This is a genomic window from Coriobacteriia bacterium (assembly GCA_034370385.1).
In the GTDB taxonomy this organism is placed as follows: Bacteria; Actinomycetota; Coriobacteriia; order Anaerosomatales; family PHET01; genus JAXMKZ01.
Genome location: JAXMKZ010000022.1, coordinates 1 through 57,671, shown reverse-complemented (window position 1 = coordinate 57,671; position 57,671 = coordinate 1). Strand labels below are relative to the sequence as shown.

Genomic DNA, 57,671 nt, shown 5'->3' with positions numbered 1-57,671 from the left:
AGAGCTACTTCCTCTATCGCCTCACCCGGATACAGATGGATCGCATCCTGTTTCCTGTCGGGGGCCTCGGCAAGCAGGAGGTTCGTGCACGTGCCGCGCGCTTCGGCCTGCGGACGGCCGAGCGCTCAGAGAGCCAGGACACCTGCTTTGCATCCTCCGGTGGGTACGCACCCATCGTCGCTGCACGGCGACCCCGCGCTTTGGTCCCCGGGGAGTTCGTCACGCAGACAGGCGACGTCATCGGAAGCCATCGGGGACTGGCCCACTACACGATCGGTCAGCGCAGGGGGCTTGACATCGGGGGTCCCGACGGCCCGTGGTTCGTCGTGTCCATGGACCCCGCTTCGAACCGCATCGTGGTCGGTCACCGTGATTCCGTTTCCGCCAGAACCATCATCGCCGCCCAGCCCGTGTGGTCCGGTGCAGCAAGCGAAGTGTGCACGGCACAGGTCCGCTATCGGATGACGCCCGCGGCGGCCACCGCTCGCTATGCCGGGGATTCACTCACCGTGAACTTCGGCGATGACGTGGGAGCTGCAGCGCCCGGCCAAAGCGTTGTCTGCTACCGTGGAGACCGTGTCCTAGGCGGGGGAGTGATCGAGTGCGCGAGCTGATCGACTGTCACATCCACACCCAGTGCTGCGGGCACGCGACCGGATCGGTGTCGCAGGCCGTGGATGCGGCCCTGAGCGCCGGGTTGATTGGCATCGTGATGACCGAGCACCTCCCTTTGCCCGATGCGCTGAACACCGGCGGCCTCTTCGCCCCGTCAGCCGCCGCGTTCCTCGAGTACGCACGCGTGGTTCGCGAGCAGGCCGATTCGTCCCGGGGTCTTCAAATCGTCCTGGGCGCAGAGGCCGACTGGCTTCCGGGGCACCCCGAGGCCATGCAGCACCAGCTCGATACCGCCTCCGCGGCCGGAGTCGAAGTGCTCCTTGGTAGCGTGCATTTCCTCGGGGAGTGGCCCTTCGACAGCCCCGATCATCTCGACGAGTGGGAACGTCAGGGAGCGGATGCCGTCTGGGAGAGCTACTTCGCCACGTGGTGTGTTGCCGCACGCAGTGGGCGCTTTGGCGTCATGGCGCACCCGGACCTGCCCAAGAAGTTCGGGCATAAGACGAGCTACGATCCGTCCGACCTGTATCGTGAGGCTGCGGTGGCCGCCCGAGAGGGTTGTGTCATGGTCGAGGTGTCCACAGGCGGTCTGCGCAAGCCGGTGGGTGAGATCTATCCCGGTCCTGCGCTGCTGGCCCACTTCGCCGATCAAGGCGTCGCAGCGACGGCAGGCTCGGATGCGCACAGCCCCGCGGAGGTGGGATTCCGTATCGATGCCGCCTACGAAGCGCTGGTTGTGGCGGGGTTCGATCGCGTGGGGCTACCGATGGGAGGGGGCGAAGTCAGATGGGTTCACCTATGACGCGCGTGACCGTGGGCGATGTCGAGCGTGCGGTCGTGCGCGCCTTTCCCGCTGACCGTGCCGAGGGATGGGATCGCATCGGCCTTCTTGCCGGCGACCCGCTCGCCGAGGTCACGGGGGTGGTGCTTGCCCTTGACCCGTCACCGGAGGCGATCGATGAAGCGCACCGGCGGGGAGCAAACGTGTTGGTGACGCACCATCCGGCATTTCTCGATCCTGTCGCACCGGTGCGCGGTGCACCAGGCGGCGGGGGGACGGTGTTTCGAGCCCTGTCGAAGGGGGTGAGCCTCATCAACGCCCACACGAACCTGGACCGCGATCCAGGGGCGCAGAGGCTGATACCTTCACTTCTCGGACTCACTCCCGTCGCCCCTATCGAACGCTCGGCTCAACCCTGTGCGGTTGTGACCGTGTATGTCCCGCTGAAGTCGGCCGATGAGGTGGCTGATGCGATGAGCGGAGCCGGCGGTGGCGCTGTTGGCAGGTACCAAGCGTGCTCGTTCAGTTGTACGGGTATCGGTCGCTTCACCGCCGACGACGGCGCAGATCCCGCTGTCGGCGTGGCGGGTCAGCCGACGAACGTCGAAGAGGTTCGGCTCGAGATGATCACGTCTCGGCCGCTTTCGGTTCGGGTGGTAGCAGCCGCTCGAGCCTCGCACCCGTACGAGGAGCCGCTCATCACCGTCACGGAAGTGCTTCGATCACGCAACGCTTCGGCCCTCGGCATGCTGTGTGAAGCGAGCGAGGGCTTCACTCTGGCCGACCTCGTGGGGCGTGCCGCGGCTGCGTTTTGCGTGAAGCCGCGGGTCTGGGGCGAGGCGTCTTCGCCGATTGGCCGTGTGGCCTGCGCCACCGGTTCGGCGGGGTCCCTCATCCACGACGCGATCGCGGCCGGAGCAACAGCCCTTGTGGCGGGGGAGGTGCGCTATCATGACGCGACCGAGGCGCTTGAGCGAGGGCTCGCAGTGGTCGAGATCGGTCACGACGTTTCGGAGTGGCCGCTTGTCGGTCTGCTCGCCCAGGTGGTACGCGGGGTTGCGGGCATCGAGCCTGACCGCATCTACGAAATGAATGCTTCAACCGCTTGGTGGACCCCGTAGAAGGAGACCGCATGTCGTCTGGCCCCGCCGAGTCATTGCTCGCACTCCAGTCGGTCGACGTGGAGATCCTCCGCGCCGAGAAGCGTTTGGAGGAGTTGCCCGAGAAGAGGGCCATTCTTGAGGCTCGAGCGCGGCTCAAGGAGATGGTGGCCTTGCGCGAGAAGGCGGCGCTTCTTGATCGCAAACTCCAGTCCGAACTCAAGAGCCGTCAGGACGAGATCGCATCAATCACCGCGAAGATGGACACTGAGCAGAACAAGATCATGGTCACCACCGACCACCGTCAGATCCAGGCGCTGACACGCGAGATGGACGGGTTGAGGCGGCGCGTGGACAAGCTCGAGATGGAATCCATCCAGTACATGGAGCGCATCGATAAGGCGGCGTCGCAGATCGCCACGGTGGATGCTCACCTCGAGAAGCTCACCCAGTCGGAGTCCGGTCTGGTTACGCGCTATAAGCAGGTCGGCGGTGCCCTGCAAGACGAGATCGCCCAGTTCAAGTCCCAACGGGTCCGGCTGGAGGCTGTGGTGGGGGCGGACCTGCTCGCTCGCTACGAGAAGGCCCGGGATGTGCATGGTGGCATAGGTGCCGGACGACTGGATGGCGCGTCGTGCACCGCCTGCCATATGAGCCTTCCCGCCGAACGAGTCCGTGACCTGCTTGAAGGTCCGCAAGTGGGTGTGTGTCCCCAGTGTCGGCGATTGATCGTGGTCCGATCGGAGTCAGCGTGAGTCGAGCGGTCCTGCACACCGACGGTGGCGCACGAGGGAATCCGGGGCCGGCCGGGGCCGGATTCGTCATCGAGGCCGACGGCGAGATCGTGTGTCGCGGCGGTCGGTACCTCGGGTCGACGACGAACAATGTGGCCGAGTATGAGGCGCTCATCTGGGGCCTGGAGAACGTTCGTGAGCTCGGCTTCACTGCTGTCGCGGTCAACGCGGATTCAGAGCTGGTGGTCAAGCAGCTTCAGGGGGCGTACCGGGTCAAGAACGCAGGCCTCAAGCCGCTGTTTCTGAGCGCGATGGCGCTGCTGAGAGGATTCGACGAATACACCGTCACCCACGTGCGACGCGAGAACAACGCCGATGCCGATGCTATGGCCAACGCTGCCATGGACGAGCAGGCCACGGTTGGAAACCCGTCGTTCATGCCCGCCGAGCCAAGCGAGCGAGGCAGTCTGTTCTAAGTCAGAAGGAGAGCACTGTGGGCACCTACGAACTCACCGTGAAGGACCACTTCGACGCGGCTCATCATCTCTACGACTACCCGGGCGAGTGCCGGAACCTGCACGGACACACGTGGGAGGTCGAAGCGACGGTCTCAGGGGAAGCGTTGGATGACATCGGTATCGTCTACGACTTCAAGAGACTCAAAGCCGATCTGGCGGCGGTGCTTGCAGACTACGATCATGTGCTGATCAACGAGGTTGGGCCGTTCGACACCGAATCACCGACCGCAGAGAACCTTGCTCGCGTGATCTGGCAGCGGCTGTCGGGCATGGTCGACCCACGTGTCCGCGTCACTGAGGTCGCGGTGTGGGAGTCGCCGGTTGCCAAGTTGGTCTACCGTCCGTAAGGCACGCAGCGAAGATCAGCGGGCGCCGCAACACGAAACGGCCCCTCGATGAGGGGCCGTTTCGTTGGTCCAGCCTGAGAATATAGTTGTCCCGAGAAACCTCGCCCACAAGTCTCCTACTCGAACCGGCTTCCCACGACTCTTGCGAATCGCCCTTGCGGGTTTCCCTCCTTCGAGGCCCTGTCTCCGGAACGGCCACCTCGCGGCTTGCCGACCTTCCTCAGATCCCTCTCCGGCGGCTACTGGTACACCATCTTCCGGAGTCTTGCTGCGTCCGACTTCTCGGGACACGAGTAATGTATTCCCGCCGCCTCAGGCTGTCAACGGTAATTCGCAGAATTTCTTCAGTTGCTGACAAAAGGTTCGCAATGAGCGACGAACGGAACGCATGTGGGTACCAACGGCATTGCGGGAGATCGCGCGATAAGGGGGGCGTTGGAGGAATGGAACTTGCCGTGGGAAAGGCTCTATTATGGATGTCGTACCTGAGTCCCCCCTGTCCAAAGGACGGTCCGCTTGCCCACTTCCACGCTCGAGGAGTACCTCGAGACCATCTACAAGCAGTCTCAGGATGGCGTGGTCAGACCCAGTCGGATCGCTGAAGCGATCGGGGTCTCGGGCCCTACGGTCACGGCCACGCTCAAACGGCTCGAATCGCGCGGGTTGGTGTTTCGCAGGGGCACTGAGGTGTTGTTGACTCCGGAGGGTGTCGCAGAGTCTCTCGACATCGTGCGCCGCCACCGCCTGGCCGAGAGGTTCCTTGTCGATGTGCTCGGATTGGACTGGGACGCCGCTCACGAGGAAGCCTGTCTGCTCGAACACGCACTGTCCCCCCGGGTGCTGGCCGCCCTTGAGCGGTTTCTTGGCGATCCGTCGGTCTGCCCGCACGGACATCCGATTCCGGCCGCGGACGGCAGCGTCTCGCACTCGCCGGGTCAGCCGCTTGACGCTCTGTCCGTGGGCGATCGTGCCGTTGTGCTGAGAGTATCCGAAGAGGAGACGACCCTCGGCTACCTCGGGCAGATCGGGCTCAAGCCGGGAGCCAAGGTCAGCTTGATCGCGCGCGAGCCGCTCGGTGGGCCCCTATCGATCGAGATCGACGGCGAGGTCCGCCCGGTTTCGGCGGATGTCGCGCGGCTTGTCACGGTTGAATGTGCGCCATGAGGAAGATGACCCTCATCCAGCAGTTCGCCTTGCGCAGTCTCGTGTTCGTCGTCGCGATGGCTCTGGTGCTGGGAGTCGCCATCACCTACGCGGTGCAGCAGCTGTTCGTCACCACGGCTGCTCGTACCGCCCAAGTGACTGCGGGGGCCATGGTCACGCATGTCGTGGCAGACCAAGATCTGTCAGTCGTACCGCTGCCCGAGAGCATTCAGGCGGAACTTGATTCCCTCACGACGAGGGATCTGGTTGATTCGAATGTGACCGCGGTCAAGCTGTGGAACCGTGACGGCGTTCTCCTCTTCTCTTCGGACAACGTGGACGAGGGGAGATCGTTTGCGGATCATCCGTCGCTACGCAAGGCACTCGCCGGCGAGACCGTGGTGGAGGTTGAACCCGCTGAACGCGAGGAGAACCGAGCTCAACTCGAAGAGGCGGGTAGCGTGCTCGAGGTCTATGCGCCGCTGCGCGTCGACAGCGAGACGGTGGGCGTCTTCGAGATCTATCAGGACTACCGGCCGGTGGAGCAGTCGATCAATCAGTTCCTGCTGCTTATCTGGGGAATCATCATCGCCGGTTCGGTACCGGCCTATTTCCTTCAGCTCACCCTGGTGAAGCGCACTGCCGATGAGTTGACATCGATCCAGGGGGACCTCTCTGAGGTCAACCGGAGACTGCGGCATTCCCTCGAGGACATGGAGCTTCACTCCGTGGGCACGCTCCAGGCGCTGGTGGCCGCCGTTGACGCCAAGGACAGCTACACGGCGCGCCATTCGATCGCGGTCACGGACTACGCTGTGGCGATCGCTCGCCAGATGGGCTTCTCTGACGAAGAGGTCGCTGACGTCGAGCGCGCAGCGCTTCTGCACGATGTGGGCAAGATCGGCACCCCGGAGACTATTCTCCTCAAGCCAGCGAAGCTGACCGACGATGAGTTTCGTGTCATGAGTGAGCACTCGGAGATGGGTGGGCACATTCTCGAGTCGGTGCCGTTCCTCGCAGGCCTCATGCCGATCGTCAGGGGTCACCACGAACGATGGGACGGCAGGGGGTACCCTGATGGGTTGGCGGGGGAGCGGATTCCGCTGGCTGCTCGCATTCTGTCGGTGGCCGATGCCTTTGATGCGATGACGTCAGAGAGGCCGTATCGAACGCCAATATCGGCTGAGGTGGCGCGGGCCGAACTTGTTCGGTGTGCGGGCGCCCAGTTCGACGCCAGCGTGGTCCAAGGGCTTCTGGGTGCGCTCGACGCGGGAAGCGTGAAGGTGTTCGTGCACGCCGAGGACCCACGCTCCAAGCGTCGCCGAGGCCCATCCGGACTCAACTGATCAAGCCGCTACTCCGTTGTCAGACTCCTGGTATACCTTGTAGACCGAACATATGTTCGGTATAGTCGAACCGTGGCGCGTCACGCGCGATCAACCGGGGTCGATGACTGCGCAAGGAATGGTGGGAATGGGTCGCAACGCCGAAATCAAGCGTTTCAACGGTGCTCGTTCAGGTCAGCCACTCGAACTGTTCGATGGTGGTCGAATATCGAAGCTACCGATCATCGTCGAGTTGCTCGCCAGCCCCTGGATACTCAGTGCCTCCGATCTCGTGCGCCGCGATGGCTCGGTCGCTCCGAAACGTGTGGCCGAGGACATCGTCGTGGAGTGGGATACCGGGCGTGGATGCCCGCTCGCATTCATACGTGGGACCAGGAGGTTCGGCGTAGACGCCGTGCTGCAGGTCTGGTCGTCAGAGCGCGCTTGGTGGGATCCGCGACGACACGTCTCACGCCGTTACTGGCGTGTGCTCGCGCGTGGCGGTGTCTACGATCTGGTCTTCGACCGATCAGAGAACACCTGGCAGCTCATCGGCATCCAGGACTAGGTGGGACGGGTTCCCGTGTCGACGGCCTTTGTGCACCTGCATACACACTCCAACTTCAGCTTCCACGACGGCGCCTGTCCGTTACCCGCGCTCGTGGAGCGTGCGGCGGAGCTCGAGATGCCCGCTCTGGCGCTCACGGACCATCAGGGTCTTTCGGGTGCCATCCGCTTCTATCGCGCCTGTAGGGATGCCGGCATCGCTCCGATCATCGGTTGCGAGATCGTCGTTGAAGCCGCCGGCGTGCTTGGCGAGGAGGCCGATCTGCCGCCCGAGTCGCGTCTCGTTCTTCCGGCACGGGTGGGATTCGGTCGCGCGTCGGCGTTCGGTTTTCATCTGACGGTGCTCGCGCGCGATTTCGCCGGCTATCGCAACTTGTGTCGGTTGCTCTCCCGTACTCATCTGCGTGGGCCCGAGGTACCAAGCGTCGTCTCCCTTCGCGATCTGGAACACTTCGGCGAAGGGCTCATCGCCCTGTCGGGTTGCGGGAACGGCGAGGCAGCGCTTTCGGTGGCACACGCACGCCCCGGGCGGGCTCGATCGGCACTCATGCGCCTGGCGAACTGTTTCGAGCCCGGCGCGTTCTTCGTCGAGCTGGTGCATCCGCTCACCGCGGAGAGCCCCCGTATCATCGGCGGTCTTGTCGAGGCGGCCGATGACCTCAGCTTTCCCGTGGTGGCTACGAACGACGTCCACTATCTGCGCCCTGAGGGCCACCGCATCCACGATGTGCTCGCAAGCGTCGGTGCGCGCATGGCGCTGCCAGGACCCTACGACCGGCCCAACGCCGAACTGTGGCTCAAATCCCCCACAGAGATGCGCCGCCTGTTCGCCGGGTGCGAACGTGCCTGTGACGCGACTCTCGAAATCGCTTCGATGTGTGCCGATTTCGAGCTGCCGCTCGGGCAGTTCCACTTCCCGGGAGCCGATTTGCCAAGGGGCGAGACGGCGTATTCGGTGCTCGCCAAGGAGTCGTGGCGTGGGCTGGAGCGGCGCTATTCGCCGATGATCCCGGAGGCGATTCGCAGGCTGCAGCACGAGCTGACGCTTATAGACCAGATGGGGTTTGCGGAGTATTTCCTCGTGGTGAAGGAGATCGTGGACTTCGCGAAGGCGAAGAGGATCCGCTGCAGCGGACGGGGGAGCGCAGGCGATAGCATCGTCGCGTTCGCTCTGGGTATCACCGACGCGGACCCCATCGCCCATGACCTGCTCTTCGAGCGCTTCTTGAATCCCGAGCGCCGGCAGATGCCCGACATCGACGTCGACTTCGACTCCGCGCGACGCGACGAGGTCATCGAGTTCATCTATCGGCGGTTCGGCTCCGAGCACGTCGCTATGGTAGCCACCGTGCAGACCACCACGGCCAGAAGCGCTGTGCGTATTGCGGCTCGAGCGTTCGGACTGCCAATCGCAGAGGTCAACTCGCTTTCCCGCTATCTGCCATGGGTGAGCGCGCGCAAGATCAGGGAGGTGCTTGAAACCTATCCCGAGTGCCGCGATCACCCGCTGCATGAGGCGCGCTACGCGCCCATTCTCGAGATCGCCGAACAGCTCGACCGCACGCCGACTCACCTCGGCACCCATCTGGGCGGCTTCATCATCACCCGAGACCCGGTGGCGAGCTGGATGCCGCTTCAGTGGGCGGCCAAGGGGGTGGTCGTCTCGCAGTACGACAAAGACGATATCGAGGCGCTCGGACTCGTGAAGATGGACATTCTCGGTCTACGGATGCATTCGGCCATCTCGTCAGCGGTCGAGATGGCACGCGAGCGTGTGGGAGTCGCTGCGGTCCCTGAGCCGTTCGAACTGCCTAAGGACGATCCGCGTGTCTACGAGATGATCGCTGCGGCGGACTCAGTCGGGATGTTCCAGCTTGAGAGCAGTGGCCAACGCAATCTGTCGACACGGCTGAAGTCGAACCGCTTCGAAGACATCATCGCTCAGATCTCGCTGTTTCGGCCCGGACCACTCGAAGCCGAGATGATCACCCCGTTCATCCGCCGTCGGCATGGAATCGAGCCGGTGACGGTTCCGCATGAAAACATGCGAGAGGTACTTGCCGACTCGTATGGCGTCATCGTCTACCAGGAGCAGGTCTTGCTCGTTGCACGCGAAGTCGCGGGCTTCACGCTGGCCGAGGCGGATTCGTTGCGTCGTGCCATGACCAAGGGACGGAGCCGCGAACAGATGGAGGCGATCCGCGCTCACTTCTTGGAGAAGGCGATGGCGCGCGGGGTAGATGCTGAGGTGGCTGCTGAGGTCTTTCGGCAGCTTGAGGGTTTCGCGGCGTACGGCTTCAACAAGGCGCATGCCGCGTGCTTCGCGGTGGTCTCCTACGCCAGCGCATGGCTGAAAACGTACTACCCGGCCGAGTTCAGCTGCGCGATTCTGAACCACGAACCTATGGGCTTCTACACGCCTCGGCTTGTGGTCAACGACGCACGACGCCATGGCATCGAGATTCTGGCTCCCCACGTCAACGACAGCGCCGTCGACCATACGGTCGCCTCGGATGGGGCGGCCATCCGTATCGGCCTGAAGGATGTCCATGCGATGACGGCTCGCCTTCTTGCAACGGTTCCGGTGGAACGCGCGGTGCGGCCCTTTCGGGACCTCGCTGACTTTGTGCGCCGTACACGTGCCGAGCTGCCGGCGGCGGAGTCGCTCATCCGCATCGGGGCACTCGACGGGCTCGGGACCACCGGGGCGGGCAGGCCGCCGACGCGCGATGAAATGCTTGCGCTCCTACCTGAACTCAAGGCGGTTATCGCGCGCGAGGGGGTCGCCGGTGACGACACCTTGTGCCTCGCGCCGGCGCGAATCCGGCCGCCTGAGGATCCGGACCACGTGAGCGGTTGGGGCGTGGCGCGCAGGCTTTCAGCCGAACTTGAGCTCACGGGACTCTCTCTCACGAGCCACCCGTTGGATTTGGCAGAGGCCGACCTCATCGCACGTGGGGTCACCTTCGCACGCGACCTGCGCGGCCTACCTGACCGCACGAGGGTGCGCGTGGCCGGAGTCCGAGAGCGGGCCCAGACCCCACGGACGCGCTCGGGGAAGCGAACGTGCTTTCTCACGCTGGAGGACGCCACCGGTTTGCTCGACGTAGTGGTGTTTGAGGATGCGCTTCAGCGCGCCGGCGACGCCATAGTGAAGCATCGCGCCTACCTCGTGGATGGGACCTTGCAGAACAATCACGAACGAGGTCTCGCGATTGTGGCCGAAGACGTGCGGCCCTACGTCGTAAGATCACCGGGCGGCTCTCCGGTACGGCTGCGCCGGGGCGTGCCGAGCGGACCGATGGGTCCGTCCCTTGGTGGTGCCGGAGCGCCCGAAGAGGAGTCGTGGGCCGCAGCTGAATCCGAAACGGCCGGAGCGTGACGCCCCAGCCGCCTCGTTTCATGCAGCGAAGACCCGGAGAGCTCTACTGGGCCGGATCGATAGTGTCGGAGACCTCAGTGACTTCGGTCATCTCGATCTCGGGACCTGCCATGCGGATGGATGCTCCATCCAGGAGGGTACCTACGATCATGACCGTCTTGCCCTCCAGCGGCTTGAGTTCCTGTTCGAAAGCGGGACCGTTGGCAAGTACCGCGACGGTTGCGCCGACGTTACCCTCCGCCTCGGTTCCACCCTTGATCGCCCAAAACCCACCCTCAAGATCGACCCACTCGAGGGTTCCGAGCGCCTGAGCCGTTCCATCCTCCAACTCATACAGTCCCAAAGCCAGCCGCGAACCCGCCGCGGGGGACTCCGCCGGAGGAGATTCGACAATCGGAGCCGGCTCAGGTTCGAGACCGGACTGTGGCCCAGAGCATCCGACAGCTACGGACAGGGTCCCGACCAGTGCTGCCGCTACCAACGCCTTGAGAAGCATTCGGCCTCCTCGGATCGAAGTTGCAGTGTTCGCACCCACTTGGACGACTGAAACCAGCCGGCGGTTCACCGAGCTAGGGCCCAGGCACAGGGACGAGGACCCGGTATGAGTCAAAGACCAGCTCGGGGATGGGCGTGAGCGTCGTCTCGGTGCGAAGGGTGCCGGAAAACGCACAGTAGGCGCCCACCAGAGGGGCAAGGTCCGGAGCGCTTCGATTGCCGTCCTCTTGAACGAGAACGACAAGAATGCGCGCATCGGTGGACGGTTCTTGAGAGGGAGTCATGTCCGCCAAGCCGAAGAAACCGCCCTGGTCGCGACGGAATACCAGCGTGCCGACGGCAGTGGCTTCGTTCTGGTCTCCGGTTCGCGTGAGTCCGGGGCGCGACACCGACTCGGCTTGCCGGCCAGCCGGAACCCCGGTCGTCACAGGGTCCTCAGGTGGAGGAGCACAGCCTGGTGCCATGAGGACACAAGCGACCGCTGCAGCCATGATGACGCGGTGAGGATTCATCTCTCGGGACCCTTGCGATCGGTTAGCTCGGTGCCGAATCGTACCGCATCATGCCCAAACCTCTTCCGAATCGCATCGATGTTCTCCACCAGTCCGGTTCGCCCTACCTTTGTTACGGCCGGGTCCGCCCCGAACAGGTCCAACTGCGTGGCGGGTGTGGAAAGCCCCGAGACGCCGACGCCAAGTAAACGCAGCCCCACCCCGGCCGACCACGTATCCCGCAAGAGGTCGAGGGCGACCTCGCCCACGATAGTCTCATCGTTCGTTGAGTCGGCAAGCGTCTTGCGGGCTGTGCGCGTGGTGAAGTCGCCGAAACGAAGCTTCACCGTCACGGTTCGTCCGGCGACTCCCTTGGACCGCAGGCGCGAGCATACTCGCGAGACAAGGTCTTGGAGTTCATGCTCAACCTCTGCCACGGTGCGCTTGTCCGTAGCGAAGGTTCTCTCCTTCGAGACCGACTTCACGGCCTCGTTGTCTCGAACGGGACTCGGATCTACCCCTTGGGCGCGGAGCACGTAACCGAGGCCATCCACGCCAAGCACCGAACGGGCCGTCATCTCGTCGAGCGCAGCCAGGCTCCCCAGGGTGTGGATTCCCAGGGCCTGAAGCCGATCCGTGGTTCGGGGTCCGATGCCGCCCATGGCGCGAACCGGCAGGGGCGCCAGGAACTGCGCCTCCTCACCGGGCCACACCACGGTGAGACCATCGGGTTTGTCGTGGTCTGATGCGATCTTGGCCACCGTCTTGGATGTCGCAACTCCCACCGAGGCGGTAAGCCCAAGAAGCGCGACATCGGCCCTGATCCGGCGGGCGATCTCTACGGGATGCTCGCCTGCGTAGCGCCCGGAGGTGACGTCAAGGAATGCCTCGTCCACAGACACAGGCTGCACGAGGGCCGCGTGGTGCTCGAAGATGCGAAACACCGCATCGGAAAGCTCCTTGTACCGCGAGAACCGGGGTGGCGCCCACACCGCATCGGGACACAGCGAGGCGGCCCTGACCGAGGGCATGCCCGAATGCACGCCGAAAGCGCGTGCCTCGTAACTTGCGGTCGATACCACCCCTCGTCGAGAGCTGTGACCCCCCACGATGACCGGTCGGCCGCGCCACTCGGCGTGATCCAGCTGCTCGACGGCGGCGAAGAAGGCGTCCAAATCCACGTGCAGAAGCGCGCGGGCGCTCCACGGAGGAAGAATCGTCGCATCGACGTCGATCACTGAAACTGTCACCTCTTGCGGTTGCACTGACACCATCGAGTGTATCCGCTGTACGGGTAGAATGGACCAGGTCCTAACTGCCCCTCGTGACGGGAGTCGCATGCTCATAGGAGCGCACGTGTCGGTCTCGAAGGGCTATGGTGCCGCACTCGACTATGCCCAAGACGTGGGATGCGAGTGCATCCAGCTCTTCGCGAAGAGCCCTCGGCAGTGGAAGGGCGCGGCGCTGGATTCGGACGCGGCCCAAGCGTTCGTGGCCGATAGAGCGGCACGAGGATTCGGTCCCGTGTTCACTCACACCGCCTACCTCATCAACCTGACCACGGACGATCCGATCATGCGCGAGAAATCCGTGGTCGCATTGGCTGACGAACTGCGTCGAGGTGCAGCACTTGGGGTCGATGGGGTTGTGACCCACCTCGGGACCGACCCGAAGGCCGATCCCGTGGTCGCGGCCGTCCGCTGCGGGAAAGCGATCACCGAGGCGTATGAACTCGCGGCAGTCAGTCCTGACCGTGCGCGGCTGCTCCTCGAGAACACCGCGGGAGCCGGGAGCACGTTCGGCGGCTCGGTGAGGGAGCTGGCCTCAGTGATCGCAGCCACGGAGTTGCCGCCTGAGGTGATTGGCATCTGCTTCGACACATGCCACGGTTTCGCATTCGGGGACGACCTGTCCACTTCGGTGGGCTGGGTCGAGCTGGTGTCAGAGATGAGAGAGGTCCTTGGGCTGGACCGGGTCGGACTCATTCACGCCAACGACTGCATGTTCGACCGGGGTAGCCACCGTGACCGACATGCGTGGATAGGCGATGGCTCCATCGGAACCGAGGGCTTCCGTGCCATGATCTGCGAGCCCGATCTTGCGCAGGTTCCCGTGGTCACCGAGATGCCGGGCGAGGTGCCCGAGAAGGATGCGACCAACATCGCTCGCCTCAAGGCGCTTCGTGTAGCGTGCTCGTGATCACAGAGGACATGCCTTTGTGCTCGGGTCACGGTTGCCGCCTTCGGTCTGCGGCTCTACGATAGGAGCGCGTCGTCACGCGCAGGTGGTTCGCGCGTTCGCACACACTCGACGAGGGGTAGGCCATGCCGTTCTTCCTGATCGGAAAGGGACCCGACGATTCGCTCCGGCTCCTTGCTGAGGGTGTCTTCGAGACCCGCGCCAGTGCCATGAGCGAGCTATCGCGCGTCACGGCAGATCCCGGGTTCGATGCGTGGGATTGCGAGGTACTGGTCGCGGACCTGGACGCTGCCACCCCCGTGCTTCTTGTCAGGCCGGCGGCATCGCAGGTTGTTGAGCCCGAGGAGGTTGAGCCGGCCGACGAGGTTGGGCCGACCGACGAGGTTGGGCCGTCCGAGGGTGAACCGGCCGAGGATGACGGTGCTGTCGCAGCCGATACGCAGGCCACACCCACCGTCGATGAGGCGGACGAGTCGCTCGCCGCGGTGATCGAGGGGCTGGACGATGAGAGCGACGCTGCCCCCGACCTCAAGGAGGCGCTCCGCCGGTCCGCGGTCAGTCTGGAGGCCGAGGGCATCGTGGCTCCCGAGTCCGTCGGGCCGGTTGAGCCCGACGAACCCGATCTGCCCGCCGAGGAGGAGCCGGTCGATGAGGGCGCCGACCCGCTCGCGGAGCCTCCGTCAGACGCCATGGTGGTTGAGGCCCAGATCGAGGGTGCCGACGAAGGCTCTTGGCCTTGGGCCGTTAAGCCGGATGTCTCGCCGCTTGATCTCGATGCTCTGGACGAGCCGGGAGACGACGAGGGTTCGCTCGTGAGAGCACCTGGGGATGATGCGACGATGGCGTCGTCCCGCCCGGTCATTCTCGGCGCGTACGACGAGGTCGCTACCGTGTCTGAGGTCGACGTATTGCTGCCTCCCGCGGCTGATGATCAGTCTGCACCGGGGCCGGATGGTGCCGAATCGTCACCTGTCAGCGAGCCGCACAAGCCCGAGATTCCTGTCCCGCCGGTGATTCCGCCTTCGTCGCCCGCGAGCCTGCCGGCGGCCGACAACACGGGCGACTCAGCTGCCGCGGATCCGACCGCAGGCGAGTCCGCCCAGGTTTCCGATGACCTCGACGTCAGTTCGACGGTGGCGGGTGACTCGGATTTCGTCGACCTTCCGCCCGTTGTGGCCACAGATCCGCTCGACACGATGACCTGTGATGACTGCGTCTACCACGACACGTGTCCCAACAAGGGCCAGCGTGACCCTGCCAGCTGCGGGTCGTTCCAGTGGATGTGACGGGAGCCCAGTGACCCCAAGGCCGGTACAGACGTTCCCGTTCTCGGCCATCGTCGGCCAGGAGGCACTGAAGGCGGCACTCATCCTCAACGCGGTCGACCCCCGCGTCGGCGGCGTCCTGATTCGCGGCGAGAAGGGCACGGCCAAGTCGACCGCAGTTCGCGCGCTCGCCAGCGTGCTGCCCGCGATCGTTGTCGTAAGCGGGTGTCGCTTCGGCTGCGACCCTGCAGAGCCCTCGTCATGGTGCACGGAATGCCGCGAGAGGCGTGAAGAGGGCACGTTGCCCAAGGAGTCGCGCCTTCCACACATCGTCGAGTTGCCCGTGTCTGCCACGGAAGACCGTCTGGTGGGGACGCTCGACTTCGAGGCGGCGCTCAAGAGGGGAGAGCGTGAGTTCCATCCCGGTCTTCTTGCAGCGGCGAACCGCGGCATCCTCTACGTCGACGAGGTCAACCTCCTTGACGATCACCTCGTCGACACCCTGCTCGACGCCGCTGCCATGGGCGTGAACACCGTGGAGCGTGAGGGCGTTTCCCTGCAGCATCCTGCGCGCTTCATTCTGGTTGGGACGATGAATCCCGAGGAAGGCGACATTCGTCCGCAGCTGCTCGATCGGTTCGGGCTGTGTGTCGAGGTGGAAGCGATGAGGGAGCCGGAGGCGCGCGTCGAGATCATGCGTCGCCGTCACGACTTCGAAGAGGACCCGACGGGCTTCGCGCGTTCTTGGGAGGACGCTGAGGGAGAGCTGCGGACTCGGATCAAGCATTCCCAACTGCGCGCAGGCACCGTCAAGACACCCGAGGAGATCCTCTACGCGATCGCAGACCTTGCGATACGCGCGAAAGTGGACGGACACCGTGCCGACAGCGTGATGGCACGCGCCGCGGCGGCCCATGCGGCCCTTGACGGTCGCGGCGAGGTCTCTCTTGCCGACGTTGAGAGTGTGGCGGCCTTGGTTCTGGCGCACCGGCTTCGGCGCATGCCGTTCGATGACGTACGCGCCGACACTGACTCACTGCGCGATTCGCTCGTCCGAGCCCTATCGGGCGACAGCCCCGTGGGTGAGCCGAGCGCATCGAGTCCGACGGGTCCGGGACAGGGACAGGCAAGCATCTTTGAGTCGGTGGGCTCGATCGATTCGGCTTCCAGTGAACCCGCTATGCCTGACGTGGCATTCGAGTCGGCGATGGACCGAACGAGACGCTCGATCGCCGGCCGGAGGCAGGAGAGCGTCGTTGACGACGGGCGGGGCCGGTACGCACGCTCCGAGATGGCCAAGGGAGCCGTGCGGATGGGCGACGTCGCCCTTGATGCCACCATCCGGGCCGCAGCGGCGACTCCCAACGACACGGCTGACTCCGGGCTCGCGGTGTCCGTCGGCTCAGACGACATTCGTACGAAGGTCCGCACCCGCAAGGTGGGGGCTTCAATCGTGTTCTGTGTGGATGCAAGCGGTTCGATGGGGGCATCGAAGCGCATCGAGGTTGCCAAGGCCGCTGTGCTTGAGTTGCTGGTCGACGCATACCAGCGTCGTGACAGGGTTGCGCTTGTCTCGTTCAGGGGCAATGGCGCAGACGTCGTCCTGGCGCCCACTGGCAGCGTCGAACTGGCGAACCTGAAACTGCAGGGGCTTCCTACCGGTGGTGCCACTCCACTCGCGGCCGGCATTTTGAAGTCCCTACTCCTACTCGAAACCGAGATCCGGAGGCAGCCTGATACCGTGCCCTGGCTCGTGCTGGTGACCGACGGCCGCGGGAACGTGGGCGTGGATGGCGGCGTCGGCAGCGATGACGCGAAGTCGGCCGCGGTCAAGCTGCGCGCCGCCGGCGTGAACGCCCTGCTCATTGACACGTCGGCATCAGCTGCTGGCGGCGGATCGGCTCGCGAGATAGCGCGCATGTCGGGGGCGGAGTATGTGAGATTGGCGTCGCTTGGAGGTGGCGACCTCGCGCGCACGATACGCGAGCGTGTGTGAGGTGGCTTGCGCACGCGGGAGTGGAGTATAGTGTGAGGCATACGTCTTGACCACGTCGCAGTAGTTGAAGCATTCGTCGTCGTAGAACAGGAGTCGTCATGGTCATCCGTGCTGGATGGTCCGCAGTTGCGCGCGCGTTGTTGTCCGCGCTTCTGGTGGTAGTCTTGGTCCCCGTCGGGATCGCGCCCGCCAAGACCCTGAGGCCTGGCCCCCCCTTGCCGGTCGGGACCTCCCCGAAGGGTCTGGCTATCGGGGATGTGAACGGCGATGGCCTCAAGGACATCGTGACGGCCAACTACGCCGATCGATCCTTCACGGTACTTCTGCAGAGCGGAGGAGGTGCATTCAGCCCTGGCGTGCGGGTTCCCCTCACGGGCGCCCCTGGCACGAACGTCTTCAGCGCGCCTGCATCGGTCTTCATCGCTGACGTCATCACCGGGGACAATCTGTCCGAAGTGATCGTCGGCGATTCCATGAGCCAGGAGCTGTACGTGTTTCGGCGCAACCCGTCCGGCGGCTTCGACTATCTGTTGTCGCTTCCCGCGTATTACGACGCGTACTGGCTCGTAAGTAGCGGACCTGCTGCGCCAGGCTTCGGGTTCGACGTAGGCACCGTCGACGCACCGGGCAATCTCGGCATCGCCGTCCCCGTCTTCCACTCGCTCGCCAACGGCGACGAGGGCGGCACGATCGTGTATCGGCGGACAGTCGACGGCGGCGGAGAGCCCGTCACCAATGGCATGACCGTGACCCGCAAGGGCTTTCTTGCCGCACGAACTGACGGCGACGGCCTCCCGCTCAGCACGATTGCGGCCGATGTCGGGGATGACGGGTCCCCTGCCGCCATTCCCCCCCGATACCTGTGGAGCCCGCGCTCTGACAGCTCGCACAACTCCGACGAGGTGTTCGATACCACGGGCATTCGCACGATCTCGGGTAATCGGTTCAGCCGCATCGTCTTTGCGGCTATGCGAAACAACTTCATCGCCTACAGCGGAAACGACGGCGCCACGTGGCGGCCGGTCATTCAGCTGACGGCTGAGCAACCCTACGCCACCTCGATCGTATGGGACACCGAGTCCAGTGCGTTTGTCGTTGGCCCGGGCGGCAAGGTCGCACACGTGTCGAGGCTTCCGGATCCGGCAGTGGAGGTTCCGTCAGAAGAGAACAGATTGCCATTAGTGAATCTTCTGGGCGCGGCCTCTCCATCGCCGGGCGAGCTGCTGACCTGCGGCGCTGGCGGTTTTGTCTTCCAGACCAACAAGGCCTTCCAGGGCTCAACCGAGATATCCGTCACCGCTCTCACCGGAGACCTTCATGCCATCGCCGTCCGTCCGGCGGGTGACCGCGCGGTAGCTGTTGGTGACAGCAGTCTTCCGGGCGGTTCGGTTGGTATGCTGCTGGACTCGGGCGCGTCTTGGTCGGGAGCAGCCACAGCGATCTCTGCCAGCATCACCGATGAACTGCGCGCCGTCGCTTGGGCGGACAACTCTATCGTGATGGCCGTCGGAAACGACGGCCTCATCTATCGGTCCACTGACGCCGGTGTGACGTGGAGCTCCCTAGTTTCGCCGTTTGGAGCCACAGTCGACCTTCGCGGAATCAGCTTCCACACGGGTGGCCGCGGTGCCATCTCTGCAGCCGGTGGGCGCATTCTGGTCACAACGGACTCTGGTGCCTCATGGACGACACGGACTGTTTCCAGCGACCATTGGAACACGCATCGAACGATCGTCGACGGATTGGGCAACCCGTTCTCAGCGGCTATCGGAGACGTCAACGGTGACAACTGGCCTGACTTCGGAATCGCCGGATTCCAGTCCGGTGGCTTCCTGCCTTTCTACCTTGGTCGCGGAGGGCAATCGAACCTATCGGTGGGACTCTCACAGCCCGACCTACTTGGCGAGATTCGCGACGTGAAGATCGGTGACCTCAATAGTGACGGTCTCAACGATGTCGTCGGAGCTTCTTACAGGACCGGTCAGGTGGGAATCTCGTACCAGAACTCGATCGGTCAACTCGCGCCCGTCACCCCCTCTACCACATTCCGCACGGGCAACGACATTTCGCCGGCGCCCGTTGCGGTGGCCATCGGGGACCTGAACCAGGATTCGAGGAACGACCTCATCGTTGCCAACAGCTACAACCTGGGAGACGCGGCCTTCTTGCGTTCTACGGGTTCAGTGGGAATCTACAAGCAGCAGGATAACGGGGTTATGCGCTTCCTGGGTGACATCGACGTCGGTCGTCAGCCGAGCGCCGTTGCCATCGCGCAGCTTGATGCGGACGCGCCGCTTGAAGTGGTCGTCGCCAACGCGCGGGACAACACGGTCCAGATTCTGAAGTACGGGCCACCCAATCCGCCGAAGGTGACGAGCGTCTCACACCCGACCACGAGCACGTTCAGTTCGTCGCGCTACTTCTACGCACAGCTTGAACCTCCTGCGGATTTCGACGGGGTTGAGGGCTTCTACTATCGCCTGGATAAGTCGCCCACCGCGGCCTTCACTCCGACCACCTGGGGGTTCACAACCGGGACCTCGCTTGCCGTCGATCTCATGGCTGCCGCGACGGAGCTTGGTACTGAGCCGTGGGGGCAGTGGTACCTCCACGCCGTAACCAAGGATGTACTGGGCGACGTCAGCGTCGCTGTCGACTACCCGTTCCTCGCAGACATGGAGCCGCCGACCACGCCCGTCCCGGACGACGGTGTCGCAACCTACACGGCCAGTCCCCGCAGAACCTTCACCTGGGCCCCCTCGGTCGATGCGCTGTCAGGGCTCTCGCACTACATGGTTTCGATCAACGCCAGCTCCGAGGCGCCGGCGGATCTGGCGGCGGTTGAGACCACGCTCACTACCACGCAGTTCACCGTTGATGGCCTGTCGGATGGCGTCCACACCTTCCGCGTGCGCGCTCGTGACAAGGCGGGCAACTACAGCGCCATCGGGCTACACAAGGCCTACGTCGACGCCGCTCCACCGGAGCTGTTCGTCAACGAGCCTCCGGATCCGGTCGGTGTCACCCCGACGTTCACTATCCGCGCCACCGACGGCGCTGAGGTCACCCGAATCACCTTGAGTATCGATGGAACGGTCCTTCTGAGCCAGAACGTGTCCGGAACTTCGGTGACCACCACGATGACTCCGAACCTGTCCTCGTACGCTCAGGGACCGCATACCTTGACCATCGAGGCGTACGACCTGTTGGGCCACCGAGGCGTGTTCACCCGTACGATCAGCCTGGATAAGTCCGGACTGCGGCCGATCATCACATCTACGTCACACCCGAGTGAAACGTCTTTTGCGAACACATACGTCTTCCTAGGCCAGATTCTGGCGGCCCCTGATGTCGTGTCCGGTGACGGCTACTACTACGTGATGGATCGGTCTTCCAACACGGTACCAACGGCTGGCAGCGACTACACAGCGACTGGTTCCCTCAACATCAACCTTGGTGGCGTGGCCGACGAAATGGGCATGTCGAGCGTCGAGGGCACGTGGACCCTGCATGCAGTCGGTCGCGAGAAGAACGGGTCCATCGGTTCGGCGGTTGCCCGTCGCCAGATTCTGGTCGATACCATCGCGCCAACCGGCGTAACCCCCGACGATGGCGTCGCCAGCTGGAGCACCAGCCCACGGCGTGTGTTCAAGTGGAATCCGGCGGCGGACTCACTTTCCGGTGTTGCACGGTATTGGGTTTCGGTCAACGCCAAGTCCACATCCGCCACTGATCTTGCCGCGGTGGAGACCAGCCAGAATGTCACCAAGTTCACCGCAGACGGACTGACTGATGGCGTTCACACGTTCCGGGTCCGCGCGCAGGACTGGGCGGGCAACTACGGTCCCATCGGCACGCACTACGCGTACGTCGACGCTGCTCCACCCACTGCTGCTTTCGGCAGCGTCTCGTCTGCTATCGGTGCCAAGCCCTCGATCCCGGTCAAGGCAAGTGACGGTGCGGGCGTGACCAAGCTCGTCTTGAAGCTCGACGGCAAGACCGTGGTGACAAAGTCCACCGCAGGGACCTCGATCTCTACTACGCTGACGCCGAGCCTCACGAAGTTCTCTAGCGGCCGGCACACACTGTCGCTCACGGCCTACAGCAGGATGGGCCACACCACGACGGTGAACCGAACCGTGATACTCGACAAGACCGCGCCCTCAGCACGGGTCAGCTCCTCTGCCTCAAAGCGAACCGTCTCGGTCAGGATCGGCAAGATCTCTCAGTACGGCAGGATGGTCGTGACGATCGACGGCAAGCGGGTCAGGAACACCATCGTCAAAGCAGGCAGTAGCTACACGGTGAAATACACCGTTCCCGCGCGCACGTCAGGATCTCAGTTCCGAAGCGTCAAGTGGAGCGTCAGGCTCACTGACCCCGTCAATAACGTGAGGACGTACTCGGGCTCAGCCAGAGTCAAGTTCTTCGACATGATCAAGCTCGGGCCCGACACCGTTCAGATCGTCTACTACTGATACGAACTCCAGAATGTGCAACGAAGGCCGGCCCGAGGATTCGGGGCCGGCCTTCGTGTCTCACCCGCTTGGAGTGGGCCGGTAAGCGGGGTTCTGTCGTGGACGACCATCTATCTGGGACGCACGTCGCCGTACGCCTCACGCGGGCTAACCCGAGCGTCGGTCGGGCCGACCTTGGCCGCTCCTATTTGCCCTTGCTCCGGGTGGGGTTTGCCAAGCCGCCACGTTGCCGTGACGCTGGTGCGCTCTTACCGCACCGTTTCAGCTTTTCTCCCGCCTTGCGGCGGGGGAGTCTTCTTTTCTGTGGCACTTTCCGTCGCGTCGCCGCGCCCTGCCGTTAGCAGGCACCCTGCCCTGTGGAGCCCCGACTTTCCTCACGAACCCGAAACGGGATCGCGCGGCCGTCTGGCCCACTCCGTCGCCCATTCTAGCAGCCCGATACCCCGTGGCCGCCCCAGTGAGCGCTACGGCGCGTCGTGACGGCCCTGGGACTGCAGCTTGGCCCAGGAGTCCTTAAGTGACAGCGTGCGGTTGAAGACGAGGGCACCGCTCCCGGAGTCCGGATCAGGGCAGAAGTATCCTACCCGCTCGAACTGGACGGTCTGGCCCACGGGAACCTGGAGCAACGATGCCTCGACGAAGCAACCGCGCTCAATCGTTTCTGATGCCGGATTGAGATCGTCGAAGAGGTCACGACCTTCGGAGCCAGGGTAGGCAACGGCGAACAGGTGGTCGTACAGCCTGACTTCGGCCTCGATCGCATGTGCCGCCGAAACCCAGTGAAGCGTTGCCTTGGGTCGCCGCCCGTCGGGAGCTGAGCCCCCGCGTGTCGACTCATCGTAGCTACACCTCAGCTCGATCACCTTGCCCATCGGATCCTTGATGACCTCGTTGCAGGTGATGAAGTACGCGGACCGCAGCCGAACCTCGCGTCCCGGAGCCAGACGAAAGAACTTCTTGGGGGGGTCCTCCATGAAGTCCTCGCGCTCGATCCACAGCTCGCGCGTGAACGGCACTTCACGGGTTCCGGCGTCCGGATCCTCCGGGTTGTTGGGTGCATCCATCATCTCGACGAGTCCCTCGGGGAAGTTCTCGATCACGACCTTCAGCGGGTCAAGGACTGCGAAACGACGCTGAGCGGTGCGATTCAGCACGCTGCGAACGCAGTGTTCCAGCATCTCGATCTCGACGACCCCGTCAGACTTGGCCACGCCGATCATCGCGGCGAAGTCGCGAAGTCCCTGGGCGGGAAAGCCGCGTCGCCGCAGCCCCGACAGAGTCGGCATGCGGGGGTCATCCCAGCCGCGCACGTGCTCATCGTTCACAAGCCGGAGCAACACGCGCTTGGAAAGCACCGTGTGCGTCAGATTGAGACGTGCGAACTCGTACTGGTGAGGCGTCGAAGGCACCGGAAGATGCTCGATGAACCAGTCGTACAGTGGTCGGTGGTCCTGGAACTCCAGCGTGCATACCGAATGAGTAATGTGTTCGATCGCATCGGACTGACCATGTGCGAAATCATACGTGGGATAGATGCACCACGTGTCACCCGTGCGAGGATGCTCCGCGTGCATGATGCGATAGATGATCGGATCGCGCAGGTTGATGTTGCCGGAAGCCATATCGATGCGCGCCCTAAGGACCTTCTCGCCGGTTGCGAACTCTCCGGCACGCATTCGGGCGAACAACTCGAGGTTCTCCTCAGGCGAACGATCGCGCCACGGGCTGGGCTTGCCCGGGTCCTTGAGCGTGCCGCGATGCTCGCGAATCTCCTCGGCGGTGAGGTCGTCGACGTACGCGTTTCCGGTACTCACCAGATGGCATGCCCAATCGTAGAGCTGCTCGAAGTAGTCCGAGGCGAAGTACAGATGCTCGCCCCAGTCAAAGCCCAGCCAGCGCACGTCGGTCTGAATCGCGTCGACGTACTCCTGCTCTTCCTTGACGGGGTTGGTGTCGTCCATGCGCAGGTGGCATCGGCCACCGAACTCGTTGGCGATGCCGAAGTTCAGGCAGATGGATTTCGCGTGGCCGATGTGGAGATGCCCGTTGGGCTCCGGCGGGAACCTCGTGACAACGGACTCGCAGCGTCCTTCGAGCAGGTCAGCTGCCACAATCTCGCGGATGAAGTCGGTACGCTCGGGGGAGGGACTCGTTTCACTGTTCATGGGGAGTGAGGATAGCAAGAAACCCCCCTCTGTGTCAGAAGGGGGTTTCTGAATTCGTGGTAGCCCGTACGGGATTCGAACCCGTGATCTCCGCCTTGAGAGGGCGGTGTCCTAAACCGCTAGACGAACGGGCCATACATGGCAGGGGTACTAGGGCTCGAACCTAGACTCTCCGGAACCAGAATCCGGCGTGTTGCCAGTTACACCATACCCCTGTACCTTGCCTGCGCCGAGCCGCGGCGCGAGAAGGTATCCTACCGACGCCCTGAGCCACTGTCAACTCAGATGCGAGGCTGACTGAGCAGTACACGGGCAGCTTCGATGCGGGCAAGCGACGTCTGCTTCCCCAGCAGCTCAAGCGTCTCGAAAAGGGGAGGCGACACGGTACTACCGGTCACTGCCACGCGGACAGCCTGGAAGGCCACCTTGGGCTTCACGCCCACCGCCTCAGGGACCAGACGAAGCGCCTCTTCGATGGACGATGCCGTGAAGTCGCATGCTTCGAGCGCATCTGCGGCCGCCTGAAGTGCCTCGGGAGCGCCCTCCTTGGCGAGGACCTTGTCGCGGGTGTCTTCGTCGATGACGGGCTCCTCGAAGAAGAACCTGACCTTCTCGGCCACTTCATCCAGTCGCTTCACACGCTCGGCTATCAGCGGGGCCAGAGCGCGGTACCAGTCGCGCCGCCCGGATACGTCCTGAGCGGTAGTCAGGCCTGCGCGGATCAGCCAGGGCGCGATCGCATCCACGAACTCACCGTCGCCCATCTCCCGAAGGTAGGCACCGTTCATCCACTCGAGCTTGTCAGGATCGAAGATGGCCGGGTTCTTGGAGATTCGATCCAGGGAGAAGGTGGCCTTGAGAACCTCGGGCGGAACGATGGTCGTCTCGCCGTCGAGAGACCAGCCCAGCAGCGCAAGGTAGTTGAGCATCGCCTGGGGCAGGAAACCCATCTCCTCGTACGCCTCGACGGAGGTGGCCCCGTGACGCTTGGAGAGTTTCTTGCCGTCCGCCCCCCAGATCATCGACAGGTGGGCAAACGCCGGAACCGCGTGGCCCAGCGCCTCGAACACAAGGATCTGACGTGGGGTGTTGGCCAGGTGATCGTCGCCGCGGATGATGTGCGTGATCTCCATAGTGGCATCGTCAACAACGGTGGCGAAGTTGTAGGTGGGAGATCCGTCGCTTCGCGCAAGGACGAAGTCGTCCATCGCTTCGATCGGGAACTCGGTGGCACCACGTACCGCATCGTCGACAATGACCGGACCCCGGCCAAGCGGCACCGCAAGGCGCCACACGTGCGGTTCGCCAGCGGCGACTCGTTCGTGAGCGCCCGCGGCGTCGCGGCACGTCCGATCGTAGCCTGAGAATCCCCCGGCGCTCCTCGCGAGGTCCCGTTTGGCGGCGAGCTCGTCGGGGGAGCAGAAACAGGGGTAGGCGTTACCGGTGGACTTCATGCGCTCCAGTGCGTCCGCGTAAGCGGGGCCACGCTGCGTCTGGAAGTACGGGCCGTGGTCGCCACCGACCTCAGGACCCTCGTCCCAGTCAACGCCAAGCCACCTGAGCGACCGAAGGATCTGCTCGGTGTTCTCGGCCGTCGAGCGCTCGGGGTCGGTGTCGTCGATGCGCAGCACGAGCACGCCGGCGTTCCTGCGCGCAAACGCCCAGTTGTAGATGGCGGTTCGTGCGCCTCCAAGGTGGAGGGTGCCTGTGGGCGAGGGCGCGAAACGGACTCGAACGGACAAGAAGGGCTCCCTAATCTCAAGTGAGCGACGGGGTCAGGCGTGGTCGTCCAACGCACAGGCATCGGATTGTTTCAACAGCCACCAAGAGGCGGCGAGTGCCAGCAGGAGTGCCGACAGCCCCAAGGCGACATTCAGAAAGTCCTCTTTCGGACCGAAGATGACGAACTTCCGCGCCACGGCCACGAGGGCGGCCTCCATGACGGTAGGAATCACGTTGCGATGCAGCATGTAGGCGATCGCGATCCTGAATAGCTCGATCAAGATGAACACCTCAAGCACCGTGGAGATGACCAAGGTGAACTCGCCGGCGTTCAGCGAAAGTCCGTCAAGCGAGACTTCAAGAATCTGCATGCTCAGGGTCACAAGCGCCAGCACGCTCAGAACAACCAGCGCCGCAGAGACGACGACCTCGATTCCGAAGACGATCTTATTGAGGTACCTCTGAATGGCATTCGCCTGTGAACTGGGCACGACTTTCCCTCTCGTTCGGGGGTTCCGGCGACTTCACTTGTCGCAGTCGAGATGATACAGTAGCCGCGCTCATCGAGAGGCAGCCGCGCGCAGGCGCTGCTGCAGCGGGTCGAGGGACCGAGCCCTATGACACCCCGGCAACCGACGTGGAAGGTCGCGAACGGTGCCACGTCTCGGCAGGCAGATGTTTCGGTGCCTGGAAGATGAGGGAAGAGCCGCGCTCGTTCGCGCCGTCATTGTCGTGAGCACCGCGTGTGGCGAAGCCCCTGTCTGTCCACGGCGGGGGCATTTTCATGCCCTCGCTTCGAGAGTAGCCCCGGTGCGGGGCCGACGAAGGAGGATGCATGTCAGAGCGAGAGTACCTGTTCACGTCAGAGTCGGTGACCGAGGGTCACCCCGACAAGATGTGCGACCAGATATCCGACGCCATTCTCGATGCCATCTACGCTCGTGAGATCGAGCTTGAGGCTGAGGGTCGCGGCGATCTTGAGAACGCGCGCGTTGCCTGCGAGACCCTCATCACCACGGGTCTTGTGGTAGTCAGCGGCGAGATTCGCACCAAGGCCTACATCGACGTCCCCGCTGTCGTGCGTGACGTCATCAAGGACATCGGGTACACCCGAGCCAAGTTCGGCTTCGACTACGAGACCTGCGGCGTGATCACCACCATTCACGAGCAGAGCGCGGATATCGCGATGGGCGTCGATGAGAGTTTCGAAGTCCAGCACGGCAAAGGGTGCGACCCGATCGACCTCGTGGGCGCAGGCGACCAGGGCATGATGTTCGGCTACGCGTGCAACGAGACTCCCCACCTGATGCCCATGCCGATCTACCTTGCGCATCGACTCGCCGAGCGCCTCACTGCGGTTCGCAAGGCGGGGGTTCTGGACTACCTACGGCCCGATGGCAAGTCCCAGGTCACGGTCAAGTACGTCGACGGCAAGCCCGTGTCGGTCGAGAAGATCCTCATCTCCACCCAGCACGCCGACGGCGTCGACATCCAAGAGCTGCTTCGCCCCGATCTCATCGAGCACGTCATAAAGCCCGTACTGGACCTCGAAGGCATTCCCTACGCGAACGCCGAGATCTTCGTGAACCCCACCGGTCGGTTCGTCATCGGTGGCCCCATGGGCGACACCGGCCTCACGGGCCGCAAGATCATCGTCGATACGTATGGCGGTATGGGCCGTCACGGGGGAGGGGCTTTCTCCGGCAAGGACTGCACCAAGGTGGACCGTTCGGCCGCCTACGCGGCGCGCTGGGTCGCCAAGAACGTCGTTGCCGCAGGCCTCGCTGATCGCTGCGAGATCGAGCTTGCCTACGCTATCGGCGTCGCCCACCCGCTGTCCATCCTTGTTGAGACATTCGGGACCGAGCGGGTGCCCGTGGGCCGTATCGAAGAGGCCGTCTTGTCCACGTTCGATCTTCGCCCCGGAGCGATCATTCGCGACCTGGAGTTGCGTCGCCCGATCTATCGCAAGACCGCCGCGTACGGGCACTTCGGGCGCGACGACAAGGACTTCACGTGGGAGCGCACCGACCGCGTTGATGCCTTGGCTGCGGCAGCAGGACTCAACGACTAGTCTGACCACTGAGTGTTCTCAACCGAGGCCGCTGACGTCGCACGCTTGATGTCGGCGGCCTCGGCTATGCTGGGCGAATCACCGATTGTCGAGGGGGTGTTCAGGATCGCACAAGTGGCTCAGGTGATTGTGGACGTTGCCGCCCGCGAGCTCGATCGCGCCTTCGACTACGCGGTGCCGGTAGGTATGGATGTCGCAGTCGGGCACTGTGTAGCCGTGGATTTCGGCAACCGTCCCGCTGTTGGCTATGTGGTCGGGCTCAGCCAGACCTCTCCCTTTGAGCGGCTCAAGCCCCTGTCCGCGGTGCTCGGTGGGCCCTTCTTCGACGCAGAAGCCAGTCGCGTGGCGGAGTGGATCTCCCAAGAGTACGTGTGCCCATTGTCTGAGGCGGTCAGGCTCTTCACGCCTCCGGGCGCAACCCCGAAGGCCGTGCGCAGCTTGGCTGACGATGGTTCTGTGACCTGGAACCTGAAACGCCCGGGCGTGGGCCCCGTGGATGATCGATGGGTGAGTCTGATCGAAGGCAGTCTCTATGAGCCGTCCCGAAGAGCCACGACCCAAAGAGCGATCCTCGATGCGCTGGTGGCCGGACCCGTTCGCGTCGCGGAGTTGACCGCGGACCTCGGCAGCGTCGGCTCCGCGCTGGTGGCACTTGCCAAGGCTGAGGCGATTGAGATCACGTCTCTCAGGCGCACCCGCGGTCACGCTATGGCTCTCAAGTCAGCACCCCGGCACGCGAACCTCACCGACGGGCAGCAAGCCGCGCTCGATGCCATCATGGGCAGCCTCGACGGGAGACCCGGGGTGATTGCGCTTGATGGTGTCACGGGCTCCGGAAAGACCGAGGTCTACCTGCGCGCAATCGAGCATGTCATCTCGCTTGGGCGCACCGCGTGCGTGCTGGTTCCTGAGATATCCCTCACGCCACAAACCGTCGGGCGGTTCCGCTCGCGCTTCGGCGAGGACGTTGCCGTTCTCCATTCCCGGCTGACGCCCGGCGAGAGACTCGACCAGTGGGACCGCGTCGCAGATGGGTTGGCCCATGTTGTCGTCGGCGCCCGATCCGCGCTGTTCGCACCGCTGGGGAATCTCGGAATCGTCGTGATCGATGAGGAGCATGAGTCCTCCTACAAGCAAGAGTCCGCTCCCCGCTACCATGCCCGTGACGTCGCCGTTCGGCTGTGCGAGGAGAAAGGCGCCACCCTCGTACTGGGCAGCGCGAGTCTGAGTATGGAGACCAGATTGCGAGGCGAAGAGGGGGCATGGCGAAAGGTGGAGCTGCCAGCTCGCGTCAGTGGGCGCGCACTGCCGCCTGTCACGGTCGTCGACCTCGCAGCGGTGTTCGCTTCGGGCAATCGGTCGATGCTATCGGGTGAGCTTTGCAGTGCCCTTGGCGCGGTACGCGAATCTGCCGAGAAGGCCGTCCTGTTTCTCAATCGACGCGGCTTCGCCTCGTTTCTGCTGTGCCGTGAATGTGGACACGTTCCCTCCTGCGATTCTTGCTCGACGTCGATGACCTACCACGAGGTGGGGTCACGCCTTTCGTGCCATCACTGCGCGGCCGTCAGGGCGGTACCACCCGTTTGTCCTGAGTGCGGCAGTCCCTACCTCAGGCAGTTCGGCGCGGGGACCCAAAGGGTCGAGGCCGAACTGGAATCAGCCTTCCCGGGGTGGCCTGTCGTGCGCATGGACGCGGATACGACCACGGGACGCGGCGCTCACGAGCGTCTGCTGGCAGCGTTTGAGTCAGAGCGGTCCGCCGTCCTGCTGGGAACACAGATGATCGCCAAGGGCCTCGATTACCCTGCGGTGACCCTCGTCGGGGTGATCTCTGCCGACGTGACCCTGAATCTTCCCGACTTTCGTGCAGGCGAGCGCGCGTATCAACTGCTCGAACAGGTTGCCGGACGCGCTGGTCGTGGAGATGTCCAAGGACGGGTCATCGTGCAAACCTACTGGCCCGAGCATCCAGCGGTCAGGGCGGCTGCGGCCCACGACCCCCGCCTATTCTACGAAGCTGAGTCACGGACCAGGTTGGCGCTCGGGTACCCGCCTTACGGGCGGCTCGTCAATGTGCTCGTGCGGGGTCGCGATTCATCCTCGGTGAGCCGACACGCGGGCGAATCCGCAGACGCCCTTCTGCGGGCGCTACCCGCCGGATGGACTGTCCTTGGGCCAAGTCCCGCGCCACTGTCTCGGGTCAAGGGGGTGTGGCGATGGCACGTCTTGGTCAAGGGTCCCCGAGACGCCGCCGTGGGAGAGATTGTGTCGTCAGCCCTCAAGCCTGTTCGCCAGACGAAAGACGTCGTGACGGTGCTGGACGTTGATCCCTTGAGCCTGATGTGACCCCTCACGCTGGTACAATGTGTGCTTGACTCCTGCTCGTACGCACGCGTGAACACGCAACAACCGAACGGAACCATCGATGAATGTGATCATCTACCCCGGTCCGGCGCTCAAGCAGCGTGCCGCCGAGGTCGACCCCAGCACCGACCCCTCGCTGCCTGAACTTGCGGCTCAGATGGCGCGGGTCATGTATGACGCTCCTGGAATCGGTCTGGCTGCGACCCAGATCGGGGTCATCAAGCGCGTGGTTGTGTACGACCTCGGGGACGAAAGTCCTCGTCCGGTCGCCCTGTGCAACCCGGTGATCACCTCGACTGGAGACCAGACCGAAGTCGATGACGAGGGGTGCCTTTCGTTCCCGGGGATCTCGGTTCCCGTAGAGAGGTACCTGTCGGTGACCTGTGAGGCGGTGTCGCTCGCCGGAGAGCCTGTCACGATTCAGGCCGAGGGGCTGCACGCCCGACTGCTGCAGCACGAGATCGACCATCTTGACGGAGTCGTCATCATCGACCGGGCGGCGCCTGAAGAACGCAAGGCCGCCCTCCGGCGCTTTCGTGAAGCGCTTGAGGCGGGAGCCACGCCGGGGCAGACAGACATCGAGTCTTCCGGAGACCGCCCGGTCGCCGGATAGTGATCGCTAACCGAGTGGGGGATTCTTGATCCGCGTCGTGTTCATGGGCACGCCTGAGTTTGCTGTGCCCTCTCTTGAAGCGTTGGCCGCACGCCACGACGTCGTTTGCGCTTACTCCCGGCCCGATGCCGTGTCGAGGCGTGGTTCCGCCACCGTGCCGACACCGGTCAAAGTGCGCGCGCTCGAACTGGGCATCCCCGTGAGCCAGCCTGCTACGCTCAGGGACGCATCCCAGACGGCGGCGCTGTCCGACCTTGCTCCGGACATCATCGTTGTCGCCGCCTATGGTCTGATTCTGCCGCCCGAGATTCTCGAGGTGCCACCCTTCGGGTGCGTCAACGTACATGCGTCCCTCCTTCCGCGGTGGCGCGGGGCAGCGCCTGTTCAGGCTGCGATCCTTGCGGGGGATGCTGTCACCGGAGTCTCGATCATGCGCATGGAAGAGGGCCTGGACACTGGGCCGTACGCACGAAGCGTCGAGGTGCCTGTCGCCGAGATGTCGGCAGCAGAGCTCACCGACCAGCTCGCTCTGAGGGGCGCTGCTGCGCTGCTTGAAGTCGTCGAGGCTCTGCAGAAGGGCACCGTCGAGTGGGTGGAACAAGATGACTCGAAAGCGACCTACGCTCCCAAGATCGGCAAGGCCGATGTCGCCGTCTCACCGACGATGACCGTGGAGGAGATCGTCAAGCGCGTCCGGGCATCGGGTCCCGCAGCCCCGACTCGACTGGTAGCGGCGGGTCGGCAGCTCACCGTAGTGAGCGCCCGAGCATCGTCCTTCATGGCCGAACCAGGAATGGTCGAGTGCCGTGGGGATTTCCTCGTGCTCGGTGCCAGCGATGGGGGAGTAGAGGCCGTGATCGTCAAACCTGACGGGCGTCACGAGATGCCCGGTGGGGCGTTCGCGCGTGGATTGAACCTTGACGTCGATGCAACATGGAAGGATCTGTCATGAGTGCATCCGAAGAACGGCTCTTGGCCAGGCAGGTAGTGTCTCGTGTTCGCGAACGCTCTGCCTATGCTCATGAAACACTGGACGCCTTGTTGGCGCGCAAAGAGGTGAGCAGGACGAGCCGCGCGTTCATCACCCGGTTGGCCTACGGGACGATCTCGTGCCGAGGGACCGTGGACGCCGCCGTGGCCGACCACCTTGCTGCGGACGTACGTCTCGAATCGGTTGTCAGTGACTGTCTGGCGCTCAGCGCCTACGAGATCCTGTTCATGCGTACGCCCGCTCGTGCTGCGGTCAACGAGGGTGTTGAACTGGTCAAAGCCGTCTCACCCCGGGCCGGCTCTCTCGCGAATGCGGTTCTGAGGCGTCTGACCGAACGAGCGGACGCGTTTCCCTGGGGAGATCCGGACACCGATCTGGCTGTTCTCGCGCGCCTGCATGGTCATCCCGAGTGGATGGCTCAGATGCTCTCCGATGAGCTGGGGCGTGACGCGGCCGCTGGAGTGATGGCGGCCAACAACGAGCCGGCGCCCCTCTTCTTGGCTCACATGCCGTTTCGATCGGAGTTCGACGAAGTGATGGCCGAACTCGATCGGGCCGATTGCGGCCCCCATGCTGTCGGTCCTCAAGGGTGCATTCGCTGTGACGTCGCCGCCTCGGCGCTTTCGTCGTCGGTGCTGTCCGCGGGACGGGCTATAGCGATGGACGGCGGGGCCCAGGTCGCGGGAACGGTCGTCCCGCTGTCCCCCGGGTGCAGCGTCATCGATATCGGCGCGGGACGAGGGGGCAAGAGCCTTCTCATCGCAGCTCGGGCGCACCGAGCCGGTCACGAGGCCGGCATCACCGCGCTCGACAACCACGAGTTCAAGCTGAACGCACTGCAAGACTCGGTGAGTCAGGTGGGCGCACAGGGCATCGTCGCGCTCCTCGGCGACGCCAGTGACCCGTCCACCGTCGGCATCGCACCCGAGTCCGCTGACGCGGTGCTCGTGGACGCCCCCTGCTCGGGACTGGGCACCATGCGACGCCACCCAGACCGCAGGTGGAGGGCGCGGCCTGAGGAGATTGAAGCGCTCGCCGCCCTCGACGCCAAACTGCTTCGCACGGCAGCGAGCCTTGTGAAGCCCGGCGGTTTCGTGGTGTACTCGACATGCACCGTCGTCCGACGTGAGAACGAACAGGTCATCGGCGCGTTCTTGGCATCTAATGAGGGGTCCGGCTTTCGCCTCGACCAACTCGGTGAGAGTGAAATACCGGCGGAATGGAATCACTTCCTCTCCGCCGAGGGCTGGTTCCAGTCTCTTCCGGAACCAGGGGGGCCAGACGGCCATTTCGTCGCACGACTGGTTCGTCTGAGCTAGATGGCTTGTTGGTTCACGCACGAGAGGGAGGCTGACAGCTTGCGTACAACCCGCATCGTCGAAATGCTCGAGGTCACCGAAGCTGCCGCGCTTGCGGCAGGACGGTGGATGGGCAAGGGGGACAAGCACGCAGCGGACAATGCGGCCGTGGAGGCGATGAGGACCGCCTTCAATGGCGTCGACATCTCCGGCCGCATCGTCATCGGGGAGGGGGAGCGCGATGAGGCCCCCATGCTCTTCATTGGCGAAGAAGTGGGGCGAGGTGGCGAGGAGATCGACATCGCGGTTGACCCCCTCGAGGGCACGAACCTCACCGCGTACGGTCAGTCGAACTCCCTCACCGTGCTCGCCTTCGGGCCCAAGGGCACCCTTCTTCACGCTCCCGATACCTACATGAACAAGATCGCTGTAGGTCCCACGGCCGCTCACGTCGTACATATCGACGCTACACCCACCGAGAATATCCGAGCGGTTGCGAAAGCCATGGACCGCGACGTCGAGGACATCGTGGTGTGCGTGCTCGATCGTGATCGCCATGTCGATCTCATCGCAGAGATCAGGCAGGCTGGGGCACGAATCCGGCTCATCTCAGACGGAGACGTGTTCGGAGCCGTGGCCACGGCAATCGAAGGGACGGGCATCCACCTGTATCTGGGAATCGGCGCGGCACCGGAGGGAGTCCTCGCCTGCGCGGCCATGAAATGCATCGGGGGATGCTTCATGGGACGGTTCGCTTGGCGCAGCCCCGAAGAGAAGGCGCGCGCCGTGGACATGGGAACCTGCAACATCGATGGAGTACTCGACATGGACTGCCTCGTGAATACCGATGAGGCGGCCTTCATCGCGACAGGTGTCACCGACGGTGAGCTGCTCCGCGGTGTTCGCTACTTCGGTCAAGGGGCGCGCACTCACTCGATTGCGATGGACAACAAGACGGGCACCGTCCGCTTCATCGAGACCGTCATCCGCACCGGGGACGAACGCTTCTGGGTTCGCATGGATTAGCCTCGCACCGCACATTCCGCGCGTCCTGCCCCGCCTGCATGCGCGCACAAGAAGGCCCCGTCGATGCGGGGCCTTCTGCGTTGCAACCATCGCTGCGGAGGTGTCCTCGCAGTCGTCGCGAATTACTCAGCTGCAGGGCACCCAGTACAGCCCGGCTTCGAGTCTGATTTGGCAGGGCACGCCGTGTCGGCCTGCTCGCTCGGCTTAGGACGGTAGTCTGTGTTGTGGAACCCACTTCCCTTGAAAGCCACGCCAACGGGCGTGAAGACCCTCTTGGTAGTCGCGTCACACACAGGGCAACGCTCGGGCTTGCTTGATGTCATGGGCCGAGTGACCTCGAACACCAGCTCACATGCGGTGCAGCGGAAGTCGTACGAAGGCATCCGGGTGACCCTCCTCGTGAAGCGTGCAGTTCGAAAACGGGGGTGCAGCATACCTGCCCGACGGCACTGCTCTCAAGCGACGACGGCCAATCTGCACGAGTTCATACCTTCATCACACGTCGACTGTATACTTGACTGCGTATGAGTGAGGACATCGAACACCCCAAAGAACAGACAAGCGATTGGCTCGACGAGCTCGCTGACGCTGCGATTCCCACGGCGCCGCTTGCTGGCGAGAACTCCTACGTACCCGCACTTGACCGGGAACGTCGGGCGCGCTCGCCCCTTGTGGCGCCTTCGGTGTGGGCGGTCAGCGCTATCGTCGTGGCGGTGCTCGTCTTTGCTGCCGGCGTGGCATTCTGGTCGTTCGCACAGTCAGCTGTCGCCGTCCCTAACGTCATCGGGCTCTCGGAGGCCGAAGCCGGCACCACGCTGACCCGAGAGGGCCTGATCCTCGTCGTAGCTGAGCGGCGCTTCAGCGACGCCCCCGCCAACGAGGTTCTCGAGCAGAGCCCTGCCCCGGGGCAGCAGCTGCGACCCGGAGACCCGGTAGAGGTCGTCGTGTCCGGCGGCACTGAGGAGTTTCTTATGCCCGATGTTGTCGGGGAGGGTCTTGCCCTGGCCACGGGGACGCTTGAGGACATGGGACTCTTCATCGAAGTCGAGTTCGTGCTGTCAGACACGGCGAGTGACACGGTCTTGGGATCGACTCCCGCGGCAGGGGCTACCGTGCGCACCGGTGATCGTGTGCGGCTTCAAGTGGCCTCGTCTCGTGAAGCCACAGGCAGCTTGCGGCCGTATCGTCTCGATGGTGTTGCGCTTGTGATCGACCCGGCGCCTCCTGTGGCGGGAGCCGGCAACGACCCGGCCCTTGAGGTCGCCCGTCGGCTCAGGTCACTCTTGGAGGCCTCAGGCGCCACGGTGACCATGCTCAGAACCGGGGCGGACACGTCCACAATCGAGATCGATCGCGCTTCTCGTGCCCGAGCCCTGGCATACACCGCCGGAGTCGGTCTGTCCGTCCGCCCGGAGGGCACGCCGGGAATGGTCGTCTCGGCTGCCACCTCGTTGACCGCCTCGCAGCCCACGTCAGCTGCTGTTCTGGCTTCTGCGATCTCCAGCGCGCTGGCAGCCTCCGGCTCTGCACCTCGTCAGGAAAGCCAGGCATCGGATGGCGTGTTCGGCGCCTCTGAACGGGTCTGGGTCCGAGTTACGCTTGGATCCAACTCAGACCGAGCGGATACGACAAGCTTTCTCGATCCACGCTGGGCTGACGCGGTGGCCCGGAGCATCTACCAAGCCATCGGCCAGACTCTCGGTTCACCGGAGTCGCCGTGATCCGCAGAGCCATGGCCATAGCCCTGCTAGTCGTGATGAGCGCTACTGTGCTCTCTGCTCCCGCGTACGCGGAGACCGAAGCACAACTCAAGGCCAGGCTAGAGGAGTTGAAGCGCGAGAGCTCGCGCGCCGGTGCCGCGTTCGATGACGCGTACTGGGAACTCGACGAGACGGAATCACGGCTTACCAAGACCAGCAAGCAGCTTGTTTCGGCTCGCAAGAAACTCAAGGCCGCAAAAGCCCAGCTCAACCGACGTGCTCGCTCCATCTACCGGCGAGACGACCTCGATCTGCTCGACTTCCTTGTGGGCGCGGCTGACTTCGAGCAGTTCGTCACCCGTTTCGAGCACCTCAACCGTATCGGCACGAGTGACGCGGAAGTGGTCGGTGAGGTCAAGACCCGCACGCGCCAGCTGACCGCCGCGCGCAAGAAGCTCGCCGCCCAGCGCACGAAGCAGTCGCAAGACGTGCGAGCGCTTCGGTCGCGTCGTGATGCGCTTCAGAAGCGACTACGTTCCACTGAATCCGAGTTCAAGGCCGTGAAGGCGCGCCTCAACGCGGTTCGCTCCGGGGGCAGAGTGCCTTCCGGGGTCGCTGCCGTGGCCGGGCCTAACGGGATGGTCTTTCCCGTGGTGGGTTCGTACTACTACTCCGACACGTGGGGCGCGTCTCGCGGTGGCGGCAGGAGACGTCACAAAGGTACGGATATCATGGCGCCCACGGGCACCCCGCTGGTGGCGATCACGAGCGGTACTGTGCGCACGAAATCGAACGGGCTGGGCGGTCGGACGATATGGCTGTCCGGCGACAACGGATGGTCGTTCTACTACGCGCACCTCAACAGCTATGTTGTCACTTCGGGACGCGTCAGGGCCGGGCAGGTGATCGGCACGGTGGGATACTCAGGAAACGCGGCGGCGTCGGCCCCGCATCTTCACCTGCAGATCCATCCTGGGGGCGGCTCACCGGTGAATCCCTACCCGTATCTGCGTTCCATGGAGTAGTTCCTACGTTGTCGCACACCCTTCGAGTGTGCGACGATGAATGCGTTTACATCCGTGTCGGGAGCTGCGCATCAGCGGCTGAGAGGCGGCCTTCACCGGCCGCGACCGAGCGATGACGGTCCCGGTAATGCGGGGCTCGCACCACGGCCCGTGCTGCTGCGCGGCTCATGGCGTCGATTCGGATCTCTCCCGAACCTGTGAGAGGGGTAGTGGAATGCAGCACGATCGCACCCGCGTTGTTGTGGAGATCGGCCTTTCCGTGGCGCTCGCCGCCGTGCTCAGCACGTTCAAGATCACCTTGCCGTGGAACTTCGCCGGAGGCAGTGTGTCTCTTGCGATGCTGCCTATCTTCGTCATCGGCCTGCGTCGCGGTCTGACCGTCGGCGTCGTCGCCGGCGCGGCCTTCGGTGTGGTCGACTACTTCCTAGAGCCTTACTTCGTGCACCCCATTCAGGTTCTCCTGGACTACCCGGTCGCTTTCGCAGCCTGTGGACTCGCGGCCCTTGCGTCCCCTCGGTGGGTCCGAGCGACATCGCCCGCTCGGATCGCCGCGATGGCGTTTGCAGGCGCCCTGCTGGGCGGAGCGGGACGATTCGCCGCATCGTTCGCTTCCGGGATCGTGTTCTTCGGTGCCAACGCGCCTGAGGGACAGCCGGTGTGGCTCTACTCGCTCGCCTACAACGCCAGCTACCTCGTGCCCTCTATCGTCGCATGTGGCATCGTGGCCGCCATCGTGGTGCCGGCCCTTGAGCGTGCGGTCCCCGTGCCTGGCCTGGCTGCGCCATGACCGGAACGTGCGCGCTGATAGTCGCCGCCGGAGACACCGTATCCGGCAACGCCCTCGCTCGACAGGCGCGCCTGCACGACCTGGTTGTGGGTGTGGACGGGGGAGCGGCGGCGCTCATGCGTGCGGGTGTCACCCCCGCTGTGGTCATCGGGGACTTCGACTCACTGTCAGAAGAGGACCTTGAGCGCCTCAGGCATGAGGGCGTCAGTCTTCGGGTTCACCCGAGAGACAAGTCCCACACGGACCTGGAGCTTGCGCTCGAATGGTGCAGGGGTGAGAAGCTTGGCGAGGTCACGGTCGTCGGCGTGTGGGGGGAGCGACAGGACCACTCACTCGCAGCCATCGGAACGCTTGCGCGCTACTCGGATCTGCGGCCGGCCATCATCTACAAGGAGATGACCGGTTGGATCGTGGATCCTGCGCACCGCGGCCATGTCGGCGGTTTCGCTCGAGATACGACGGTGTCGGTCTTGGCCCTGGTCTCCGGCACGCGCATCAGTGTGGTCGGGATGAAGTGGACCCTCGAGGACCGATCTGTCGAATCGCTCTCGGACTTGGGGGTGTCCAACGTCTCGTGCGGTCCCGAATCCGCAGTCACGGTCCACTCAGGGATGGCGCTGGTCCTGGCTGAAGTGCCCACCAACCAAGACAGCCGCCCCGATGGGGACGGCTGTCGGAGTACATCCTGAGCGCACAGACTACGCGCGCGTGACCTTGCCCGCCTTCATGCACTTGGCGCACACGTTGACGCGATGCACGTGTCCCTTGATGACGGCGGTGACCTTCTGGATGTTTGGCCTGAACATACGGTTCGTGACCCTGTGGGAGTGGCTCACGTTGCGGCCAGCCGCAGGGCTCTTGCCGCACACGGCACATATCTTTGACATCACGTACTCCTCGCGTTCGAGCCGCCCGGAGACGGACGACGTATCAGCACAAAGCGCGGCGAATAGTACCACGGCGTGCTGCCCGAGAACAACCGTGCGAGTTGCCTCACCTAAAATGTCGTCCAAATTGATTCGTTGCCTCACATAAGAATGTCGTCGAAGCGTAGCGTCGGTCTCGTCGGGTCATTCGACGACGAGGAGGCGCGACAAAGGTGCCTTTGACGATGGCTGAGAAGCACGCGGTCACACGCAAGCTTGCCGAGGAGTACCGACGAGCTGCCAAGAGGCGACGGGGCGAGATCCTGGATACGCTGTGTTCGATCACAGGCTACAACCGTGACCATGCTGCGAGGTTGCTTCGTGCGGGTCCGCCGCCACGCAAGCCGCCGAAGAGGAGGCGGACTCGCCCGCGGGTCTATGACGCCGACGTGCTGTTCGCCTTGCGCAGGATCTGGGCGACGCTTGACGGGATATGCGGCAAGCGGCTGCACGCGGCCCTGCCCGAGATGGTGGAGGTGATGGAGCGCTGCGGCGAGTTGAGCATCTCGAGCGAGGTGCGGGCCAGGCTGCGCTCGATCTCGGCATCCACGATCGACCGGCTGCTCGCGCCGGACCGTGCGCGCCTGTCCCTCTCGGGCCGGCCGGGGACCAAGCCCGGGACGCTGCTCAAGAACCAGATCCCGATCAAGACGTTCTCCGAGTGGGACGACGCGGTCCCTGGGTTCGTGGAGATCGACCTGGTGGGGCACGAGGGCGGAGCGCTCCGCGGCGACTACTGCCAGACCCTCGACGTCACCGATGTGGCCACGGGCTGGACCGAGACGAGGGCGGTCAGGAACAAGGCGCAGGTGCATGTCTTCGCCGCGATCAAGGAGATCCGGGCGGCTCTGCCCTTCCCATTGCTTGGGATCGACAGCGACAACGGCAGTGAGTTCATCAACCACGAACTCAAGCGCTACTGCGAGAGCAAGCGGATCACCTTCACCCGCTCCCGCGCCTACCGCAAGAACGACGGCTGCTACGTCGAGCAGAAGAACTGGTCGGTGGTGCGCCGCAACGTCGGCTACGCACGATTCGACACACCCGAGGAGCTCGCCGTCCTAAACGAGCTCTATGCGGCACTGCGCAAGCACACCAACTTCTACATGCCGAGCGCCAAGCTGCTCTCCAAGACCCGCGAAGGGGCGCGGGTCATCAAACGCTATGACACGCCGATGACGCCGTACGCCCGCGTGCTCGCATCCGACCACGTCAGCCAAGCCGCCAAGCGCCGCCTCACACGGGAATACTCAACCCTGAACCCGACGGCGCTCAAGCGCCGGATAACCGAACGGCAGCGTCGTCTCTATGAGCTCGTCTCACTCAAGGAATCGATCAGGAGAAGGGAGGTGCAGGCACCCGATTTCGACGACATCTATGATGAGTCAACGAAGGTGACGTTCGACGACATTCTTACGTGAGGCAACGGGGCGACACGTCGCCCAACGGGCGACCGGAGGGTGGCCGGCGCCTGGTCGAATCGGCTACTCCAGCGCAGCGGCGATCTCGTCGGTCAGCTCCATGGAGTGGTAGACGTTCTGGATGTCGTCGCTCTCCTCGAGTTTGTCGACGAGGCGGATGACCTTCTTGGCGTCTTCGACCGACACGACCGTGGGATTGATAGGCTCCATCACGAGCTCGGCGCCACGCACCGGTGCCCCTGCGGCCTCGAGCGCGCTGCTCACCGCCGCCACATCTGCCGGCGCCGCGAAGACCAGTATCTCCTCTTCGCCCGCTTCGAAATCCTCGCCGCCGGCATCGGCGACCATCATCAGCATCTCATCTTCATCGAAGCCAGGGGCACGATCGAGCGTCACCTGGCCTATGCGTTCGAACTGGAACGCGACCGAGCCCGTCGCCCCAAGGTTGCCCCCCGCACGTGTGAATGCGGATCTGACATCGGCCGCGGTGCGGTTACGATTGTCGGTCAGCGCCTCGATGTAGATGGCGACGCCCGCCGCCCCATAGCCCTCGTAGACGACCTCTTCGAACTGCGCGGCATCGGCACCCGCGCCGAAGCCCTTGTCGATAGCGGCTTGGATCTTGTCTTTGGGGAGCGAGTAGGACTTGGCCTTTGCGATGGCCGTGGCCAGAGTGGCGTTGTTCTCAGGGTTCGGGTCGCCGCCGCTCTTGGCGGCCACCGTGATGATGCGGCTGAGTTTGGAGAACAGCGCGGAGCGCTTCTTGTCCTGCGCCGCCTTGCGATGCTTGGTGGTCGCCCACTTCGAGTGTCCAGACACGTGGTGCTCCTTGCTCCCTTGACCTGGTGATCCGAGCGCCTAGACGCCCACGACCTCATCTACGAAGAACCGGTGGATGCGCGGGTCACCGGTGAGCTCCGGGTGGAACGCGGTTGCAAGCAGCCGACCCTCGCGCGCGGCGACCGTGTGCCCGTCGTGTCGAGCCAGAATCTCGACCCCTTCCCCTTCGCCCTCGATCCACGGTGCTCGTATGAATACGCCCCGGTAGGGATGGTCGAAGTCCGCGAAGGACAGGTCGACCTCAAAGGAGTCGACTTGCCGACCGAACGCATTCCGCCTGACTTCGATATCCATGAGCTCGAGTGAGCGCTGACCCGGGACACCTTCGGCAACGCGTCGAGCGACGAGGATCGCGCCGGCACACGTGCCCCAAACCGCCATCCCCTCGCCATAGCGCCTGACGATCGGCTCGTAGAAGCCGTATGTCTCCATGAGCTTGGCAATGGCGGTGGACTCCCCGCCTGGAATCACGAGACCGGACAGCTCTTCGAGCTGCTCCGGCAGCCGTACCGCCACCACCCCGACGTCGAGCGCCTCCAGCGAGTACACATGCTCGCGGAACGCCCCCTGCAGTGCGAGAACGCCAATCTTCACCTACCAGCCCCGCTCCTGCATGCGCTCCGGCTCGGGGATGTCGGAGATGTTGATCCCGACCATCGCCTCCCCAAGGTCACGGGAGACCCGAGCGATGATGTCGGCGTCTTCGAAGTGCGTAGTCGCCTCGACGATGGCCCGGGCGCGCTTCACGGGGTCGCCGCTCTTGAAGATGCCGCTGCCCACGAAGACGCCGTCGCACCCCAGCTGCATCATGAGCGCGGCGTCGGCGGGGGTGGCGATACCGCCGGCAGAGAAGTTGACCACGGGCAGCTTTCCGTTCTCCGCCACCCACTTCACAAGATCGTAGGACGCCTGAAGGTCCTTGGCCGCCGCGAACAACTGCTCGGCGCGCAGGCCCTTCAGCCAAGCGATCTCATCGGTGACCGTGCGCATGTGACGGACGGCCTCGACGACGTTACCCGTGCCCGGCTCGCCTTTCGTGCGCACCATCGCCGCACCCTCGGCGATACGCCGAAGCGCCTCTCCCAGATTGCGACACCCGCACACGAAGGGGACCGTGAAGTCCCACTTGTTGATGTGGTGCTCATCGTCGACCGGGGTGAGGACCTCGGACTCGTCAAGGTAGTCCACCCCAAGCGTCTGCAGCACCTGCGCTTCGACGAAGTGCCCGATGCGGCACTTCGCCATGACAGGAATCGTCACTGACCCAACGATAGCCTCGACGATGGTGGGGTCGGCCATACGGGCGACGCCGCCCGTCGCACGTATGTCGGCCGGCACGCGCTCGAGCGCCATGACCGCGACCGCTCCGGCGTCTTCGGCGATCTTCGCCTGCTCGGGCGTGACGACATCCATGATGACGCCGCCCTTGAGCATCTCTGCCAGGCCGGTCTTGACCCTCAGGGTCCCTGTCTCGCGCTGCACGTCAGACACTGGCTGAACGACTCCTCTCAAAGCGCGAACCACGTAGTGGTCGCGCACGTGTGTGGGGCTCGTGATTCACGGATTGTACCCGCGCGCCAGAGGCCGGGACAACCGCGCACGGACAACCTCGCTGCTAGCGCATATAGATTCGGCCGTCGAGCGGTATCACCTGGAACCAGGTCGTGCCCCGTGAAAGACGGATCAGGGTTCCATCCTTCGCACGGAAGCTCGGTGGCGCCTCGCGGTCGGCCTTCCAGGTGCCATCGAGCCGCGTCCCGTCGCGAAACACGCTTGCACGGCCGCCGCCCAACTCGATGTCATAGGTCGTGGAGCCCGCCGCGTCGCGGCTGACGGGTCGGTACTTGGCCCACATCACCACGACGTTGTCGGCCTGGATCTGCTTGCCGGTGGCCGCGTCCCTATGATCGCGACCGTTGTTGCGCCTCACGTACACGTCGCTGTCTTCCTCGTAGACCCACGTGACCGAACTTGCGGGCGAGAACGTGATATCGATCTGCGAGATGGCGGGAGTGGCCGGAATGCTGCGGCGGTCGAACGAGAGCGGATCGAGCGACGCCGTGAGCTGCATGCCCCGGGACTTGGCCTCGGCATACGCCTTCTTCGTGTCGAGCATGAGGTTGTGAGGCGCGGAGCGCTCGCTCGATCGCCAGTACGGACGCGAGACCCCGGCATCCTCCGACAGGTTTGGTAGACCAGCCGAGTTGACCTTGTTGTTGACGCTCGAGCTGGCGCCCGAGAAGAAGAACAGCGCGTCGTACTGCGGGACGATCCACAGGTCGGACAGGCGCGCACTGCGCACCGGCCCCACCGTCGGAGGCACGCGTGAGTGGAAGATCGCGTTGAACCGGGTGATGCCGCCCTCAGTGACGCTCTCGTAGACGACGTCGGCGGAGCCGAGTCCCGTCTGGGGCCGGGCCTGCGGTGAGTTCTCGACCTTCACCGACAGTGGTCGACGAGCGACGACCCTCGCCTCAGACGCGTCACGCCCCGTGAACGGCCAGCGTGGCGGCACCGGGGGACGCTCCACCCGCCGCTCGGAGTCGGCGAACGGCCACGCCGAGGTGACCTCCGCCGGACGCTGGGCGCAGCCGACGACCGCACCGGCGACGATGAACACTGCAAGCAGCATCAATGCTGCGGGTATTCGAACGAGTCTCACACTACCTCCCTATCGGTCCGGCACCGAGTCTACCAGCACCCACCGACTGACGGCGCGTGTGCCGTCAGTCACACGCGAGCGCCCCTGAACGCGGGCCATCGTTGCCGCTGCACCTTCATCGAGCGTAGGATGGCTGCAATGCCAAGGAAGGTGACGCATGCCCTGCATTCTGCTCCACATGATCGAGATGCCGGATCCCGCGCCCTACGCCGACCCGGACTTGAAGGACGTCGTGGGCAAGATGCCGCAGCTCTTCTGCGCGCAGTGCACGCCGCCGCGCCATCTGAGTTCGTCTGAGAGCGCCCGCTGTCTGGACCGCGACGCTCCGTGCTGGAAGCCGTCCGACGAAATCTGCGCTCCGGAGTCCTGACTCTGACTACCGCCCGGCTCGGCGGCCCTCCTGCGGCAGCCCGCGCCGGCGCGACCAGACGACCAACGCCACGCCCGCCACGACCATCGGGACACTGAGCACCATGCCCATGGTCAACCACTGTCCGGCGACGAAGCCAAGCTGGATGTCTGGCTCGCGGAAGAACTCCACCGAGATGCGGAACGCGCCGTACAGCGCAAGAAGCCACCCTATCAACTCTCCGCGGGGCCGTGGTGGCAGGCGCCTGGCCAGGACCACCATGACGACGAGAAGCGCCGCCCCCTCGAGCACGGCCTCATACAGCTGCGAGGGATGGCGTGGCAGCGGGCCCGCGCCGGGAAAGACCATCGCCCACGGTACGTCGCTGACCCTTCCCCACAGCTCGCCGTTGACGAAGTTGGCGAGCCTGCCCAGGAAGAAGCCGATCGGCGCACCCACCGCCCCAAGATCCCACAGGGTGAGCAGCGGCATGCCGAGCCTCTTGGAGACGAAGACACTCGCGATCAGAATGCCCGCCAAACCGCCGTGAAACGACATCCCGCCGTTCCAGATGGTGAAGGCGGACAGTGGGTTCGCAAGAAACGAGCCCCCTCCGTAGAAGAGCACGTAACCGATTCGCCCGCCCAAGACGACCCCGAGTACCGAGGCAAGAACGACGGTCAACAGGTCGTCATCGGAAAGCGCCAGACTCCACCTGCGTGCCAGCCATCGCACGACCAGCGCAGCGCCAACGAACGCCACAAGGTAGGCAAGCCCGTACCAATGCACGGCAATCGGCCCGAGGCGAAGCGCCACCGGGTCCATAGACGGGTACGCGATGGATGCGAACGGCACCGGCGTCAGAACTTCACCTGCGGAACGGCGTCGGCGGCCGGCTCGGCCTCGAAGTACTCGCGCGCGGCGAACCCGAACATCCCCGCCAGCAGGTTGGCCGGGAACGACTGGATGGACGTGTTGAAGCTCATCACCGTGTCGTTGTAGAACTGCCGCGCGTAGGCGATCTTATTCTCGGCGTCCGAGAGCTTCTCCTGAAGATCGAGGAAGCTCTGATTGGCCTTGAGGTCGGGGTACGCCTCAGCGACCGCGAACAGGCTCTTCAGCGCGCCGGTGAGCATGTTCTCGGCCTGGCCATGATCGGCGACACTCTGGGCGCCCATGGCGATGTTGCGTGCCTGAACGACCGCCTCGAGTGTCTTGCTCTCGTGAGCCGCGTAGCCCTTGACCGTCTCAACGAGATTGGGAATCAGGTCGTAGCGTCGCTTGAGCTGCACGTCGATCTGAGCCCACGCGTTGTCGACGCGATTGCGCAAGACCACGAAGCGGTTGTACATCGCGACGAGCGCGAGTCCCACTGCCACGACAAGAACGCCGAGGCCACCGCAGCACACCGAGCCCAACAAGCCCGCGCCCATCCGATTCCCCCCTCAGTCACACGATACCTACGATCAGGACACACAGAATCGTACCACGCAGGCGCCGCGCGCAGGCGCATCAGGCTCGCGTCTCAGCCGGCGGGCGCGTTCTTGGAATCGATCTCGTCAAGCGCGTCGTCCACGCAGTCGACGTGCTCGAGCTGACGGCGGAAGTACTCACAGTAGGCATCGGCACTGGGGTCGTCGACCCGCGGCGCGAGATTGGCGACATCCTCGACCGCAGTCACGACGATGCGGGCCTCTGAGGGCAGGCCGCCGGCTTCTTCGGCCAAGGCCTCGATCGCAGCGAGCAGGAAGGCCGGGACCACCGCAGTGATGCCGATCTGGGTGCCGCAGTGAGGACACACGAACGTGATGTCCGCCCGATCGGACTCTCGAAGCACCACGGTATCGATATCCTCGAGGCCCACCTCGACGACTCCGTCTATGGGGCACGTGACCGAGAACTCCATGCGAACCGCCTCCTGCGACTCAACGCGTGACCCATTGTAGCGCGGGTCCGACATAAAGCACCGACCGCGACTCCACACTCTGCCCCGCACGCAAACAAGAACCGCGCCACGTGCTACCATCCCCGCCATGTCTGAGATGCCCGTCAGCCGCGAACCGTGTCCCCTTCACGCCGAACCGACACCCGTTGCCCAGGGCGGGTTCGTGCGAGGAGTCAAGCTGGGAACCCCCATCTTCCTCGGCTATGTGCCGGTGGGCGCCGCGTTCGGCATCCTGGCGAGCAGGCTGGGCTTCTCGATCGGAGAGACCATCGCGTGCTCGGCGACCGCGCTTGCCGGTGCCGGCCAGTTCATCGCCCTGTCCCTTCTCAAGGGCGGATCCTCGGCTCTTACCACGCTCTTCGCCACGACCGTGGTGAACCTGCGCTATCTGCTCTTCTCCACGACACTCTCGCCCCACCTGAGGGACGTCTCCTCCGGCCGGAAGGCATGGCTCGCCTTCACGCTCACCGACGAGACCTTCGCGGTCAACATCGCGGACCTGCGAGAGGGTCGCGCGACGCCGGCATCGATGGCGGGCGTCGGGTTCATCGCATGGGCAGGATGGGTCCTGGGAACGCTCCTCGGCTCTGTCGGAGCCGAGTGGATCGGTGACCCGACCCGCTGGGGCGTGGAGTTCGCGATGCCCGCGATGTTCGCCGCCCTCTTCGTTGCGCTCGCGGACGACGCGCGTGCCGTCGCAGCGGGACTGATGGCCGCCGCCATCGCCCTGGTACTGCCTTTCGCCCAGCACCTCGGCATCGGACTCGACCCCGCCTGGTTCGTCGTGATCGCCTCGATGTGCGCGGCCACCTTGGCATCGGTGGTGTTCCGTGAACGCTGAGGTAGACCAAACCACCATCCTTGCGGTCATCGCGGGTATGGCCGCGCTCAACTTCTTCGTACGCTTTCTTCCTGTGGCCATCCTGTCCCGTTTCGAGCTTCCCTCGCCGGTCCTGCGCTGGCTGTCCTACGTACCGATCTCGGTGATGGGCGCGCTCGTCGCCACTGAGGTGCTCTCTCCCCGAGGAGAATGGATCCCCCTTGCGTCGAACGCCGGCCTTCCCGCTGCGATCCTCACGGCGTTCGTGTTCCGTCGCACCCGAAGCTTCCTTGGTGCCACGCTCGCCGGAATCGTGTGCTACGTTCTGCTCGATGGCGTGATGTGATGACGGAAGCGCTTCACGCGCGTTGCACCCTGCGCTAGACTGTCGCGCACGACCAGCCGGGCGACCGGCCCCTTCGGATCAAGGAGCATCCAGCGCATGGCACGAGTTCGACCGTTCCGCGGATGGCGCTACAGCAACCGCGGCCAGGATCTGTCACGCGTCACGGCCCCGCCCTACGATGTCATCTCCCCCCCTATGCGAGAACAACTGCTCTCAATGGACCCCGAGAACGTCGTCGCTCTCGAACTTCCCGAAGGCCCCCTCGACCCCGAAGTGCCAGGCAATCGCTACGTGACCGGGGCAGCCACCTGGGACTCCTGGCGCGCCCGCGGAGTCCTGGCAGCTGACAAAGACCCGGCACTCTACGTCCTGGAGCAGGAGTTCGACAGCGCCGGCCAGCTGGTGCGCCGCCGGGCCATAATCGCCGAGGTCGCGCTCGAGCCGTTCGATGCAGGCGTGATACTCCCCCACGAGCGCACGCTTCCCAAAGCGCTCGGCGACCGCTTCGAGCTGACCCGCGCCACCCGCGCCAACCTGAGCCAGGTGTTCGGACTCTTCGAAGACCCTGAGCTGGCGACTGAGCGCGTCTTCGGCGCCATCTCACAGACGAATCCCGTGGCCTTCTCCATCGACGCCGACAATGTGAAGAGCACGCTGTGGGCCATCGACGACCCGGCCGTGGCGGCGTGGTTCGGCGAGTTCATGGCCGACCGAAGCATCTTCATCGCAGACGGCCATCACCGATACACCACCGCACTCGCCTATCGAGACCTTAAGCGCTCGCAGGGTGGCAGTGAGCACGACCCCGCGTACGACTACGTCATGATGGCGCTCGTCAACATGGACGATCCCGACCTCACCGTTCTCCCCTACCATCGCATGGCACAAGCGAGCGGCGATTTCGACGCGCCGAGCTTCGTCGAAGGCCTCAAGCAGCACTTCGATGTGAGCGAGATCGGCCCCGGGCACCCGGACGACGTGCTGAACGGCCCTGTGCGGCCTGCGTTCTTGTTCACGCTCGGGACAGATTCTCCCTTGCAGCTCGCCGTACTCCGCGCCGATGTCGACCTGGATCAGGCCATCCCGCTTGAGCGTTCGTCCGCCTGGAAGTCGCTTGACGTGGCCGTCGTGCAAGAGCTCGTACTCGCGCCACTCCTTGGTATCCACCCCGATCAACCCGAAACGCTCGATCGGATCGCCTTCACCAAGGATCCCCACGCGGTGCTCAAGGCCGTCGGCTCAGGGTTCGATGTCGGAATCGTGCTCAGGGCGACTGAGCTGTCGCAGCTCAGAGAGGTTTCGCTCGCCGGCGAGACGATGCCGCAGAAGAGCACCTACTTCTACCCGAAGCTGCTCTCCGGGCTGGTGCTGCGCTCGGCGGAGTGAGCTGAGGTCGACCCCACCCCTGTCGGGTTGAGTTGAACCCGACGAGGGCAGACCGTGCCGAGCCGACACTCCTCGCATTTCGGGGCCTTGGGACGACACCACTGCCGTCCGATCAGCCAAGCAGGCAGATCCATGGTGCCGGGCGAATCCGGACACCACCGAGCCGCCGCTGCTTCAATCGCTGCGATCGAATCCTCCTGCGCCAATCCACTCCTGAGGAACACGCGGCGCACCTGCACGTCGAAAGCCACCTGTCCGTGCTCGCGGCCCCCCAGGTCGACCCCGAAATGGCGCATGAGGATCTCGGTGGCCATCACTGCCTTCTTGCGACCGATTCCGGGAAACGACGACAGCCGGTCCGTGACCTCGCGCACATGGCTTCCGGGCGCCCAGATACGTGTCGTGTCTCCACCGTACTCGCACTGGACTCGCTGTGCAGCGGCCACGATCCATCGGGGCAGCGTCTCTTTGAACCGGTGCAACATCGGCGCACGCTGGACGGCTGCGCGCACCTCTGCGGGGTGCTCGGCGAGGAAGCCCATGTCGAGCGTGCCCAGCCGTGTGCGCAGTTCGGCAGGAGCAGACCATGCGCGCTCGGCCGGAATCCCCTGTGTGAACAGCACGCCCAACAAGAACGCGTCGGGCGAGGATTCGATCAGCGCATTCGCTGATTCGTCGGTCGTGAACGCTGAGCCGACTTGAGCTGCTCCTTGGGATTCGAGTTCGCGACCGTAGGCGATGAGGATGGCAGCGACATCCCCTGCGCCCATCTAGTAGTTCATCGACTCTCGCTTGATGCGATGAATGAGTACCTCGCGCTCCTCGGGCGTGTAGGCGTCGGCGAGCTCCTTGTACGCCGCGACGCGTCCCGCCACCGAGAGTCCGTGGCCGATTCGATGCAGGGCCCACAGCAGGCACGTCACCGAAGCGGCGGCGAACAGATCGCGTACGAGTCCGTAGATCGTGAGCTGGTCATCGTAGTAGTCCATGAACATCCTCCCTCGCATCGCGACGCCATCGTCGCGTCTCTTGAGGGGAGTATCCCCATTAGCTGGCGCCGGGCGCGCACCCTCTTAGCCTCGCCGGGGGCCGTTCGTGAGGAAGAAGCGACAGTGCAGACAGGTGTCCTTGATTGCCGCATCGCGATCGATGTCCACACTGAAGATGAGCTCGGGATCGGTGGTGAGTTCGAACGTCGGGCGATCGCACACGGCGAATGCGCACTTGTTCGGGCACCTGTCGCGCAGAGGCTCGGGGTGCGGACAATCGGCCTGCATCTCCTCGTCGCACCCGCGTTGTTCCCAACACTTCGACATATCGCGTAGTTCCTTCCATAAAACCTCAGTCGGTGGTGGGTAATTGTACACCTCATGCGCTAGACTGCTCGGGACATGGATACGACCAACCTTCCCAACAGCTTTGATACCGTCGTTGTCGGCGCTGGCCCCGCAGGTGTCATGGCGGCACTGCATGCGGCTGAGCGCGGTAGCGTTCTCTTGACCGACGCATCCCGTCTGCCCCGAGACAAGAGTTGTGGCGGGATGCTGAACGAGTACACCCAGGGCTTCCTCTCAGAGTTCGGGACACTCCCCCCCGAGATGGCGCTTGAGCCCAACTGGGTCAACTTCCGCTACCACGACTGGGATCGTGGCATCCGCAAGCCCACGGCACTGCGATTCGCCAACGTCGACCGAAGCTCGTTCGACGATTGGTTGGTCGGGCTGCTTCCCGGAAACGTCACCGTCATCGGCAACTCGCAGCTCACCGGGTTCAACGAGGACTCCGAGGGTGTTCGCGCCACGCTACGCACCGGCGGCGGCAATGGCGACGGCGACGGCGTCGATCGCACCGTAAGCTGCGAGAACCTGATCGGCTGCGACGGTCCGCGTTCCACCGTGCGTCGCGCCTTGGGCGTCGGCAGCGTCGCGACCTACGTCACACTCCAAGACTTCTGCACCATCGAGGGCGAGATCGAACCGTACTTCGATTGCATCTACATGCGCCACATCGGCGACTCGTTCGCCTACGCGTACGTCGTTCCGAAGGGCGACGTCGCGATCGTGGGTGCGGTGTTCTACCCCAAAACCAAGAGGCCCTACGAGAAGCACGAAGAGGCGCTTCAGACGCTGCGCCAAGCTCTACCGCTCGGGGAGTCGGTCAAGCGCGAGGCATGGGTCGCGCTCTCAGTCCGCCATGCTCGGGACGTGGTGCCCGGGCGCGGCCGAGTGCTGCTGGCAGGCGAGGCGGGCGGGTTCATGTCGCCCACCAGCGGCGAGGGCATCTCCTACGCGCTCAATACCGGGCGTCTCGCCGGAATCGCAGTCGGCCGACACGACCCTGCCCGGGCGCTCGGAGCGTACGCCGAAGCCACGTCGGCGATCGCATCAAACATCACACGCAAGCTCAAGTGGCTCCCGTTCATGGAGTCGCGCACCGGTAAGTATCTCGCCGGATTCGTTCCCACCCCCGTGGTCTCACACGTGACCAAAGGGCTCTGAGGGCCACATCGCTCTTGCGCTTGATGCTCGGGCTGCGCGCGATGAACCTAGGGACGCTTGTTGAGGTACATCTTGCTCGGCGTAGCGACACTCTGGCCAAGGTACTTGCTGCCCAATCCCGGATGACCATAGGGGCGATCGACCTCGGTGGTCATCTTCGAGAAGGATATCTGCCCGATTTTCATCCCCGGGACGAGCAGGATGGGTAGATTGGCGACGTTCGAGAGCTCGAGCGTGAGCCGCCCGTCCCAGCCTGGATCCACGTACCCGGCCGTGGAGTGAATGAGCAGCCCGAGTCGCCCAAGCGAGCTCTTTCCCTCGAGTCTCCCAACGATGTCGTCGGGCAGCGCGATGCGCTCGAGCGTCGTGCCCAACGCGAACTCGCTCGGATGCAGCACGAACGGCTCCTCCGGCGACGCTGTCACCGACTCCGTCAGGCCCGGCATCTCTCTGGCGGGGTCGATGTACGGGTAGCGTGAGTTTCGGAACACCTGGAAATCACGTCCGAGGTGCAGATCAACGCTCGACGGCTGGATGTCGTCCGGGTCGCACGGGTCGACGTGAATCCTGCCCGCAGCCATCTCGAGCTTGATGCTCCGGTCAGAAAGAACCACCGCTAGCCTCCCCTTCGCACGAAGGACACTCTCGGGTGGCCGTGATCGGCCAACCGCGATCCTTCCCTCGATTCTCCTTCAGTCGCTCAGGCGCACTTGCTGAAGCCGCAGCTCCGGCATACCGCGCATCCGCTCTCGTGCTCAAGTGAACCACCGCACTCCGGACAAGCGCCCGCGAGGTTGTCAAGTGCATCAGTGTTCTTCGAGACAGCAGTGGCCGCATGGCCGGTGTTCATGAACTGGATGGCGTGCTCCATCACGATTCCGACAGCATCGGCACACGACAGCACCTTGCCACCTTCAGCCCATGACGGTGACGGGCAACGGATACCTCTCAGGTGCTTCACAAGCGCGTCGGGGTCGACGCCGGCCCGTAGAGAGACAGAGATCATGCGTGAGAGGGCCTCCGACTGGGACGCGGCGCACCCACCGGACTTGCCCATCTGAGTGAAGACCTCACACATGCCGTACTCGTCCCAGTTCACGGTCACGTAGAGGTTCCCGCAACCCGTCTGGATCTTCTCAGTGCGCCCTTGGGTGATGGACGGACGCTCACGAGGCTCCAGCTCGCCGGGAAGGACGGCTCCCGCCTCGCCGACCTGCCCCGATCCGGACGACTTGCCCGTGGTGAGGACCTGACCTTCCTTCGAACCGTCACGGTAGATCGTGACACCCTTCACGCCGAGTTCGTGCGCGAGGTCATAGACATGCCGCACATCATCAGGCGTCGCGTCGCTGCCGAAGTTGACCGTCTTGGAGACTGCATTGTCGCAGTGCTTCTGAAACGCAGCCTGCATGCGAATGTGCCAGTCCGGAGAGATATCGTGGGCGGTCACGAACGCGCGCCGCACATCCTCAGGCACTTCGTCCATGTCATGAACCGACCCATGGTCAGCGATCAGACCCATGAGCTCACGCGAGTAGAAGCCTCTCTTGACGGCGATCTCCTCGAAGAGCGGATTGACCTCGACCAGCCGGTCGTTGTCCATAACCGTGCGTATATAGGAAACGGCGAACAGCGGCTCGACACCCGACGAGCAGTTGGCGATGATCGACAGCGTGCCGGTCGGGGCGATGGTGGTGACGGTCGCGTTGCGCATGGGGCCACCCTCAGGGGTGTCGTAGATCGAACCCTTGAAGTTCGGGAACGACCCGCGCTGATCCGCCAGCTTGCGTGAGGCGGAGGTGGCCTCCGCGTCGATGAATCCCATGACCTTCTGACCGAGTGCGACGCCCTCCTCGCTGTCATAGGCAAGCCCAAGCTTGATAAGCATGTCTGCCCAACCCATGACGCCGAGGCCGATCTTGCGATTCCCGCGCGCGAGTTCGTCGATCCTGGGCAAGGGGTAGTTGTTGACCTCGATGACGTCGTCGAGGAAACGGACCGCGCGATGAACGACGTCGCCTAGGTGATCCCAGTCCACGTCCGCCCCGTTCTCCGTGTGCCTGATCATCTTGCCCAGGTTCACGGAGCCGAGGTTGCAGGCCTCATAGGGCAGCAAGGGCTGCTCGCCACAGGGGTTGGTCGACTCGATCTCTCCAAGCAGCGGCGTAGGATTGTCGCGGTTGATGCGATCGATGAAGATGATGCCGGGATCACCGGTCGCCCACGCCATCTCGATGATGAGGTCCCACACTTCAGGGGCGCTGAGCTCGCCAGCGACTTCACGAGACCGCGGGTTGTAGAGGCTGTAGGACGCACCCGCCTCGACGGCCCCCATGAACTCCTCGGTCAGAGCCACCGAGATATTGAAGTTGGCGAAATCACCGTCGGCCTTGCAGCTGATGAAGCTCAGGATATCGGGGTGGTCGATGCGCAAGACGCCCATGTTGGCGCCCCGGCGGGTACCACCCTGCTTGACAGCCTCCGTCGCCTGATTGAATACCCGCATGAACGACACGGGGCCGCTGGAAACGCCTTGGGTCGACTTGACGCTGTCACCCGCTGGCCTCAAGCGCGAGAACGAGAATCCCGTCCCGCCCCCGGACTTGTGAATCAGCGCCGTATCGCGCACGGCACCGAAGATCGACTCCATCGAATCCTCCACCGGCAAGACGAAGCATGCGGACAGCTGCTGAAGGTCCCGGCCCGCATTCATGAGCGTCGGCGAATTCGGGAGGAACTCCAGTGAGGTCATGAGGTCGTAGAACTCACGCGCGACCTCGGCCACCTCGGCATCGCTCGCCCCCCACACGAGTTCGGCCGATGCGATGTTCTCTGCCACACGCGCGAACAGGTCGCTCGGCGACTCGAGGGGTTCGCCATCGTCGTTCTTGCTCAGGTAGCGCTTCTGCAGGACCTTGAGCGAGTTCGGACTCAAGATCTCGTCAATGGCACGGGAGTACCCGGTGACCTCAACGGGCTCGGACATAATTCAGATCCCCTCTCGACGCAACCAGTTCATGAGGCGATGACCCCTGCGCCTCTTGTCGGTGGCCGCAAACACCATATCTTGCGGCTCAGTCATCGTATGGCGCCAGATATTGTGCGTCAATCGCCCATCCGACGAACGGCTACCCCCTCGCGCCGTACGGTTCCGACGGTCCTTTGGAACGCACGAAGGCCCACGGACCTCGCGGTCCGTGGGCCTTCGATCTGCAACCGAGATGCTAGACGGCCTCGACGCGGACGACCCCGGGGATCTGCTCCTTGAGCACGCGCTCCACGCCATTGGCCAGCGTGAGCTGGGACATGGGGCATCCGCGACATGCGCCCTGCAAAGCGACCTGGACGACGCCGTCGTCCGTGACATCGACGAGCTCCACATCTCCGCCGTCCGCCTGAAGTGCCGGCCTGATCAGGTTCAAAGCCTCCTGAACGCTCTCCTTGGTAATCGCCATGGTGCCTCCTGAATCGCCTCGATACGCCCCGCGCCACAAGAGAGGCGCAGTGCTCAGAACGTACGCTACCGCAAGAACTGTACCATAATCCTGACCGTATCCATCACCATTGATGTGCACGCACGCTGCGTCATCGATCGCTGACGCCCGAAAGACAGCCCGGAGGCTGATTCTTGCGCATCGCGAGCGAGAACGGACAACGAAAAGAGCCGTCGGATGCACTTAGCGGCGTCCTACTCTCCCAGGCCATTACAGCCCAGTACCATCGGCGCTGGAGGGCTTAACTACCGAGTTCGGAATGGGATCGGGTGTACCCCCTCCGCCATAACCACTAAGCGCATCCGACGGCTCTCGCACGTCGGAGCATAGATATGCTCATTTCAAGGGTCGCGGCATACGCCGGCTACCCTGAATGCTGCATAGCGCTTGGAATTCACACGAATGAGATCAAGACCTCGGCCAATTAGTACTGCTCGGCTGAACACATTGCTGTGCTTACACCTGCAGCCTATCAACGTCGTAGTCTACGACGAGCCTTACCTGGTTAACCCAGTGGGTGAACTCATCTTTGGATGGGCTTCCCGCTTAGATGCTTTCAGCGGTTATCCCGACCGAACGTAGCTAACCAGCGGTGCCATTGGTTGACAACTGGTACACCAGAGGTTCGTCCGCTCCGGTCCTCTCGTACTAGGAGCAGCTTCCATCAATTCACCTACGCCCACGGTGGATAGGGACCGAACTGTCTCACGACGTTCTAAACCCAGCTCGCGTACCGCTTTAAATGGCGAACAGCCATACCCTTGGGACCTACTCCAGCCCCAGGATGCGATGAGCCGACATCGAGGTGCCAAACCTTCCCGTCGATGTGGACTCTTGGGGAAGATCAGCCTGTTATCCCCGGAGTACCTTTTATCCGTTGAGCGACGGCCATTCCACTCTGAGCCGCCGGATCACTAGAGCCTAGTTTCCTATCTGCTCGACTTGTAGGTCTCGCAGTCAAGCCCGCTTATGCTCTTGCACTCTACGAACGATTGCCAACCGTTCTGAGCGGACCTTACGCGCGCCTCCGTTACATTTTAGGAGGCGACCGCCCCAGTCAAACTACCCACCTGACACGGTCCCCCACCCGGATTCACGGTGTGGGGTTAGATCGCCAATCTGCCGAGGGTGGTATTCCAAGGGTGGCTCCACCGGAACTGGCGTCCCGACTTCACAGCCTCCCACCTATCCTCTACACGACAAACCAACGATCAATATCAAGCTGTAGTAAAGGTTCACGGGGTCTTTCCGTCCTACCGCGGGTAATTCGCATCTTCACGAATAGTACAATTTCACCGAGTCTATGGTTGAGACAGCGCCCAAGTCGTTACGCCATTCGTGCAGGTCGGAACTTACCCGACAAGGAATTTCGCTACCTTAGGACCGTTATAGTTACGGCCGCCGTTTACTGGGGCTTAGATTCAGAGCTTCGCCCGAAGGCTAACCCCTCCTCGTAACCTTCCAGCACCGGGCAGGCGTCAGACCCTATACGTCGTCTTACGACTTAGCAGAGTCCTGTGTTTTTAGTAAACAGTCGCTTGGGCCGTTTCACTGCGGCCTCAGTCGGCTCACACCGCGAAGGTGATCACCAGCCGAGGCGCTCCTTCTCCCGAAGTTACGGAGCAATTTTGCCGAGTTCCTTAACCATAGTTCTCTCGATCGCCTTGGTATTCTCTACCTGCCTACCTGTGTCGGTTTTGGTACGGGCACCAATAGAACTCCCTAGAGGTTTTTCTTGAAAGCATGGGATCACTGACTTCGTCGCATTCGACTCGTCATCAGTTCTCAGGCATCGTGTGAGACGGATTTACCTATCTCACGCCCTACGACCTTAAACCGGGACAACCAACGCCCGGCCCAGCTACCCTTCTCCGTCACCCCATCGGTAATAACGCGCTATCAGTGGTACAGGAATGTCTACCTGTTGTGCATCGACTACGCCTATCGGCCTCGCCTTAGCTCCCGACTGACCCTGGGACGATTAGCGTTGCCCAGGAAACCTTAGGCTTACGGCGGAAACGTTTCTCGCGTTTCTCTCGTTACTCATGCCAGCATTCGCTCTTCTGTTCAGTCCACCGACGGTCACCCGCCAACTTCGACCCGAACAGAATGCTCCCCTACCACTCCACATTGTGAAGTCCGCCGCTTCGGTACCATGCTTGAGCCCCGTGAATTGTCGGCGCATGTCCACTTGACCAGTGAGCTATTACGCACTCTTTAAATGGTGGCTGCTTCTAAGCCAACATCCTGGTTGTCTGAGCAAACGCACATCCTTTGCCACTTAGCATGGATTTAGGGACCTTAGCGGGCGGTCTGGGCTGTTTCCCTCTCGACTACACAGCTTAGCCCACATAGTCTGACTCCCGGACTCTGGAGTACCGGCATTCGGAGTTTGGTTGATTTCGGTAAGCGGTGAAGCCCCCTAGACCATCCAGTGCTCTACCACCAATACTAAACATCCGAGGCTAGCCCTAAAGCTATTTCGGGGAGAACGAGATATCTCCAGGTTTGATTAGCCTTTCACTCCGACCCACAGGTCATCCCCTCCGTTTTCAACCGAAGTGGGTTCGGGCCTCCACGAGGTCTTACCCCCGCTTCACCCTGCCCATGGGTAGATCACCTGGCTTCGCGTCTACGACGTGCAACTAAAATCGCCCGTTTAAAGACTCGCTTTCGCTGCGGCTCGCTTTTAGCTTAACCTCGCTGCACACCGTAACTCGCTGGCTCATTCTACAAAAGGCACGCCGTCACCCTGCCCGATCCGAAGATCGAGCTTTCCGGGCTCCGACTGCTTGTAAGCACACGGTTTCAGGTACTATTTCACTCCCCTCTCGGGGTGCTTTTCACCTTTCCCTCACGGTACTGGTTCACTATCGGTCGTTGGAGAGTATTTAGCCTTGGAGGGTGGTCCCCCCAGATTCCTACCGGATTTCACGTGTCCGGCAGTACTCGGGAAATCGTCTCGAAGTCGCTGCAATTTCGCGTACGGGGCTTTTACCCGCTCTGGCCGGCTGTTCCAAGCCGTTCTGCTACCACAACGATTTGTAACTTCGTGCCGGGTCTGAGGCCCAGGCTCGACGACTCCCACAACCCCACATGCAGCAACGCCCTCAGGCTTACACATACATGGGTTTAGGCTGATTCCCGTTCGCTCGCCACTACTAGGGAAATCTCGGTTGATTTCTCTTCCTCGGGGTACTTAGATGTTTCAGTTCCCCCGGTTGCCTCTCGCCTGCCTATGTGTTCAGCAGGGAGTAACTGGGCATGACCCCAGCTGGGTTTCCCCATTCGGAAATCCTCGGATTGACGGTTGTGTGCACCTACCCGAGGCTTATCGCAGCTTGCCACGTCCTTCATCGGCTTCCAACGCCAAGGCATCCACCGTGTGCTCTTAATATCTTGATCTGTACCATTCGCGATCAAATCTTGCGCTATGCAGCTGTCAAGGTGCGAGCGCGCCCCATAAGGGCGCACTGCGTTCGAGGGCTTGACCCCCGAAAACCGGATACTGTGAGTTGTGCTCGAACACCAAACCAGATCAACGTGTTTGGCTCTAGGACGAGGAGTCTTACGACTCGACCCGCCCAGCCGATACTTCGAGTAGTACCGACGGTGCCTTGTGAGGCTCCCTAGAAAGGAGGTGATCCAGCCGCACCTTCCGGTACGGCTACCTTGTTACGACTTCACCCCCCTTACCCTCTACACCTTCGGCGCCTCCCTCCCTTGCGGGTTGGGCCAGCGACTTCGGGTGCGGACGACTCGGGTGGTGTGACGGGCGGTGTG

51 protein-coding genes, 2 tRNA genes, 3 rRNA genes and 1 other RNA gene (1 of these 57 running past the window's edge) are annotated in these 57,671 nt (G+C 63.6%); 30 read left to right on the top strand and 27 right to left on the bottom strand.

Features of this window, described 5'->3' with window-relative positions; genetic code table 11:
- From mnmA to U1E26_05060, 10 genes are all read left to right on the top strand, one after another.
- Positions 1-614, top strand: the 3' portion of a protein-coding gene (mnmA, locus tag U1E26_05105; GenBank protein MDZ4169013.1) for a tRNA 2-thiouridine(34) synthase MnmA. 445 nt of this gene lie to the left of the window's left edge; only the last 614 of its 1,059 coding nucleotides appear in the window; the start codon falls outside the window, past its left edge; it ends in the stop codon at positions 612-614.
- On the top strand, positions 602-1,417 hold the full coding sequence (locus U1E26_05100) for a histidinol-phosphatase HisJ family protein (GenBank protein ID MDZ4169012.1): 816 nt from the start codon (positions 602-604) through the stop codon (positions 1,415-1,417). The genes mnmA and U1E26_05100 overlap by 13 nt, the downstream gene beginning before the upstream one ends.
- Entirely contained in the window at positions 1,402-2,517 is a 1,116-nt protein-coding gene (locus tag U1E26_05095; protein MDZ4169011.1) for a Nif3-like dinuclear metal center hexameric protein, read from the top strand. Before U1E26_05100 ends, U1E26_05095 begins: the two co-directional genes overlap by 16 nt.
- A gap of 11 nt (positions 2,518-2,528) precedes the next feature.
- The gene (locus tag U1E26_05090) at positions 2,529-3,251 is read left to right on the top strand and encodes a hypothetical protein (protein MDZ4169010.1); all 723 of its coding nucleotides are present in this window, start codon (positions 2,529-2,531) and stop codon (positions 3,249-3,251) included.
- The gene (locus tag U1E26_05085; GenBank protein MDZ4169009.1) at positions 3,248-3,706 is read left to right on the top strand and encodes a ribonuclease HI family protein; all 459 of its coding nucleotides are present in this window, start codon (positions 3,248-3,250) and stop codon (positions 3,704-3,706) included. Before U1E26_05090 ends, U1E26_05085 begins: the two co-directional genes overlap by 4 nt.
- A 17-nt stretch (positions 3,707-3,723) precedes the next feature.
- The gene (gene queD / locus U1E26_05080; protein MDZ4169008.1) at positions 3,724-4,095 is read left to right on the top strand and encodes a 6-carboxytetrahydropterin synthase QueD; all 372 of its coding nucleotides are present in this window, start codon (positions 3,724-3,726) and stop codon (positions 4,093-4,095) included.
- A 516-nt stretch (positions 4,096-4,611) separates the two neighbouring features.
- Positions 4,612-5,259 (top strand): metal-dependent transcriptional regulator, encoded by a 648-nt coding sequence (locus U1E26_05075; protein ID MDZ4169007.1) that lies wholly within the window; start codon positions 4,612-4,614, stop codon positions 5,257-5,259.
- Positions 5,256-6,584 (top strand): HD domain-containing protein, encoded by a 1,329-nt coding sequence (locus tag U1E26_05070; protein ID MDZ4169006.1) that lies wholly within the window; start codon positions 5,256-5,258, stop codon positions 6,582-6,584. The genes U1E26_05075 and U1E26_05070 overlap by 4 nt, the downstream gene beginning before the upstream one ends.
- Positions 6,585-6,711: 127 nt before the next feature.
- The gene (locus tag U1E26_05065) at positions 6,712-7,131 is read left to right on the top strand and encodes a hypothetical protein (protein ID MDZ4169005.1); all 420 of its coding nucleotides are present in this window, start codon (positions 6,712-6,714) and stop codon (positions 7,129-7,131) included.
- Entirely contained in the window at positions 7,132-10,512 is a 3,381-nt protein-coding gene (locus U1E26_05060; protein MDZ4169004.1) for a DNA polymerase III subunit alpha, read from the top strand.
- Positions 10,513-10,555: 43 nt separating this feature from the next.
- Here the strand turns inward: U1E26_05060 and U1E26_05055 are convergent, their stop codons facing one another.
- The 3 genes from U1E26_05055 to dinB all read right to left on the bottom strand — a co-directional run bounded on the left by U1E26_05055 (position 10,556) and on the right by dinB (position 12,736).
- Positions 10,556-11,008, bottom strand: a complete 453-nt coding sequence (locus U1E26_05055; protein MDZ4169003.1) for a hypothetical protein — start codon at positions 11,006-11,008, stop codon at positions 10,556-10,558.
- A 73-nt stretch (positions 11,009-11,081) separates the two neighbouring features.
- Positions 11,082-11,519: a hypothetical protein gene (locus U1E26_05050; GenBank protein MDZ4169002.1), complete on the bottom strand. Its 438-nt coding sequence runs from the start codon at positions 11,517-11,519 to the stop codon at positions 11,082-11,084.
- Entirely contained in the window at positions 11,516-12,736 is a 1,221-nt protein-coding gene (dinB, locus tag U1E26_05045) for a DNA polymerase IV (GenBank protein ID MDZ4169001.1), read from the bottom strand. The genes U1E26_05050 and dinB overlap by 4 nt, the downstream gene beginning before the upstream one ends.
- A 61-nt stretch (positions 12,737-12,797) precedes the next feature.
- On the opposite strand from dinB, the gene U1E26_05040 reads away from it, so the two are divergent.
- From U1E26_05040 to U1E26_05025, 4 genes are all read left to right on the top strand, one after another.
- Positions 12,798-13,697 carry a deoxyribonuclease IV gene (locus U1E26_05040; GenBank protein MDZ4169000.1) on the top strand — a complete coding sequence of 300 codons (900 nt, stop codon included), beginning with the start codon at positions 12,798-12,800 and terminating at the stop codon, positions 13,695-13,697.
- Between the two features lie 125 nt (positions 13,698-13,822).
- Complete coding sequence (locus U1E26_05035) at positions 13,823-14,983, top strand: hypothetical protein (protein MDZ4168999.1); 1,161 nt, start codon at positions 13,823-13,825, stop codon at positions 14,981-14,983.
- Between the two features lie 10 nt (positions 14,984-14,993).
- Positions 14,994-16,958 carry a VWA domain-containing protein gene (locus U1E26_05030; GenBank protein ID MDZ4168998.1) on the top strand — a complete coding sequence of 655 codons (1,965 nt, stop codon included), beginning with the start codon at positions 14,994-14,996 and terminating at the stop codon, positions 16,956-16,958.
- 98 nt (positions 16,959-17,056) lie between these two features.
- A complete protein-coding gene (locus tag U1E26_05025; protein ID MDZ4168997.1) occupies positions 17,057-21,436 on the top strand; it encodes an FG-GAP-like repeat-containing protein in 4,380 nt (1,459 codons plus the stop codon).
- A gap of 66 nt (positions 21,437-21,502) precedes the next feature.
- On the opposite strand, the gene rnpB is transcribed toward U1E26_05025, so the two are convergent.
- From rnpB to U1E26_04995, 6 genes are all read right to left on the bottom strand, one after another.
- An RNA gene (gene rnpB / locus U1E26_05020) (RNase P RNA component class A) lies at positions 21,503-21,853 on the bottom strand.
- Positions 21,854-21,900: 47 nt separating this feature from the next.
- The gene (locus U1E26_05015) at positions 21,901-23,601 is read right to left on the bottom strand and encodes a glutamine--tRNA ligase/YqeY domain fusion protein (GenBank protein ID MDZ4168996.1); all 1,701 of its coding nucleotides are present in this window, start codon (positions 23,599-23,601) and stop codon (positions 21,901-21,903) included.
- Between the two features lie 57 nt (positions 23,602-23,658).
- Positions 23,659-23,735, bottom strand: a tRNA-Glu gene (locus U1E26_05010).
- Positions 23,736-23,740: 5 nt separating this feature from the next.
- Positions 23,741-23,816, bottom strand: a tRNA-Gln gene (locus U1E26_05005).
- 66 nt (positions 23,817-23,882) lie between these two features.
- Complete coding sequence (gene gltX / locus U1E26_05000) at positions 23,883-25,343, bottom strand: glutamate--tRNA ligase (GenBank protein ID MDZ4168995.1); 1,461 nt, start codon at positions 25,341-25,343, stop codon at positions 23,883-23,885.
- A 33-nt stretch (positions 25,344-25,376) separates the two neighbouring features.
- Positions 25,377-25,814, bottom strand: coding sequence for a phosphate-starvation-inducible PsiE family protein (locus U1E26_04995; protein MDZ4168994.1), 438 nt, complete (start codon positions 25,812-25,814; stop codon positions 25,377-25,379).
- Between the two features lie 344 nt (positions 25,815-26,158).
- Here U1E26_04995 and metK point away from each other — a divergent pair, with 344 nt between their 5' ends.
- The 6 genes from metK (at position 26,159) to glpX (ending at position 33,689) form a co-directional block, all read left to right on the top strand.
- The gene (metK, locus tag U1E26_04990) at positions 26,159-27,397 is read left to right on the top strand and encodes a methionine adenosyltransferase (GenBank protein MDZ4168993.1); all 1,239 of its coding nucleotides are present in this window, start codon (positions 26,159-26,161) and stop codon (positions 27,395-27,397) included.
- Between the two features lie 12 nt (positions 27,398-27,409).
- Positions 27,410-29,743, top strand: coding sequence for a primosomal protein N' (gene priA, locus U1E26_04985; protein ID MDZ4168992.1), 2,334 nt, complete (start codon positions 27,410-27,412; stop codon positions 29,741-29,743).
- Positions 29,744-29,822: 79 nt separating this feature from the next.
- Positions 29,823-30,374, top strand: a complete 552-nt coding sequence (gene def / locus U1E26_04980; GenBank protein MDZ4168991.1) for a peptide deformylase — start codon at positions 29,823-29,825, stop codon at positions 30,372-30,374.
- A 25-nt stretch (positions 30,375-30,399) separates the two neighbouring features.
- On the top strand, positions 30,400-31,326 hold the full coding sequence (fmt, locus tag U1E26_04975) for a methionyl-tRNA formyltransferase (protein MDZ4168990.1): 927 nt from the start codon (positions 30,400-30,402) through the stop codon (positions 31,324-31,326).
- Entirely contained in the window at positions 31,323-32,684 is a 1,362-nt protein-coding gene (locus tag U1E26_04970) for a transcription antitermination factor NusB (protein MDZ4168989.1), read from the top strand. Before fmt ends, U1E26_04970 begins: the two co-directional genes overlap by 4 nt.
- A 39-nt stretch (positions 32,685-32,723) precedes the next feature.
- Positions 32,724-33,689, top strand: a complete 966-nt coding sequence (gene glpX, locus U1E26_04965; protein MDZ4168988.1) for a class II fructose-bisphosphatase — start codon at positions 32,724-32,726, stop codon at positions 33,687-33,689.
- Positions 33,690-33,811: 122 nt separating this feature from the next.
- Here glpX and U1E26_04960 read toward each other — a convergent pair whose 3' ends face one another.
- A complete protein-coding gene (locus U1E26_04960) occupies positions 33,812-34,072 on the bottom strand; it encodes an FmdB family zinc ribbon protein (protein MDZ4168987.1) in 261 nt (86 codons plus the stop codon).
- A gap of 141 nt (positions 34,073-34,213) precedes the next feature.
- Between U1E26_04960 and U1E26_04955 the strand changes: the two genes are divergently transcribed.
- The 4 genes from U1E26_04955 (at position 34,214) to U1E26_04940 (ending at position 37,890) form a co-directional block, all read left to right on the top strand.
- A complete protein-coding gene (locus U1E26_04955; protein ID MDZ4168986.1) occupies positions 34,214-35,410 on the top strand; it encodes a PASTA domain-containing protein in 1,197 nt (398 codons plus the stop codon).
- Positions 35,407-36,414, top strand: a complete 1,008-nt coding sequence (locus U1E26_04950) for a peptidoglycan DD-metalloendopeptidase family protein (protein ID MDZ4168985.1) — start codon at positions 35,407-35,409, stop codon at positions 36,412-36,414. The genes U1E26_04955 and U1E26_04950 overlap by 4 nt, the downstream gene beginning before the upstream one ends.
- Before the next feature lie 214 nt (positions 36,415-36,628).
- A complete protein-coding gene (gene thiT / locus U1E26_04945) occupies positions 36,629-37,201 on the top strand; it encodes an energy-coupled thiamine transporter ThiT (protein ID MDZ4168984.1) in 573 nt (190 codons plus the stop codon).
- Entirely contained in the window at positions 37,198-37,890 is a 693-nt protein-coding gene (locus U1E26_04940; protein ID MDZ4168983.1) for a thiamine diphosphokinase, read from the top strand. Before thiT ends, U1E26_04940 begins: the two co-directional genes overlap by 4 nt.
- A gap of 9 nt (positions 37,891-37,899) precedes the next feature.
- Here U1E26_04940 and rpmB read toward each other — a convergent pair whose 3' ends face one another.
- Entirely contained in the window at positions 37,900-38,088 is a 189-nt protein-coding gene (rpmB, locus tag U1E26_04935; protein ID MDZ4168982.1) for a 50S ribosomal protein L28, read from the bottom strand.
- A gap of 224 nt (positions 38,089-38,312) precedes the next feature.
- Here rpmB and U1E26_04930 point away from each other — a divergent pair, with 224 nt between their 5' ends.
- Positions 38,313-39,548: a transposase family protein gene (locus U1E26_04930; GenBank protein MDZ4168981.1), complete on the top strand. Its 1,236-nt coding sequence runs from the start codon at positions 38,313-38,315 to the stop codon at positions 39,546-39,548.
- 63 nt (positions 39,549-39,611) lie between these two features.
- Here the strand turns inward: U1E26_04930 and U1E26_04925 are convergent, their stop codons facing one another.
- The 4 genes from U1E26_04925 to U1E26_04910 form a co-directional block, all read right to left on the bottom strand.
- Entirely contained in the window at positions 39,612-40,367 is a 756-nt protein-coding gene (locus tag U1E26_04925) for a YebC/PmpR family DNA-binding transcriptional regulator (protein ID MDZ4168980.1), read from the bottom strand.
- Positions 40,368-40,406: 39 nt separating this feature from the next.
- Positions 40,407-40,982, bottom strand: a complete 576-nt coding sequence (gene pdxT, locus U1E26_04920; protein ID MDZ4168979.1) for a pyridoxal 5'-phosphate synthase glutaminase subunit PdxT — start codon at positions 40,980-40,982, stop codon at positions 40,407-40,409.
- On the bottom strand, positions 40,983-41,870 hold the full coding sequence (pdxS, locus tag U1E26_04915) for a pyridoxal 5'-phosphate synthase lyase subunit PdxS (protein ID MDZ4168978.1): 888 nt from the start codon (positions 41,868-41,870) through the stop codon (positions 40,983-40,985). It lies immediately after the preceding gene.
- Between the two features lie 133 nt (positions 41,871-42,003).
- Positions 42,004-43,050: a DUF3048 domain-containing protein gene (locus U1E26_04910; protein ID MDZ4168977.1), complete on the bottom strand. Its 1,047-nt coding sequence runs from the start codon at positions 43,048-43,050 to the stop codon at positions 42,004-42,006.
- Positions 43,051-43,207: 157 nt separating this feature from the next.
- On the opposite strand from U1E26_04910, the gene U1E26_04905 reads away from it, so the two are divergent.
- Entirely contained in the window at positions 43,208-43,420 is a 213-nt protein-coding gene (locus tag U1E26_04905; protein ID MDZ4168976.1) for a hypothetical protein, read from the top strand.
- 6 nt (positions 43,421-43,426) lie between these two features.
- Here the strand turns inward: U1E26_04905 and lgt are convergent, their stop codons facing one another.
- From lgt to U1E26_04890, 3 genes are all read right to left on the bottom strand, one after another.
- On the bottom strand, positions 43,427-44,254 hold the full coding sequence (gene lgt / locus U1E26_04900) for a prolipoprotein diacylglyceryl transferase (protein MDZ4168975.1): 828 nt from the start codon (positions 44,252-44,254) through the stop codon (positions 43,427-43,429).
- Positions 44,255-44,259: 5 nt separating this feature from the next.
- Positions 44,260-44,832 carry a LemA family protein gene (locus tag U1E26_04895; protein MDZ4168974.1) on the bottom strand — a complete coding sequence of 191 codons (573 nt, stop codon included), beginning with the start codon at positions 44,830-44,832 and terminating at the stop codon, positions 44,260-44,262.
- Positions 44,833-44,924: 92 nt separating this feature from the next.
- A complete protein-coding gene (locus U1E26_04890; protein ID MDZ4168973.1) occupies positions 44,925-45,305 on the bottom strand; it encodes a hypothetical protein in 381 nt (126 codons plus the stop codon).
- A gap of 202 nt (positions 45,306-45,507) precedes the next feature.
- Between U1E26_04890 and U1E26_04885 the strand changes: the two genes are divergently transcribed.
- The 3 genes from U1E26_04885 to U1E26_04875 all read left to right on the top strand — a co-directional run bounded on the left by U1E26_04885 (position 45,508) and on the right by U1E26_04875 (position 47,896).
- The gene (locus tag U1E26_04885; protein MDZ4168972.1) at positions 45,508-46,185 is read left to right on the top strand and encodes an AzlC family ABC transporter permease; all 678 of its coding nucleotides are present in this window, start codon (positions 45,508-45,510) and stop codon (positions 46,183-46,185) included.
- Entirely contained in the window at positions 46,175-46,510 is a 336-nt protein-coding gene (locus U1E26_04880) for an AzlD domain-containing protein (GenBank protein ID MDZ4168971.1), read from the top strand. Before U1E26_04885 ends, U1E26_04880 begins: the two co-directional genes overlap by 11 nt.
- A 96-nt stretch (positions 46,511-46,606) precedes the next feature.
- The gene (locus tag U1E26_04875) at positions 46,607-47,896 is read left to right on the top strand and encodes a DUF1015 domain-containing protein (GenBank protein ID MDZ4168970.1); all 1,290 of its coding nucleotides are present in this window, start codon (positions 46,607-46,609) and stop codon (positions 47,894-47,896) included.
- Here U1E26_04875 and U1E26_04870 read toward each other — a convergent pair.
- The 3 genes from U1E26_04870 to U1E26_04860 all read right to left on the bottom strand — a co-directional run bounded on the left by U1E26_04870 (position 47,851) and on the right by U1E26_04860 (position 49,212).
- A complete protein-coding gene (locus tag U1E26_04870) occupies positions 47,851-48,666 on the bottom strand; it encodes a hypothetical protein (GenBank protein MDZ4168969.1) in 816 nt (271 codons plus the stop codon). The two genes, U1E26_04875 and U1E26_04870, sit on opposite strands and share 46 nt — an antisense overlap.
- Positions 48,667-48,885, bottom strand: a complete 219-nt coding sequence (locus U1E26_04865) for a hypothetical protein (protein ID MDZ4168968.1) — start codon at positions 48,883-48,885, stop codon at positions 48,667-48,669.
- A gap of 84 nt (positions 48,886-48,969) precedes the next feature.
- Entirely contained in the window at positions 48,970-49,212 is a 243-nt protein-coding gene (locus tag U1E26_04860) for a hypothetical protein (protein MDZ4168967.1), read from the bottom strand.
- Between the two features lie 75 nt (positions 49,213-49,287).
- Between U1E26_04860 and U1E26_04855 the strand changes: the two genes are divergently transcribed.
- Positions 49,288-50,394 (top strand): FAD-dependent monooxygenase, encoded by a 1,107-nt coding sequence (locus U1E26_04855; GenBank protein MDZ4168966.1) that lies wholly within the window; start codon positions 49,288-49,290, stop codon positions 50,392-50,394.
- Positions 50,395-50,441: 47 nt separating this feature from the next.
- Here the strand turns inward: U1E26_04855 and dcd are convergent, their stop codons facing one another.
- The 6 genes from dcd to U1E26_04825 all read right to left on the bottom strand — a co-directional run.
- Positions 50,442-51,008 carry a dCTP deaminase gene (dcd, locus tag U1E26_04850; protein ID MDZ4168965.1) on the bottom strand — a complete coding sequence of 189 codons (567 nt, stop codon included), beginning with the start codon at positions 51,006-51,008 and terminating at the stop codon, positions 50,442-50,444.
- An 86-nt stretch (positions 51,009-51,094) separates the two neighbouring features.
- Positions 51,095-53,380, bottom strand: coding sequence for a vitamin B12-dependent ribonucleotide reductase (locus U1E26_04845; protein ID MDZ4168964.1), 2,286 nt, complete (start codon positions 53,378-53,380; stop codon positions 51,095-51,097).
- A gap of 238 nt (positions 53,381-53,618) precedes the next feature.
- Positions 53,619-53,849: a NifU family protein gene (locus U1E26_04840; protein MDZ4168963.1), complete on the bottom strand. Its 231-nt coding sequence runs from the start codon at positions 53,847-53,849 to the stop codon at positions 53,619-53,621.
- A gap of 220 nt (positions 53,850-54,069) precedes the next feature.
- Positions 54,070-54,185, bottom strand: a 5S ribosomal RNA gene (gene rrf / locus U1E26_04835).
- A gap of 107 nt (positions 54,186-54,292) precedes the next feature.
- Positions 54,293-57,293: ribosomal RNA gene (locus tag U1E26_04830) — 23S ribosomal RNA — on the bottom strand.
- Positions 57,294-57,521: 228 nt separating this feature from the next.
- Positions 57,522-57,671: ribosomal RNA gene (locus U1E26_04825) — 16S ribosomal RNA — on the bottom strand; the annotation flags it as partial.

Excerpts from the sequence above, each read along its gene's own strand:
- U1E26_04960 (MDZ4168987.1), bottom strand. The coding sequence starts at position 34,072 with ATGCCTTCGTACGACTTCCGCTGCACCGCATGTGAGCTGGTGTTCGAG.
- U1E26_04840 (MDZ4168963.1), bottom strand. The coding sequence starts at position 53,849 with ATGGCGATTACCAAGGAGAGCGTTCAGGAGGCTTTGAACCTGATCAGG.
- U1E26_04865 (MDZ4168968.1), bottom strand. The coding sequence starts at position 48,885 with ATGGACTACTACGATGACCAGCTCACGATCTACGGACTCGTACGCGAT.
- U1E26_04855 (MDZ4168966.1), top strand. The coding sequence starts at position 49,288 with ATGGATACGACCAACCTTCCCAACAGCTTTGATACCGTCGTTGTCGGC.
- U1E26_04930 (MDZ4168981.1), top strand. The coding sequence starts at position 38,313 with ATGGCTGAGAAGCACGCGGTCACACGCAAGCTTGCCGAGGAGTACCGA.
- U1E26_04890 (MDZ4168973.1), bottom strand. The coding sequence starts at position 45,305 with ATGGAGTTCTCGGTCACGTGCCCCATAGACGGAGTCGTCGAGGTGGGC.
- rpmB (MDZ4168982.1), bottom strand. The coding sequence starts at position 38,088 with ATGTCAAAGATATGTGCCGTGTGCGGCAAGAGCCCTGCGGCTGGCCGC.
- metK (MDZ4168993.1), top strand. The coding sequence starts at position 26,159 with ATGTCAGAGCGAGAGTACCTGTTCACGTCAGAGTCGGTGACCGAGGGT.
- U1E26_05090 (MDZ4169010.1), top strand. The coding sequence starts at position 2,529 with ATGTCGTCTGGCCCCGCCGAGTCATTGCTCGCACTCCAGTCGGTCGAC.
- U1E26_04870 (MDZ4168969.1), bottom strand. The coding sequence starts at position 48,666 with ATGGGCGCAGGGGATGTCGCTGCCATCCTCATCGCCTACGGTCGCGAA.
- U1E26_05065 (MDZ4169005.1), top strand. The coding sequence starts at position 6,712 with ATGGGTCGCAACGCCGAAATCAAGCGTTTCAACGGTGCTCGTTCAGGT.
- U1E26_05055 (MDZ4169003.1), bottom strand. The coding sequence starts at position 11,008 with ATGCTTCTCAAGGCGTTGGTAGCGGCAGCACTGGTCGGGACCCTGTCC.
- def (MDZ4168991.1), top strand. The coding sequence starts at position 29,823 with ATGAATGTGATCATCTACCCCGGTCCGGCGCTCAAGCAGCGTGCCGCC.
- U1E26_04895 (MDZ4168974.1), bottom strand. The coding sequence starts at position 44,832 with ATGGGCGCGGGCTTGTTGGGCTCGGTGTGCTGCGGTGGCCTCGGCGTT.
- U1E26_04955 (MDZ4168986.1), top strand. The coding sequence starts at position 34,214 with ATGAGTGAGGACATCGAACACCCCAAAGAACAGACAAGCGATTGGCTC.
- U1E26_04860 (MDZ4168967.1), bottom strand. The coding sequence starts at position 49,212 with ATGTCGAAGTGTTGGGAACAACGCGGGTGCGACGAGGAGATGCAGGCC.
- U1E26_04905 (MDZ4168976.1), top strand. The coding sequence starts at position 43,208 with ATGCCCTGCATTCTGCTCCACATGATCGAGATGCCGGATCCCGCGCCC.
- U1E26_04845 (MDZ4168964.1), bottom strand. The coding sequence starts at position 53,380 with ATGTCCGAGCCCGTTGAGGTCACCGGGTACTCCCGTGCCATTGACGAG.
- U1E26_04970 (MDZ4168989.1), top strand. The coding sequence starts at position 31,323 with ATGAGTGCATCCGAAGAACGGCTCTTGGCCAGGCAGGTAGTGTCTCGT.
- thiT (MDZ4168984.1), top strand. The coding sequence starts at position 36,629 with ATGCAGCACGATCGCACCCGCGTTGTTGTGGAGATCGGCCTTTCCGTG.
- U1E26_05040 (MDZ4169000.1), top strand. The coding sequence starts at position 12,798 with ATGGACCAGGTCCTAACTGCCCCTCGTGACGGGAGTCGCATGCTCATA.
- U1E26_05015 (MDZ4168996.1), bottom strand. The coding sequence starts at position 23,601 with ATGAACAGTGAAACGAGTCCCTCCCCCGAGCGTACCGACTTCATCCGC.
- U1E26_05070 (MDZ4169006.1), top strand. The coding sequence starts at position 5,256 with ATGAGGAAGATGACCCTCATCCAGCAGTTCGCCTTGCGCAGTCTCGTG.
- U1E26_05025 (MDZ4168997.1), top strand. The coding sequence starts at position 17,057 with ATGGTCATCCGTGCTGGATGGTCCGCAGTTGCGCGCGCGTTGTTGTCC.
- U1E26_05035 (MDZ4168999.1), top strand. The coding sequence starts at position 13,823 with ATGCCGTTCTTCCTGATCGGAAAGGGACCCGACGATTCGCTCCGGCTC.
- U1E26_04940 (MDZ4168983.1), top strand. The coding sequence starts at position 37,198 with ATGACCGGAACGTGCGCGCTGATAGTCGCCGCCGGAGACACCGTATCC.
- U1E26_05095 (MDZ4169011.1), top strand. The coding sequence starts at position 1,402 with ATGGGTTCACCTATGACGCGCGTGACCGTGGGCGATGTCGAGCGTGCG.
- U1E26_04875 (MDZ4168970.1), top strand. The coding sequence starts at position 46,607 with ATGGCACGAGTTCGACCGTTCCGCGGATGGCGCTACAGCAACCGCGGC.
- U1E26_05050 (MDZ4169002.1), bottom strand. The coding sequence starts at position 11,519 with ATGAATCCTCACCGCGTCATCATGGCTGCAGCGGTCGCTTGTGTCCTC.